Annotated in this window: 53 protein-coding genes (2 of these 53 running past the window's edge); 23 read left to right on the top strand and 30 right to left on the bottom strand. The window is 69.6% G+C overall.

Translation table 11 applies throughout. The annotated features are described in order from the left end of the window. Positions 1-1155 carry the 3' portion of a glutamine--fructose-6-phosphate transaminase (isomerizing) gene (gene glmS / locus J2W78_RS08535; protein ID WP_253369721.1) on the top strand. 672 nt of this gene lie to the left of the window's left edge, so the window shows 1155 of its 1827 coding nt (coding positions 673-1827); its start codon lies off the left edge, out of view; its stop codon occupies positions 1153-1155. A 49-nt stretch (positions 1156-1204) separates the two neighbouring features. Here the strand turns inward: glmS and J2W78_RS08530 are convergent, their stop codons facing one another. Beyond that, on the bottom strand, positions 1205-1639 hold the full coding sequence (locus J2W78_RS08530; protein ID WP_253369719.1) for a GlcG/HbpS family heme-binding protein: 435 nt from the start codon (positions 1637-1639) through the stop codon (positions 1205-1207). Between the two features lie 235 nt (positions 1640-1874). On the opposite strand from J2W78_RS08530, the gene J2W78_RS08525 reads away from it, so the two are divergent. Further along, positions 1875-2678, top strand: coding sequence for a DUF502 domain-containing protein (locus tag J2W78_RS08525; RefSeq protein WP_253369717.1), 804 nt, complete (start codon positions 1875-1877; stop codon positions 2676-2678). A 20-nt stretch (positions 2679-2698) separates the two neighbouring features. Here J2W78_RS08525 and J2W78_RS08520 read toward each other — a convergent pair whose 3' ends face one another. From J2W78_RS08520 to recG, 3 genes are all read right to left on the bottom strand, one after another. Then, on the bottom strand, positions 2699-3025 hold the full coding sequence (locus tag J2W78_RS08520; protein WP_253369715.1) for a hypothetical protein: 327 nt from the start codon (positions 3023-3025) through the stop codon (positions 2699-2701). A gap of 55 nt (positions 3026-3080) precedes the next feature. Then, positions 3081-3311 (bottom strand): hypothetical protein, encoded by a 231-nt coding sequence (locus tag J2W78_RS08515; protein WP_253369714.1) that lies wholly within the window; start codon positions 3309-3311, stop codon positions 3081-3083. A gap of 69 nt (positions 3312-3380) precedes the next feature. Then, the gene (gene recG, locus J2W78_RS08510) at positions 3381-5564 is read right to left on the bottom strand and encodes an ATP-dependent DNA helicase RecG (protein WP_253373998.1); all 2184 of its coding nucleotides are present in this window, start codon (positions 5562-5564) and stop codon (positions 3381-3383) included. 226 nt (positions 5565-5790) lie between these two features. Here recG and J2W78_RS08505 point away from each other — a divergent pair, with 226 nt between their 5' ends. From J2W78_RS08505 to J2W78_RS08485, 5 genes are all read left to right on the top strand, one after another. Beyond that, on the top strand, positions 5791-6087 hold the full coding sequence (locus J2W78_RS08505) for a succinate dehydrogenase assembly factor 2 (protein ID WP_253369712.1): 297 nt from the start codon (positions 5791-5793) through the stop codon (positions 6085-6087). 195 nt (positions 6088-6282) lie between these two features. Continuing rightward, on the top strand, positions 6283-9873 hold the full coding sequence (mfd, locus tag J2W78_RS08500) for a transcription-repair coupling factor (protein ID WP_253369710.1): 3591 nt from the start codon (positions 6283-6285) through the stop codon (positions 9871-9873). Between the two features lie 351 nt (positions 9874-10224). Next, the gene (locus J2W78_RS08495; protein ID WP_003599086.1) at positions 10225-10434 is read left to right on the top strand and encodes a cold-shock protein; all 210 of its coding nucleotides are present in this window, start codon (positions 10225-10227) and stop codon (positions 10432-10434) included. A gap of 102 nt (positions 10435-10536) precedes the next feature. Continuing rightward, complete coding sequence (locus J2W78_RS08490; protein ID WP_253369708.1) at positions 10537-10905, top strand: DUF6481 family protein; 369 nt, start codon at positions 10537-10539, stop codon at positions 10903-10905. A 180-nt stretch (positions 10906-11085) separates the two neighbouring features. After that, complete coding sequence (locus tag J2W78_RS08485) at positions 11086-11283, top strand: hypothetical protein (RefSeq protein ID WP_012255296.1); 198 nt, start codon at positions 11086-11088, stop codon at positions 11281-11283. A 66-nt stretch (positions 11284-11349) separates the two neighbouring features. On the opposite strand, the gene J2W78_RS08480 is transcribed toward J2W78_RS08485, so the two are convergent. Together J2W78_RS08480 and J2W78_RS08475 are read right to left on the bottom strand one after the other, a co-directional pair. After that, positions 11350-11691: a hypothetical protein gene (locus J2W78_RS08480; RefSeq protein WP_367399420.1), complete on the bottom strand. Its 342-nt coding sequence runs from the start codon at positions 11689-11691 to the stop codon at positions 11350-11352. A 259-nt stretch (positions 11692-11950) separates the two neighbouring features. Further along, the gene (locus tag J2W78_RS08475; RefSeq protein ID WP_367399396.1) at positions 11951-13351 is read right to left on the bottom strand and encodes an AMP-binding protein; all 1401 of its coding nucleotides are present in this window, start codon (positions 13349-13351) and stop codon (positions 11951-11953) included. A gap of 296 nt (positions 13352-13647) precedes the next feature. Here J2W78_RS08475 and J2W78_RS08470 point away from each other — a divergent pair, with 296 nt between their 5' ends. Then, entirely contained in the window at positions 13648-14895 is a 1248-nt protein-coding gene (locus J2W78_RS08470; RefSeq protein ID WP_253369702.1) for an ATP-binding protein, read from the top strand. Between the two features lie 137 nt (positions 14896-15032). Beyond that, complete coding sequence (locus tag J2W78_RS08465; protein WP_253369700.1) at positions 15033-15395, top strand: response regulator; 363 nt, start codon at positions 15033-15035, stop codon at positions 15393-15395. Between the two features lie 13 nt (positions 15396-15408). Here the strand turns inward: J2W78_RS08465 and J2W78_RS08460 are convergent, their stop codons facing one another. From J2W78_RS08460 to J2W78_RS08445, 4 genes are all read right to left on the bottom strand, one after another. Next, on the bottom strand, positions 15409-15687 hold the full coding sequence (locus J2W78_RS08460; RefSeq protein WP_253369698.1) for a type II toxin-antitoxin system RelE/ParE family toxin: 279 nt from the start codon (positions 15685-15687) through the stop codon (positions 15409-15411). Then, a complete protein-coding gene (locus J2W78_RS08455) occupies positions 15684-15911 on the bottom strand; it encodes a hypothetical protein (protein ID WP_253369696.1) in 228 nt (75 codons plus the stop codon). The genes J2W78_RS08460 and J2W78_RS08455 overlap by 4 nt, the downstream gene beginning before the upstream one ends. A 43-nt stretch (positions 15912-15954) precedes the next feature. Next, positions 15955-17592 (bottom strand): acyl-CoA synthetase, encoded by a 1638-nt coding sequence (locus J2W78_RS08450; protein ID WP_253369694.1) that lies wholly within the window; start codon positions 17590-17592, stop codon positions 15955-15957. Positions 17593-17734: 142 nt separating this feature from the next. Next, positions 17735-17929 (bottom strand): hypothetical protein, encoded by a 195-nt coding sequence (locus J2W78_RS08445; protein ID WP_003599068.1) that lies wholly within the window; start codon positions 17927-17929, stop codon positions 17735-17737. A gap of 249 nt (positions 17930-18178) precedes the next feature. On the opposite strand from J2W78_RS08445, the gene J2W78_RS08440 reads away from it, so the two are divergent. Genes J2W78_RS08440 through J2W78_RS08425 form a run of 4 tightly spaced genes read left to right on the top strand, consistent with a single transcriptional unit; the run spans position 18179 to position 21523 of the window. After that, positions 18179-19951, top strand: a complete 1773-nt coding sequence (locus tag J2W78_RS08440) for an ArnT family glycosyltransferase (protein WP_253369692.1) — start codon at positions 18179-18181, stop codon at positions 19949-19951. After that, the gene (locus tag J2W78_RS08435; RefSeq protein WP_253369690.1) at positions 19948-20706 is read left to right on the top strand and encodes a glycosyltransferase family 2 protein; all 759 of its coding nucleotides are present in this window, start codon (positions 19948-19950) and stop codon (positions 20704-20706) included. The genes J2W78_RS08440 and J2W78_RS08435 overlap by 4 nt, the downstream gene beginning before the upstream one ends. A 4-nt stretch (positions 20707-20710) precedes the next feature. Next, positions 20711-21040 (top strand): lipid-A-disaccharide synthase N-terminal domain-containing protein, encoded by a 330-nt coding sequence (locus J2W78_RS08430; RefSeq protein ID WP_003599063.1) that lies wholly within the window; start codon positions 20711-20713, stop codon positions 21038-21040. A 15-nt stretch (positions 21041-21055) separates the two neighbouring features. Then, a complete protein-coding gene (locus J2W78_RS08425; RefSeq protein ID WP_253369688.1) occupies positions 21056-21523 on the top strand; it encodes a DUF2721 domain-containing protein in 468 nt (155 codons plus the stop codon). On the opposite strand, the gene J2W78_RS08420 is transcribed toward J2W78_RS08425, so the two are convergent. The 4 genes from J2W78_RS08420 to J2W78_RS08405 are packed head-to-tail and all read right to left on the bottom strand — an operon-like array spanning position 21524 to position 26240. After that, positions 21524-23035 carry a flavin-containing monooxygenase gene (locus tag J2W78_RS08420; RefSeq protein WP_253369686.1) on the bottom strand — a complete coding sequence of 504 codons (1512 nt, stop codon included), beginning with the start codon at positions 23033-23035 and terminating at the stop codon, positions 21524-21526. It lies immediately after the preceding gene. Next, positions 23032-23967, bottom strand: a complete 936-nt coding sequence (locus J2W78_RS08415) for an alpha/beta hydrolase (RefSeq protein ID WP_253369684.1) — start codon at positions 23965-23967, stop codon at positions 23032-23034. The genes J2W78_RS08420 and J2W78_RS08415 overlap by 4 nt, the downstream gene beginning before the upstream one ends. 2 nt (positions 23968-23969) lie before the next feature. After that, positions 23970-24794, bottom strand: coding sequence for an SDR family NAD(P)-dependent oxidoreductase (locus J2W78_RS08410; protein WP_253369682.1), 825 nt, complete (start codon positions 24792-24794; stop codon positions 23970-23972). A 6-nt stretch (positions 24795-24800) separates the two neighbouring features. Continuing rightward, a complete protein-coding gene (locus J2W78_RS08405; protein ID WP_301288749.1) occupies positions 24801-26240 on the bottom strand; it encodes a protein adenylyltransferase SelO in 1440 nt (479 codons plus the stop codon). 292 nt (positions 26241-26532) lie between these two features. Here J2W78_RS08405 and J2W78_RS08400 point away from each other — a divergent pair, with 292 nt between their 5' ends. The 4 genes from J2W78_RS08400 to J2W78_RS08385 all read left to right on the top strand — a co-directional run bounded on the left by J2W78_RS08400 (position 26533) and on the right by J2W78_RS08385 (position 30448). Beyond that, complete coding sequence (locus tag J2W78_RS08400; protein ID WP_253369678.1) at positions 26533-27465, top strand: DMT family transporter; 933 nt, start codon at positions 26533-26535, stop codon at positions 27463-27465. A 320-nt stretch (positions 27466-27785) separates the two neighbouring features. After that, a complete protein-coding gene (locus J2W78_RS08395; protein ID WP_253369676.1) occupies positions 27786-28814 on the top strand; it encodes a sensor histidine kinase in 1029 nt (342 codons plus the stop codon). Positions 28815-29184: 370 nt separating this feature from the next. Beyond that, a complete protein-coding gene (locus J2W78_RS08390) occupies positions 29185-29988 on the top strand; it encodes an SGNH/GDSL hydrolase family protein (protein ID WP_253369674.1) in 804 nt (267 codons plus the stop codon). 67 nt (positions 29989-30055) lie between these two features. After that, positions 30056-30448: a group III truncated hemoglobin gene (locus tag J2W78_RS08385; protein WP_253369672.1), complete on the top strand. Its 393-nt coding sequence runs from the start codon at positions 30056-30058 to the stop codon at positions 30446-30448. 108 nt (positions 30449-30556) lie between these two features. On the opposite strand, the gene J2W78_RS08380 is transcribed toward J2W78_RS08385, so the two are convergent. The 4 genes from J2W78_RS08380 to J2W78_RS08365 all read right to left on the bottom strand — a co-directional run bounded on the left by J2W78_RS08380 (position 30557) and on the right by J2W78_RS08365 (position 34225). After that, positions 30557-31378, bottom strand: a complete 822-nt coding sequence (locus J2W78_RS08380) for an MBL fold metallo-hydrolase (RefSeq protein WP_253369670.1) — start codon at positions 31376-31378, stop codon at positions 30557-30559. A gap of 16 nt (positions 31379-31394) precedes the next feature. Beyond that, a complete protein-coding gene (locus J2W78_RS08375; protein WP_253369668.1) occupies positions 31395-32192 on the bottom strand; it encodes a TatD family hydrolase in 798 nt (265 codons plus the stop codon). A 52-nt stretch (positions 32193-32244) separates the two neighbouring features. Next, entirely contained in the window at positions 32245-33813 is a 1569-nt protein-coding gene (gene metG, locus J2W78_RS08370; RefSeq protein WP_253369666.1) for a methionine--tRNA ligase, read from the bottom strand. 196 nt (positions 33814-34009) lie between these two features. Next, the gene (locus J2W78_RS08365) at positions 34010-34225 is read right to left on the bottom strand and encodes a hypothetical protein (RefSeq protein WP_253369664.1); all 216 of its coding nucleotides are present in this window, start codon (positions 34223-34225) and stop codon (positions 34010-34012) included. A gap of 298 nt (positions 34226-34523) precedes the next feature. On the opposite strand from J2W78_RS08365, the gene J2W78_RS08360 reads away from it, so the two are divergent. Continuing rightward, the gene (locus J2W78_RS08360) at positions 34524-34724 is read left to right on the top strand and encodes a hypothetical protein (protein WP_253369662.1); all 201 of its coding nucleotides are present in this window, start codon (positions 34524-34526) and stop codon (positions 34722-34724) included. Positions 34725-34763: 39 nt separating this feature from the next. Here the strand turns inward: J2W78_RS08360 and J2W78_RS08355 are convergent, their stop codons facing one another. The 6 genes from J2W78_RS08355 to J2W78_RS08330 form a co-directional block, all read right to left on the bottom strand. After that, the gene (locus J2W78_RS08355; protein WP_253369661.1) at positions 34764-35855 is read right to left on the bottom strand and encodes a DNA polymerase III subunit delta'; all 1092 of its coding nucleotides are present in this window, start codon (positions 35853-35855) and stop codon (positions 34764-34766) included. Next, the gene (gene tmk / locus J2W78_RS08350; RefSeq protein ID WP_253369658.1) at positions 35845-36564 is read right to left on the bottom strand and encodes a dTMP kinase; all 720 of its coding nucleotides are present in this window, start codon (positions 36562-36564) and stop codon (positions 35845-35847) included. The genes J2W78_RS08355 and tmk overlap by 11 nt, the downstream gene beginning before the upstream one ends. Positions 36565-36708: 144 nt before the next feature. Further along, positions 36709-37485 carry an ABC transporter permease gene (locus tag J2W78_RS08345; protein WP_253369657.1) on the bottom strand — a complete coding sequence of 259 codons (777 nt, stop codon included), beginning with the start codon at positions 37483-37485 and terminating at the stop codon, positions 36709-36711. Then, positions 37482-38405, bottom strand: coding sequence for an ABC transporter permease (locus J2W78_RS08340; RefSeq protein ID WP_253369655.1), 924 nt, complete (start codon positions 38403-38405; stop codon positions 37482-37484). The genes J2W78_RS08345 and J2W78_RS08340 overlap by 4 nt, the downstream gene beginning before the upstream one ends. Then, positions 38402-39487 carry an ABC transporter ATP-binding protein gene (locus J2W78_RS08335; protein ID WP_253369653.1) on the bottom strand — a complete coding sequence of 362 codons (1086 nt, stop codon included), beginning with the start codon at positions 39485-39487 and terminating at the stop codon, positions 38402-38404. Before J2W78_RS08335 ends, J2W78_RS08340 begins: the two co-directional genes overlap by 4 nt. Positions 39488-39571: 84 nt before the next feature. Continuing rightward, positions 39572-40276, bottom strand: a complete 705-nt coding sequence (locus J2W78_RS08330; protein ID WP_253369651.1) for a Crp/Fnr family transcriptional regulator — start codon at positions 40274-40276, stop codon at positions 39572-39574. Positions 40277-41179: 903 nt separating this feature from the next. Here J2W78_RS08330 and J2W78_RS08325 point away from each other — a divergent pair. Then, entirely contained in the window at positions 41180-43882 is a 2703-nt protein-coding gene (locus J2W78_RS08325) for a DUF2339 domain-containing protein (protein WP_253369649.1), read from the top strand. Positions 43883-44334: 452 nt separating this feature from the next. Continuing rightward, positions 44335-44724, top strand: coding sequence for a hypothetical protein (locus J2W78_RS08320; protein WP_253369648.1), 390 nt, complete (start codon positions 44335-44337; stop codon positions 44722-44724). A gap of 37 nt (positions 44725-44761) precedes the next feature. Here the strand turns inward: J2W78_RS08320 and J2W78_RS08315 are convergent, their stop codons facing one another. Both J2W78_RS08315 and J2W78_RS08310 read right to left on the bottom strand, forming a co-directional pair. After that, a complete protein-coding gene (locus tag J2W78_RS08315) occupies positions 44762-46063 on the bottom strand; it encodes an MFS transporter (RefSeq protein ID WP_253369646.1) in 1302 nt (433 codons plus the stop codon). 89 nt (positions 46064-46152) lie between these two features. After that, positions 46153-47328: a pyridoxal-phosphate-dependent aminotransferase family protein gene (locus tag J2W78_RS08310; protein ID WP_253369644.1), complete on the bottom strand. Its 1176-nt coding sequence runs from the start codon at positions 47326-47328 to the stop codon at positions 46153-46155. A 163-nt stretch (positions 47329-47491) separates the two neighbouring features. Between J2W78_RS08310 and J2W78_RS08305 the strand changes: the two genes are divergently transcribed. Then, the gene (locus tag J2W78_RS08305) at positions 47492-48283 is read left to right on the top strand and encodes a GntR family transcriptional regulator (protein WP_253369642.1); all 792 of its coding nucleotides are present in this window, start codon (positions 47492-47494) and stop codon (positions 48281-48283) included. Positions 48284-48338: 55 nt separating this feature from the next. Continuing rightward, positions 48339-49115, top strand: coding sequence for a hydroxypyruvate isomerase (hyi, locus tag J2W78_RS08300; protein WP_253369640.1), 777 nt, complete (start codon positions 48339-48341; stop codon positions 49113-49115). Between the two features lie 70 nt (positions 49116-49185). Here the strand turns inward: hyi and J2W78_RS08295 are convergent, their stop codons facing one another. Continuing rightward, positions 49186-50211: an AraC family transcriptional regulator gene (locus J2W78_RS08295; protein WP_253369638.1), complete on the bottom strand. Its 1026-nt coding sequence runs from the start codon at positions 50209-50211 to the stop codon at positions 49186-49188. Positions 50212-50330: 119 nt separating this feature from the next. Between J2W78_RS08295 and J2W78_RS08290 the strand changes: the two genes are divergently transcribed. After that, entirely contained in the window at positions 50331-50846 is a 516-nt protein-coding gene (locus tag J2W78_RS08290) for a DUF2380 domain-containing protein (RefSeq protein ID WP_253369636.1), read from the top strand. 45 nt (positions 50847-50891) lie between these two features. Here J2W78_RS08290 and J2W78_RS08285 read toward each other — a convergent pair whose 3' ends face one another. The 3 genes from J2W78_RS08285 to J2W78_RS08275 all read right to left on the bottom strand — a co-directional run. Beyond that, the gene (locus J2W78_RS08285; RefSeq protein ID WP_253369634.1) at positions 50892-51764 is read right to left on the bottom strand and encodes an SDR family oxidoreductase; all 873 of its coding nucleotides are present in this window, start codon (positions 51762-51764) and stop codon (positions 50892-50894) included. Positions 51765-51841: 77 nt separating this feature from the next. Further along, positions 51842-54814, bottom strand: a complete 2973-nt coding sequence (locus tag J2W78_RS08280) for an FAD-binding and (Fe-S)-binding domain-containing protein (protein WP_253369633.1) — start codon at positions 54812-54814, stop codon at positions 51842-51844. 182 nt (positions 54815-54996) lie between these two features. Continuing rightward, positions 54997-56167 carry the 3' portion of a polyhydroxyalkanoate depolymerase gene (locus J2W78_RS08275; RefSeq protein WP_253369631.1) on the bottom strand. 203 nt of this gene lie beyond the right edge of the window, so the window shows 1171 of its 1374 coding nt (coding positions 204-1374); its start codon lies off the right edge, out of view; it ends in the stop codon at positions 54997-54999.

Genomic DNA, 56167 nt, shown 5'->3' with positions numbered 1-56167 from the left:
GCCGGCGCGACGGTGAACCGGCCGCGCCAAAGAATCGCGACCCAGGCCTATCTCGTCGACAAGGGCAACCACCGCCACTTCATGGCCAAGGAGATCCACGAGCAGCCCGAGGTCGTCGGGCGCACGCTGGCCCACTACATCGACATGGCGCGCGGTCAGGTCGTCCTGCAGGAAGAGCTGCCCTTCGACTTCGCCCGGCTTTCGCGCCTCTCGATCACCGCCTGCGGCACCGCCTACTATGCAGGTTTGGTCGCCAAGTACTGGTTCGAGACCCTGGCGCGTCTGCCGGTCGAGATCGACGTCGCCTCCGAGACCCGCTACCGCGAGCCGCCGCTGGAGCGGGACGGGCTGACGCTCGTCATCTCGCAATCGGGCGAGACCGCCGACACGCTTGCCTCGCTGCGCTACGCCAAGGCGCAGGGGCAGCACACGCTGGCGGTGGTCAACGTGCCGACCTCGACCATCGCCCGGGAATCCTCGGCGGTGATGCCGACCTTCGCCGGGCCCGAGATCGGAGTCGCCTCGACCAAGGCCTTCTCCTGCCAGCTCACGGTTCTGCTCTGCCTCGCGCTGGCGGCCGGGCGCGCCCGCGGTACCCTGAGCGCGGAGCGCGAGCGCGCCGTCGTCGATGCGCTCATCACCGCCCCCGGCCTGATGGCCGAGGCGGTCACGATGGAGGCCGAGGTCGAGGTTCTCGCCCGCGAGATCGCCAAGGCGCGCGACGTGCTCTATCTCGGCCGCGGCACGAGCTACCCGATGGCGCTCGAAGGGGCCCTGAAGCTGAAGGAAATCAGCTACATCCACGCGGAAGGGTATGCGGCCGGCGAACTCAAGCACGGGCCGATCGCGTTGATCGACGAGAGCGTGCCGGTGATCGTGATCGCCCCCCACGACGCGATCTTCGAGAAGACCGTCTCGAACATGCAGGAGGTCGCCGCCCGCGGGGGCAAGATCATCCTCGTCGGCGATGCCAAGGGCGCGGCCGCCGCCGGGCTCGACACGCTGGCGACGCTGACCATGCCGGACGTGGACCCGGTGATCGCGCCGATCGTCTACGCGGTGCCGATCCAGCTCATCGCCTATCATACCGCCGTCTTCATGGGGAAAGACGTCGACCAACCGCGCAACCTGGCGAAGTCCGTCACCGTGGAGTGAGCGGTCGGCGCATCGATCCGGCCTCCGGACCGATGCGCCTGCCAAAAAATCAGGTGCGCCAGGGGTGGTCGGGCAACTCGGTATCGCCGATCGCGCTGGCGCCGGCGAGCGCCACCGCGTCATCGTTCTCCACCGACGAGCCGCTGACGCCGATCGCGCCCGACATCTCGCCGTCCGCATCGACGATCGGGATACCGCCGGGGAAGGTGATGAGGCCCTGGTTCGAGTGTTCGATGCCGTAGAGCGAGCCGCCGGGCTGCGACAGGGCGCCGATCTGGCCGGTCTTCATGCCGAAGAAGACGGAGGTCTTGGCCTTCTTCTGCGCGATGTCGATGGAGCCGACCCAGGCGCCGTCCATGCGGTGGAAGGCTTTGAGGTTGCCGCCGGAATCGACGATCGCGATGCACATCTGGGTACCGAGCTCGACCGCCTTGGCGCGGGCCGCTTGAATCGCCTTTTCCGCCTGTTCGATGGTGACGTGCATCGCGTCTTCTCCCTGGAACCTGTCGCTGAACCTTGGCCACACCGGGCCGCCTCGAGGTAAGATTTCGCGAGCCCCGATCAAGTTGCCTCGCGCACCACTCAAATCCGGGCCCTGGCCGCTCTCCGGCACCGGTCGCTCTTGAGCCGCCGATGCGCAGCCGCTACGTCTCTGCCCCGGAGAGCCGGAGGCCGGGATGGATCCGTCCGTCCGCTCGTCCGTCTCTTGAGGTGCATGCGTGGCGCCGACCCTCTCGCCGATTCCGGATGCCCCGGAACCCGCTTCGTCCAAGACGCGCGTCAGCGCCCGGGGCCGGCTGCGGACCTACTTCCTCACCGGCGTGATCGTCGCGGGCCCGCTCGCGATCACGATCTACATCACGTGGTGGTTCATCGCCCTCATCGACGGATGGGTGAAGCCGCTGGTGCCGGTCAGCTACCTACCGGACCACTACCTGCCCTTCTCGATCCCCGGAATCGGCCTCGTCATCGCCTTCGTCGCGGTGACGCTGCTGGGCTTTCTCACCGCCAACCTCGTCGGGCGCTCGGTGGTCGAGTTCGGCGAGGTGCTGCTCGCCCGCACGCCCGTCATCTCCGGGCTCTACCGCGGCCTGCGCCAGATCTTCGAGACGCTGTTCTCGGCCAACGGCACCTCGTTCCGCACCGTCGGACTCGTCGAGTTTCCGGTAAAGGGGACGTGGTCGGTGGTGTTCCTCTCCGCGCCCGCGGCCAATGAGGTGCAGGGTGCGCTCCATGCGAAGGAGGGGGGCGAGGCCAAGGATTACGTCGGCGTGTTCCTGCCCTGCGCGCCGAACCCGACCACGGGGTTCTTCTTCTACCTGCCGCGCTCGGACATCGTCGAGGTCGGCATCAGCGTGGACGACGCGGCCAAGCTCGTGATGTCGGCGGGCGTGATCCAGCCGGAGGATCCGCGGGCGGGCCTTCAGGCCATGGCCGCTTCCTTGCGGCAAGCGCAGATGCAGGAAGGTGAGGCCTCAGAAACGGAAAAGGCGCGCCGTGAACCGGCGCGCCAGGATCTGTAGAGCGTTCCGAGACCCGAGTCTCAGTGCTGAAGCGACGCCTTTTCGACCGGCAGCGTCGGCGGGGTCGCGTCGGCCACCTGATGTGTGGCCGCGGGGCGGGCGACCGGCGAGGACCAATCGCTGGCGATCTGAATCGTCACCAGCAGGGCGAGGCCCGCACACAGCGCGTTGGCCGCGATCCAGAGCCGGCGCGAGGATTGCCGTACGGCGTTCACCAGGGCGTCCGTCGTGTTCTCGTCGCGCGTCGCGCGGTCCGAGATCGGCATGAGCCAAGGTTCGACGGAAAGCGTGTCGGCTCCCCAATTCTCGGAGGAACCCGGCAGGCGTTGGAACGGTGCGATCGACATCGCGATCCTCCTTTTTTCCAGTGGCACCCCGGTCTACGAGGCCGTTTGTTCATCTTCAGTTAAGCGGCAATTGGGGCAGATACAAGGTAATTCCGCTTTTTCCGCCCCGCCGCACGCTCGCTTCGAGCGCGAGCGGCGCTGTGCAAGGGACTGATTGGAAACGGAAAACGCCTTTTTCCCGCGCAGAGTTGCCGCAGCCGGGAATGTCCGAGGTGGCGGCTGCGGCTTCCTGAATGGGTCGTTCAGGATCGTCTGTTTCTGAACGGTTTTCTGAACGGGCGATCATATTCGGCGTTCGAAGACCCCCTCTGGATGGAGAAAGCGGGTTACCCTCGACCACGGCGCGGATGCGGGGTCACCCCGCACCGATCAGCCGGATCGCCGCTTCGCGCTCGAACAGGTAGAGCAGCACCCTGAGCGCCCGGCCGCGCTCGCTCTGGAGGCGCGGGTCGCGCTCCACGATCAGCCGGGCGTCGTCGCGGGCGGCCTCCAACAGGTCGCCGTCGGTCTCGAGCCGGGCGAGGCGGAAGGCGGCAGCGCCGGATTGGCGGGTGCCGAGCACCTCACCCTCACCACGCAGGCGCAGGTCTTCCTCGGCAATCCGAAAACCGTCCTCGCTCGAGCGCATCATCTCTAGCCGCGCTTTGGCCACCTGCCCGAGGGGGCCGCGGTAGAGCAGCAGGCAGGAGGAGGCCTTCGAGCCGCGCCCGACCCGGCCGCGGAGCTGGTGGAGCTGGGCCAATCCGAAGCGTTCGGCATGCTCGATCACCATGATGGTGGCCTCCGGCACATCGACGCCGACCTCCACCACCGTGGTCGAGACGAGCACGCGGGTGCGGCCGGCGGCGAAGGCTTCCATCGCCGCGTCCTTCTCCGGCCCCGGCATCTTGCCGTGGATCAGGCCGACCGCGTCGCCGAAATGTTTCTGCAGATCCTCGAATCGCTCCGCGGCGGCGGCGAGATCGACATATTCAGATTCCGCCACCAGCGGGCAGATCCAGTAGACCCGGTCGCCCCCCTGAAGCGCCCGGTGCAGCCCGCCCACCACCTCGTCGATGCGCTCCACCGGCACGGTGATGGTCTTGATCGGCTGGCGCCCGGCCGGCTTCTCGTCGAGCACCGAGACGTCCATGTCGCCGAAGAAGGTCAGCGCCAGGGTGCGTGGGATCGGGGTGGCGGTCATCACGAGGATGTCCACCGCCTCGCCCTTGGCGCCGAGCGCGAGGCGCTGGTGCACGCCGAAGCGGTGCTGCTCGTCCACCACCGCGAGGCCGAGATCGCGGAACGCCACCGCATCCTGGAACAGGGCGTGGGTGCCGACCACGATGTCGATCTCGCCAGCCGCCAGATCCGCCAGCGTCGCCCGGCGCTCGGCGGCCTTGTCGCGGCCGGTCAGCAGCCGCAGGCGCATGGCACCGGCCAGCGGCACCAAGCGCTCGTAGTGTTGGCGCGCCAGAATCTCGGTCGGGGCCATCAGGGCGGCCTGCCGCCCGGCCTCCGCCGCCGAGGCCATGGCGAGCAATGCCACGGCGGTCTTGCCGGAGCCGACATCGCCCTGGAGCAGGCGCAGCATCCGCCGCTCAGCGGCCATGTCGGCGCGGATTTCTTCGACCGCCCGCGCCTGCGCGCCGGTCAGCGCGAAGGGCAACGCCGCCTCGACGCGCGCTTTCAGATGCCCGTCGCCGGCATTGACCCGGCCGGGCTTGCGCCGCTGCCGGGCCCGCACCAGGGCGAGCGCGAGCTGCGAGGCGAGCAATTCGTCGTAGGCGAGACGCTTGCGCGCGGGGCTCGCGGGCGGGGCCTGCCCCTCGACCGGGGGCGGGGGCGCCTCCTCCGGACGGTGCTCGATGCGCAGGGCCTCGGCGAAGGGGGGAAAGCGGTTGCGGGCGAGGTAGGACGCGTCCTGCCATTCGGGCAGCACGGGCAACCGGTCGAGCGCGCCGTGCACGATTTTGCTGATGACCCGCGAGGTCAGCCCCTCGGTCGCGCCGTAGATCGGCTCGACGGCGGGCAGGCTGGCGAGCCCCTCCTGGTCGAGGATGCGGGAGGGATGCACCATCTGCCGGGTGCCGTCCCACAGGTCGATCCTCCCTGAGACGTAGCGGTGTGCCCCGAGCGGCAGCATCTTCTCGATGCGCCCCCGCGGCATGCCGAAGAAGACGAGGCTGATGTCGCCGGTCCCGTCTTCGACCAACACGCGGAAGGCCCGCTTGCCGAGCATCGGCGGCCGGTGCGCTACCACGGTGACGCCCAGCGTGACGGGCTCGCCCGTCGGCGCATCGCGGATCGAGCCGCAGAGCGGCCGGGCGACGCCGCTTTGCGGCAGGTGGAACAGCAGGTCGGCGACGCGAGCCGGCCGTTCCTCGGAGCCGAGCAGCTTTTCGATGAGCGGCGCGATCTTCGGCCCGACACCGGGCAGGCCGCGGGCGGGCGCGAAGAGCGGGTCGAGGAGGCTGGGGCGAAGGCCGGGAGCGTCTTCTCCGCCGGGGCGGGGAGGGGCTGCGTCGCGTTCGAGGGCCGGGGTGGTGTCCGAGGGCATCAGGATGGCGTCATGCTGGCCGGCCGAGGTTACCGCACTTCGTGCTTCGGCCGCATCGCGTGCATACGGCATCGGAGGCGCAGTTCCCACCGGCTCTGCCACCATGAGGCTTCCGTGCCGCCGCTCGCATCGGCCGCCTCTCCGGCTGCGCTCTGCGCCGACACGCCGTTTGCCCGCAGCCGCCTGCCCCTCTACATGCGGGTTCAGGATTACCAGGGGACAGCCCATGTCCGGCACCACCCGCACCAGCGCCGACCTCGACCCGCGCCGCCGCCGCACGCTGTTTCGCGCGTGGCACCGCGGCATTCGCGAGATGGACCTGATCATGGGCCGCTTCGCCGATGCCGAGATCGGTAAATTGTCCGAGGAGGAGTTGACGCAGTTCGAGGCGCTGATCGAGGTGCCCGACCGCGATCTGTTCCGCTGGCTCACCGGCGAGGACGCGACGCCGGAGAACTACGACACCGCCGTGTATCGCCGGCTCAAGGCGTTTCATCGGCACGACGCGCCGATCCACAACTGAACGTTTGCCGCCGCGGACAGCTTCCTGAGGACCCACCGGCATTCCCTTCGCACGAGCAGGCGGATGAAGGGGCGGCTCATGCCCCTCCGGAAGCGGCGCTCCCCTCTACCCGGCCCTCGCTGACGTGAGGGTCATCCTCCCCCCGTAAGAAGGGGAGGGCGACGACGTCGAGCGCACGCAGAAATCAACGAACCGATGGCCAAGCCCCAACCCAAGCCGCCCGCTCCGAAGCCGCAGACCGCCCGCTTCGCCCTGCCGAAATCGGCGCCGCTGACCAAGGCGCTCGATGCGATCAAGCGCGGCGACAGCCCGACGCTGGCCTCCGTCCCCGACGGCTTCGACGCGCTGGTGGCGGCCGATCTCGCCCGCGCGCTGTCCGGCTCGTTCGAGGGGCCGGCGGTGCTGGTCCACGTCGCCCGCGATTCCGGCCGCTCCAACGCCTTCCAGAACGCGCTGAAGTTCGTCGCCCCCGAGATCGAGGCGATGAGCGTTCCGGCCTGGGACTGCCAGCCCTACGACCGCGTCTCGCCGAACGGGGCCATCGCCGCCCAGCGCATGACCGCGCTCTCTCGGCTCACCCGCTCGCGCTCGTCGGAGGAGAAGCCCCGCATCCTCTGCACCACCGTCAACGCCTTGGTGCAGCGGGTGCCGCCGCGGTCGCGCGTGGCCGTCGAGACCTTCTCGGCGGCGATCGGCAACGTGGTGCCGATGGACAAGGTCGTGGCCTGGGTCGAGGCGAACGGCTTCCTGCGCACGGGAACGGTGCGCGATACGGGTGAATACGCCGTGCGCGGCGGCATCCTCGACCTGTCGCCGCCTGGCCTGCCGAACCCGATCCGCCTCGACTTCTTCGGCGACACCCTCGAATCGATCCGCGCCTTCGATCCCGAGACGCAGCGCACGGTGGGGAGCCTGCGCTCCCTCGATCTCGTGCCGATGAGCGAGGTGCAGCTCACCACCGAGACGATCCGGCGCTTCCGGCAGGGCTACCTATCGAGCTTCGGCGCGGCGACCCGCGACGACCGGCTCTACGAAACGGTGAGCGAGGGCCGGCGCTATGCCGGCCTCGAGCACTGGATGCCGCTGTTCTACGAGCACCTCGACACGCTGTTCGATTATCTCGGCGACGTGCCGATGCTGTTCGACCCGCAGGTCGAGGAGGCGGCCACCGAGCGGCTCGCCCTGATCCAGGACTATTTCCAGGCCCGCGAGGCGGCGCTGAAGAACCCGCAGAGCGGCGTCGCGCCCTACAAGCCGCTGCCGCCGCGCGCGCTCTACCTCACGCCCAACGAGTGGAAGAGCAAGGTCGAGGCCGGCACGGTGGCGCGGCTCACCCCGTTCGCGATGCCGGATTCCGACGCGCTTGCGGTGATCGATTGCGGCGCCAGGGCCGGGCGAAGCTTCGCGCCCGAGCGGGCCGACGACGCGGCCAGCGTGTTCGATGCGGCGGTCGCGCATATCCGCGATCTCCAGGCATCCGGGCATCACGTGATCCTTGGATCCTGGTCCGAAGGCTCGCGCGACCGGCTCTGCGGCGTGCTGACCGACCACGGGCTCAAGAAGCCGACGGTGATCAACACCTTCGCCGCGGTCAACGCGCTCAAGCGCGGCACCGATTTGGCGGTCGCGGTCTGGGGGCTGGAATCCGGCTTCACCCTCGACCGGCTCGCCGTGGTGGCCGAGGGCGACATCCTGGGCGACCGGCTGGTGCGCCAGAAGCGCAAGTCCAAGCGCCCGCAGGACATCATCCTGGAAGTGCAGGCGCTCCAGCCCGGCGACCTCGTGGTCCATGCCGACCACGGCATCGGCCGCTTCGTCACGCTCAAGACCGTGACCGCGGCGGGCGCGCCGCACGACTGCCTCGAACTGCAATATGCCGGCGGCCTGCTGCTGCTGCCGGTCGAGAACATCGAACTCCTGACCCGCTACGGCTCCGAGGATTCGGAGGTCGCGCTCGACCGCCTCGGCGGCGGGGCATGGCAGGCCCGCAAGGCCAAGATGAAGCGCCGCATCCTCGAGATGGCCGGCGACCTCATCAAGATCGCCGCCGCGCGCTTCGTCAAATCCGCCCCGCGCCTCCAGGCGCCCGATGGCCTCTACGGTGAGTTCGCGGCCCGCTTCGCCTTCCAGGAGACCGAGGATCAGGCCAACGCCATCGACGCGGTGCTCGACGACCTCAATGCCGGCCGCCCGATGGACCGGCTGGTCTGCGGCGATGTCGGCTTCGGCAAGACCGAGGTGGCGCTGCGCGCCGCCTTCGCCGCGGCGATCTCCGGCAAGCAGGTGGCGGTGGTGGTGCCGACCACGCTGCTCGCCCGCCAGCACTTTCGTACGTTTGCCGAACGCTTCAAGGGCCTGCCCATCAACGTCGCCCAGCTCTCGCGCTTCGTCTCCGCCGGCGATCAGCGGCAGAACCGTGCGGGCTTGGCCGAAGGCCAGGTCGATATCGTCGTCGGCACCCATGCCCTGCTCGCCAAGAACGTCGCGTTCAAGGATCTCGGCCTCATCATCGTCGACGAGGAGCAGCATTTCGGTGTCGCCCATAAGGAGCGGCTCAAGGCGCTCCAGGCCGACGTGCACGTGCTGACGCTCTCGGCCACCCCGATTCCGCGCACGCTGCAACTCGCCATGACGGGTGTGCGCGAACTCTCGATCATCGCCACGCCCCCGATGGATCGGCTGGCGGTGCGCACCTTCGTGACGCCGTTCGATCCGCTGCTGGTCCGCGAGGCGCTGCTGCGCGAACGCTACCGCGGCGGCCAGTCGTTCTACGTCGCCCCCCGCATCGAGGATCTGGCCGAGGTCAAGCGCTTCCTCGACACCGAAATGCCCGAGACCACCGTCGCGGTCGCCCACGGCCAGATGGCGGCGGGCCAGCTCGAGGACGTGATGACCGCGTTCTACGAGGGCAAGTACGACGTGCTACTCTCGACCACCATCGTCGAATCCGGCCTCGACATCCCCACCGCCAACACGCTGATCGTGCACCGGGCCGACATGTTCGGTCTAGCCGCGCTCTACCAGTTGCGCGGGCGCGTCGGGCGCTCGAAGGCGCGGGCCTACGCCCTGTTCACGACGCCGGCCAACCGCCAACTCACGACCCAGGCCGAACAGCGCCTGAAGGTACTCCAGAGCCTCGACACGCTGGGTGCCGGCTTCCAGCTGGCCTCCCATGATCTCGACATCCGCGGCGCCGGCAACCTCTTGGGCGATGCCCAGTCCGGCCACATCAAGGAAGTGGGCTACGAGCTCTACCAGCAGATGCTGGAGGATGCGGTCACCGCCCTGAAGGCGGGGATCGAGGAGCCGGTGGAGGAGGCGTGGTCGCCGACCATCGCGCTCGGCGCCCCGGTCACGATCCCCGAGGACTATGTCGAGGATCTCACCGTCCGGCTCGGCCTCTACCGCCGCCTCTCGACCATTGAGAACGACGCCGAGATGGAGAGCTTCGGCGCCGAGCTGATCGACCGCTTCGGGCCGCTGCCGCCGGAGGTGGAGCAGCTTCTGAAGATCGTGACCATCAAGATCCTGTGCCGCGAGGCCAATGTCGAGAAGGTCGAAGCCGGGCCGAAGGGCGTGGTGGTCCACTTCCGCGAAAAGTCCTTCGCCAACCCGCAGGGGCTCGCCGCCATGGTCGTGGAGCAGGGCTCCTTCGCCAAGGTGCGGCCCGACATGAGCGTCGTGTTCATCCGCGAACTCGACGGCATCCCGCGACGGCTGAAGGAGACGACGCAGATCCTGCGCGGGCTCGTGACAATTGCAAAGCGCGCCAAGAAGGCGGCGTGACCGAGCCTTCGCCGTTGGAGTGGGATCGACGGCGCAGGCGTGTCACGTGCAAGAGACATCGCGGCGCGGGAGATCTCGCTCAACTCACGCTGTGCGTTGATGAATCGCTTGAAGCGGCAGGTCATTTCGAGTGACGTGCCAACAATTCTTGCATCTCGAAAAATAAAACGAGCCTTGATAAAGCTTCATTCGAGTCGCATATAGATCTTATCGATGCGAGGCCGGATTTTCTGGGCCGTGACGCCTCCGCAGGGCGGTTCTCATTTTCCTTCGTTATCGGTCGAACGACATAGCTCGGCGCTGCATGGTGCTGGGCTCTCTAGCTACATCCTGCGGAGACAAGGACATTTTATGAGCATCGGCACCGTCAAGTGGTTCAACGAGCAGAAGGGCTTCGGCTTCATCCAGCCTGAGGACGGCTCGAAGGACGTCTTCGTCCACATCTCCGCCGTCGAGCGTGCCGGCCTGCGTGGCCTCACCGAGGGCCAGAAGGTCTCCTACGAGATGGAAACCGACCGCCGCTCCGGCAAGCAGTCGGCGGGTCAGCTCCAAGTCGCGTAATTCGCGCCTGAACCCGATTTGTCGAAGCCGCTCCGCATTGGAGCGGCTTTGCGCTTTTAAGGCCGTGGTCCGTCCTGGGCCCGGCACGATCAAGGACACTCTGTGAGCTTCACCAAACAAAACTCCTTCGACGACCGTCGCCAGGATTCGGCTTCCTCCCGGGAAGCCATGCTCGCCCGCTTCCGCGCCCGTCCCTCCAACGACGATCCGGCCGTGCAGGCCCGCCAGGCTGAGCGCCGCGCGATCGCCGTTGCGCGCGACGAACGGGTCAAGGAGCGCGAGACGCAGCGCCGTATCGAGGCCGAGCGGCTGGCTGCTGCCGCCGCCGCCGAGCGTGAGGCCGAAGTGGCCCGCAAGGCCGCCGAGATCGAGGCTGCCGCCGAGCGTGCCCGCGAGGCTCAGGCCAAGCAGAAGGAAGAGCGGGACGCCCGCTACGCCGCCCGCAAGGCCAAGATCAAGCTGCGCCGCTGAGCGCGCTGATAGCTTTTCCGTGAGTCGGATCCCCGGCTCGTGGTCTTGCCCCGGTACGGAGCTGGGGCCGCTTTCGGTCGAACATCGCGATCGAGACCAGCTCTGGCCCGTTGCCTTGAAGGGGCTCTCCTCCGCCGAAGCGGCTTCCCGCTTCGACGGCAAGCGTTCGAGGAGACATCGATGTTTCATAAGTTCAAGATCGGCCAGCGCGTCCGCCGCGCTCAATCGTCCCCCACCGACGAGCGGCTGGGGTTCGGCACGATCAGCGAAGTCGTCCGCCTGATGCCCGACGACCCGACCGGCGAGCCCTCCTACCGGATCCGCTCCGGCTCGGCCGAACGCGCCGTCCGCGAGAGCGAGATCATCGCAGCGGCGTAATTGCCGGATCGCGCATGAAAAAGGCGGGCCCGAGGCCCGCCGTCATGGTCCCGTTACGGGAGAGATCTAAAGCTCGGGCTCAGCGAGCACGTAAGGGCCGATGCAGCTCTTGAGATCGACCGGTGCGCCGGTGCGGGGGCCTGCGTCGTCCATCTCGATCACCGGAATGCCGCCAGCACGCATCCGGGCGCGCAGCCGTTCTGCGAGCGCAGCGAGATGCGGGTTCGTGCTGGACGAGAGCTGAAGGAGGATCGCCGCAGGACGGGCGATCACGGCAAGGACATCGTCCGCCGCTTCGATGGAAGCGGTGACGCTTGCATAGCCGAGCCCGGCGAGGTCGGCGGCAAGAGAGCGATCGACGGCGCGGCGGCCATCGTCGACGACAAGCACTTGTTGCAGCGCACCCATAAGCTTCAGCGTTACCCCATGTCGCGCCCTGTGTGAAGGGGCACCCCGGATAACCCGCATGGCCACGATTGGTTCGCCGGCCATGCAGATAGGGTGAACATGGAATCGCTGGGCTGAAGGCTGGATGAACTGCACCGCACAGGTTACGGGCGGAGGCCTTTGCCGGCGCCATTCCCCGCCTAAATCATTTTCTCCAAACGGCTTTTTATATGTCTGCGTGGGGCGTCGGTACCTAGGAAGGTCCCGTTCGCAGGCCTGATTACGCAGGCGCAAAAATTTCTGCCGCTTCGGGGGAATCGGACGGGTCCAGGACCTCGATCGCCGTCGCAAGGCCCGCGAACAGCACCGGCGCATAAGCTGTCTCGTGCCACACCCCGCTCGGGATCACCTGCCGATTCCCGCGCTGCAACGGCGTCACGGTGCAGGCTTGGCCGCGGAAGGCGAGGCGATCGTCCGCGTCGCGTCGCACGGACAGCAGAGCCGCGGGAAGGGAGAGCCGCTCCGGCTTGCCGAGCACCAGCGAGAGGTCACCCGCCGTCCCGCGCCGGCCGGAGAGGAGCGCCGTCTCGTCGAAAGCGATGGTGTCGATCACCGTATCGAGGCGCAAGCCCTGCGGCCGGTCCACGGAGCGGCTGCGGTTGGGAAAGCGCGTCGGCGCCCGGTGCACCAGGGCGACGGAGCGCAGATCCGTCGGCAGGTCGCGGCCGGCGAGGTTCTTTTCGAGGAAGGCGGGGGCGACGAGATGCGTCGGGCCCGGGCGGCACAGGGCCGTCGCGAAGGCGGCCCCGTCGAACAGCGGCAGCGTCTCCAGCGTAGCCCCCGCGACGAGGGCGGCGGCGAGCCCGGTGGCCAGGCCGCGCAGGTCGTGCGGGCCGATCAGGCTGAGGATGCGTTCGCCGGGCGCGACCCGCATCGCCACGAGATGGGCGGCAGCGGCCGCCACCACCGATTCGCCGCTCCGGTAGACCGGCCGCTCGGGGTCGCCGCCGATGAAGCTGACGATGCCGGCCGCAGCGGGTGCCGGGCCGGTCGGCTCTCCGGCAGGGCCGTCGAGGACGAACCGGTCGAGGTTGATCACGCCGTCCGGCACGTCGGGGCCGAAGGCGGCGAGGTAGCGCAGGCCGAAATAGCGCGCGGCGACGGCGCAGAGGCGTTCAGCGGGTGCGGCGGAGCCGAGCCGGGCCTGGGTCAGCACGGCGCTCAGCGCGACGTTCTGCGCTGCGGCGAGCAGGCGATCCTCGTCCCAGGAGACCGGGAGCAGGCAGGCGACATGGCCGGCGGCCTCGACGGCGAGGATCGCCAGCGCGCTCTCGGCCGAGCCCGGCAGGCACAGGCCGATGCGGCTCCCCGGCGGCAGGCGCCAGCTCCGCAAGCCGCGGGCGAGGCGCTCCACGATCTCGGCAGCCGCGGCGTAGGTCCAGGTGATGGCGGGCCGGTCGCTCCAGTCCGGCTTGTCGGCGGGGTCGACCACCGCGATCCGGTCGGGATGCCGCCGCGCCGTGGCGGTCAGGAGGCTGCCGAGGCTGACGCGCCGCAGCGGAGCGTCGGCCGGTGCCTGATGCGAGGCCGCGTTCGGGATTCCCTGCGGGGCGCCTTTCAAGGCTTCCTGCAAGGCCCTTTGCGACGCCTCAACCTGCGTGATTGCCCGTTGCGCCGACACTCGCGCCCGCCCTCGAAAGCCACCCCTGGTGATGAGCGAATAGGGTTAAGCAAGACTTAACGATTGGTTGGTGCGGGCGTCTCGCGTAGAGAATTGGCGCGAGGGGAGGCCGCATTCGTCGGCGCACCCGATCGTTCATGTCTCGGGCCTCGTCCTGGAAATCGAATCCGGAACGAGGTTCCGGTTTTTGTTCGAGCATCGTCTCGAAAGCCTGGGGCCATCTTTCGGGACGATGCTGTCGCATGGGCCTGCGCCGCCTTCGGGATCGCGCGCGGCGGAGCGGGGGACCGGGGTTGATGCTCGAACTTCTGCGGCGGCTGTGGGAGGTCGATAACCTTTCGCCCCACGGTATCTGTCTGCTTTGGCGCCCGGAGCTGATCTGGACGCATGTCGTCTCCGACAGCCTGATCGCCTTCGCCTATTTCTCGATCCCCGTCGGACTGGCCTATTTCGTGTCGCGCCGCCGCGACGTGGTGTTCGGCTGGATGTTCTGGTCGTTCGCGGTGTTCATCACCGCCTGCGGCGCGACGCATCTCATGGCGATCTGGACGCTCTGGGTGCCGGATTACGGGCTGGAGGCGGCGGTCAAGCTCCTCACCGGCCTGGCCTCCATCGGCACGGCGGTGGCACTCTGGGTTCTGATGCCGAAGGCGCTGACGCTGCCGTCGCCGACCCAGCTCCGGCAGGCCAACGAATCGCTGCAGGCCCGTATCGCCGAGCGCGACGCGGCGCTCGCCGCCCTGGAGGCCGCCAATGCCGAGCGCGCACGCGCCGAGGAGGCGTTGCGCCAGAGCCAGAAGATGGAGGCGATCGGGCAGCTCACCGGCGGTGTGGCCCACGACTTCAACAACCTGCTCAACGTGGTGCTGCTCAACCTCGACCGGGTCGAGCGCGGCCTGCCCGAGGCGAGCCCCCTGCGCACGCGCCTGCGCGATGCGGTGAAGGGCGCCGAGCGGGCGGCGACGATGACGCACAAGCTGCTGGCCTTCGCCCGCCGCCAGCCGCTCTCACCGGTCAGCACCGACGTTAACGCGCAGGTCGCCTCCTTCGCCGAGTTCCTGCGCGGCACGATCGGCCCGCGCATCCGTCTGGAGACCGATCTCGCCCCGAACCTGCCGCGGGTGAACATCGATCCGAACCAGTTCGAGAGCGCGATCCTCAACCTCGTGGTCAACGCCCGCGATGCGATGCCGGAGGGCGGCACGCTCACCCTCGCCACCCGGCCGCTGCCCGAAGGCGACGGGTTCGCCGTCGAAGTGTCCGACACCGGAGCCGGGATGGCGCCGGAAGTCGAGGCGCGGGCCTTCGAGCCGTTCTTCACAACGAAGCCGTTGGGGCAGGGGACCGGCCTGGGCCTGAGCCAGGTGTTCGGCTTCGCGCAGCAATCGGGCGGCAGCGCCGCTTTCGTGCGCAGTGGGAGGCCCGGCACCACGGTGCGCCTGTCCTTTCCGGCACAGGCGCCAGCCGTGGGCCGTCCGGCGGCGCGGCCGGCCCCGGATGCCGAGCCAAGCCTTGGGCCGCCGCTGGTGGCGGTCGCGGGCTAGCGCATCGTCCTAAACGGTGAATCGCCGGCTCTTACCGGAGATGATGCGCGCGGGCCCGCACTCGACGTGTCGTGCGGCTTTGTCGCCTTCCGGGGGTGGGCCTGCCGAAGAACAAGAAGACGAGGGAGAAGGGACGGATGGCCGACAAGCGGACGGTGCTCGTCGTCGAGGACGAAGAGATGCTGCTCAACGCCGTGACCATGGAGTTCGAGGATGCCGGGTTCGCCGTGCTCAGCGCCGGCACCGCGGAGGAGGCCTACGGCCTGCTTCAGGGGGCCGAGCGGGTCGATCTCCTGTTCACCGACATCCGCCTGCCGGGCCAGCTCGACGGCTGGGACCTCGCCGAGCGCGCCCGCGCGCTCCACCCAGCCCTGCCGGTGATCTACGTGACCGGCTACAGCGCCGAGCAGCCCCGGCAGGTGAGCGAGAGCGTGCTGGTGATGAAGCCCTACCGCATGACGGCGATCATGAGCGCCGCGCAGCAATTAGGCGTAGAGTGAGGCTGGCTGCGGATCATGACAGAGGGCGACGTGCCGTATGGCGGAAGCGGCGCACGACGATGTCTCGGTCCGTGGCGCGATAGTCGATCAGGTAGGGAAACGAGTTGAGCGGAAATCGCCGGATCCCCCGCTTACTCGTCAAACGCCCTGCCTGGGGATGCGCTTGCAAGAGGGCCACGACCGATAGAATGCGCTCTTGAAGCCTGGATGCGGCTTGGGGCGACTCGTGTGCAAGCAAGTCGAGCGCCGCCTCGATTTGCCGAGCGGCGGTAAGAGTGTAGCGAACTCTCACCGACCATGCTTCGCCCAGATGGCGCGCATCTGGTCCTCCGTTGCGAAGTCGCCGCGCGCCTCTTCCAGATCCGACTCCGCAAGATCAGCTTCTTCCTCGGGCGTGAGCGGAATGACCAATTGCTCCTCACCCGCATAGGCGAGCACGAGACGCGCGATCTCGTCCTGCATTTCCGGGGAGAGTCCCCGCGCGGTGGCGACCGCTCGTTCGAGAAGGTCCGTCATGAGGTCCATTCTATCGAGGTGGACACAGCGCCGAAAGTGGCCTTCACGAGTCGTCCTCCCGCGCCTTCTCCCGCAACAGGAACTTCTGCACTTTGCCCGTCGAGGTTTTCGGCAACTCGCCGAACACGATGTGGCGCGGCAGCTTGTAGGGCGCGAGCCGTTCGCGGCACCACGCGACCAGTTCATCGGAGGTCGCCTCCCGCCCCTCCTTCAGCTCGATGAAGGCGCAGGGCGTCTCGCCCCACTTCGCGTCGGGCTTGGCGACGACGGCGGCGGCCGCGACCGCCGGGTGCTTGAACAGCGCGTCCTCCACCTCGATCGAGGAGATGTTCTCGCCGCCCGAGATGATGATGTCCTTCGAGCGGTCTTTCAGTTGGATGTAGCCGTCGGGATGCTTCACCCCGAGATCGCCGGAGCGGAACCAGCCGCCCTTGAAGGCGGCCTCGGTCGAGGCCGGGTTCTTCAGGTAGCCGCGCATCACCACGTTGCCGCGGAACATCACCTCGCCGATGCTGGTCCCATCGGCCGGCAGCGATTCCATCGTCTCAGAGTCGCGCACGTCGAGCCCCTCCAGAACGGGGTAGCGCACGCCCTGGCGGGCCTTCTTCCTGGCCTGCTCGTCGGGCGACAGCGTGTCCCAATCCTCGTGCCACGCATTCACGACCGCCGGGCCGTAGGTCTCGGTCAGGCCGTAGAGATGGGTGACGTCGAAACCGGCCTCGCCCATGGCGGCGAGCACCGCCTCGGGCGGCGGCGCGGCGGCGGTGAGGAAGTGGACGCGGCGGGGGAGGGGGCGCTTCTGCTCATCGGGGGCGTTCAGCAGCGTCGACATCACGATCGGCGCGCCCGACAGGTGGGTGACACCGTGCTCGGCCAACGCCGCGTACATCGCGGGCGCCCGCACCTGCCGCAGGCAGACATGGGTGCCGGCCACGATCGAAAGCGTCCAGGGGAAGCACCAGCCGTTGCAGTGGAACATCGGCAGGGTCCAGAGGTAGACCGCGTGCTGCGGCAGCCCGGCGGTGATGACGTTGCCGAGCGAGAGCAGGGCCGCGCCGCGGTGGTGGTAGACCACGCCTTTCGGGTCGCCGGTGGTGCCGGAGGTGTAGTTCAGCGAGATCGCGTCCCACTCGTCGCCGGGCATCGCCCAATCGTAAGCGGGATCGCCCGCGGCCAGGAAGGCTTCGTAGTCGGTCTCGCCGACGGAGGCGCCGTCCCCGGTGAATTCCGGATCGTCGTAGTCGATGACGAGGGGCGAGACCCCGGCCCGGTCGAGCGCTTCGCGGCCGACCCGCGCGAACTCGCGATCGACGATGAAGACCTTGGCCTCGCCATGGTCGAGGCAGAAGGCCAGAGCCGTCGCGTCGAGGCGGGTGTTGAGGGTGTTGAGCACCGCCCCCGTCATCGGCACGCCGTAGTGGCACTCGATCATGGCCGGCGTGTTGGCGAGCAGCACCGCCACCGTGTCGCCGCGGCCGATGCCGCGGGCGGCCAGCGCCGCGGCGAGACGGCGGCAGCGGGCATAAAGCTCGGCGTAGGAGCGGCGCAGGGGCCCGTGGATCACCGCGACCCGATCCGGGAAGGTGCGGGCGGCGCGGTCGAGATAGGTCAGCGGCGTGAGCGGCTGGAAGTTCGCGGGGTTCCGGTCGAGATCGCGGTCGTAGATCGTCGTGCGCGCCATGGTCTCGCCTCCCGTTTCCAGAGGAGATTATCCGAGCCCCGCGGGCGATCAACGGCATAGAAAAGGCCCCGCGGGCGCGAGCCCGGGAGCCTTGTCTGGTCAGGTAAGAGGAGTTGGGGGCGAATGCGGCCGAAAAGGCCGATCAACGCTCCCGGCCGCTGAGGAGCTTTTCCAGGGCGGCGAGCCCGCTGCGCTCGGCGGCCTCTTCCGTGGTCTGCACGCGATCCGCGCGCTGGAAGAGCTTGCCGTTCCGGCGGATGGCCCAGGTGAAGTGCCCGGCCGGGCGCTCGCAGGCTTCGATTTCGAGGGTGTAGGGATTTGCGCTGTTGTTTGCCATAACGGGGATATAGGGTCGCCCTTCCGGTCCGGCTACCCACCCAGTGCATGGTCGCGTTGCTTTTTGCAGGTGGCCCCGCATCCGGTGGCGCTTCGGATGTCCGCATTTGACAATCCGAAGCGGATCATCGACACGGCCCCCGGCCGGGGCGCGGGCCGTCCGCCGGCCCATTTTATCCGCGCCCGAGCCGCCGATGCCCGTTCCTCCCCGCCAGAGCCGGACCGCACCCATCGGGGGCGGGCCCCGCCGATGACGCGCCTTGGCGTCGCGCCGGCCGCGCTGTCACCGGCGGAGGGTGTCAGGCCGTTCGCTGGCGCGCTGCGTCTCGCGGACCGGGTTCTGTCCTTCGGCTCCGCGAGCCATCTCCGCGCCTGCCTCCTGCTCGTGCTGATCGGCCTCGCCAGCTTCCTGCCGGGCCTTGCCTCGCTCCAGCCGATGGACCGGGACGAGCCGCGCTTCGCCCAGGCCTCCAAGCAGATGCTGGAGACGGGCGACCTCGTCGATATCCGCTTCCAGGCCGAGGCCCGCCACAAGAAGCCGGTCGGGATCTACTGGGCCCAGGCCGCCGCCGTCGCGGCCGGCGAGGCGCTCGGCGTGCCGCGGGCGCGCACGCAGATCGGGCTCTACCGGATCCCCTCGCTCCTGGGCGCACTGGCCGCGATCCTGCTGACCTACTGGGCGGGCCTCGCCCTCCTCGACCGGCGCCGGGCGTTGCTGGCCGCAGCGCTGTTTGCCGCCTGCATCATGCTCTCGGCGGAAGCGCGCCTTGCCAAGACCGACGCGCTGCTCACCGCCTGCTCGGTCGCCGCGTTCGGCGCGCTCGCCCGCGCCTGGCTCGGGCGCGCTCGGCTGGAGCGGCGCCGCGGCCCGGCCTCGCTCGGGACGGCCTTGGTCTTCTGGCTCGGAATCGCGTTCGGCATCCTCGTGAAGGGGCCGATGGTGCCGCTGTTCGCCGGGCTCGCGGCCCTCGTCCTCTCCTTGCGCGAGGGCTCGGCCCGCTGGCTACTCGACCTGCGCCCGCGCTTAGGGCTTCTCGTTACGCTCGCCGTCGTGGCGCCCTGGTTCCTGGCGATCGCCTGGAAGAGCGGCGGCGCCTTCTTCGGCGAGGCGGTGGGGCGCGACATGCTCGGCAAGGTCGGCACCGGTGCAGAGAAGCATTGGGGGCCGCCCGGCGCCTACGCGCTCGCCTTCTTCGCCACCTTCTGGCCGGGCGCCGCCTTCGCCGCGCTCAGCCTTCCCTTCGCCTGGGCGTGGCGGGGCGAGGAGGCGGTGGCGCTGCTGCTGGCCTGGATCGTGCCGATGTGGCTGATCTTCGAGGCGGTGCCGACCAAGCTGCCGCATTACGTCCTGCCGCTGATGCCGGCGGTGGCGATCCTCACCGTGCTGGCGTTGTCGCGCGGCGGGCTCGATCCGCGCCGTCCGGGCGCGCGCTGGGTGGCGGGGCTCGTCGTGCTGATCCCGGTCGGGCTGACGCTGGCCTTGAGCCTTGCCGCGTGGCGCCTCGACGGCGTGCTGCCGCTGGCCGCCCTGCCGCTGCTGCTCGTGGCTTGCGCCCTCGCCGGCCTCGCCTGGGCCGCTTTTGCCCGCGGGGCAGGGGAGGGCGCCAGAGAGGGCGCTCTTGTGCTCGCCGTCGCCGCCTCGGTGGTGCTGTCGGGCGCCGTGTTCGGCCTGACCCAGCCGGTGCTGCAAAGCCTCAAGGTCTCGCCGCGGCTCGCCGCGATCCGCGACGCCCTGCCCTGCGAGGCGCCGCGTGTGGCAAGCCTCGGGCTTCGCGAGCCGAGCCTCGTCTTCACCGTCGGCACGGATCTGGCCATGCTGAATTCCGGCGCCGAGGCCATCGCCTTCCTACGGGAGGGCGGCTGCCGCCTTGTGCTGGTCGAGGACCGGTTCGCCGCCGAATTCGCGGCGGTCGAAGGCGGGCAGCCGTTTCGCCCCGCCGGCCGCGTCACGGGCTTCAACATCAACGGCGGCAAGCCGGTCGGGGTCTCCGCCTACGCCGCGCTGCCGGGCGCCACACCATGAGCATGACGACCGAGTCCGAACTCACGCGCCTCAGCGTGGTGGTGCCGGTGAAGAATGAGGCCGGCAACATCGAGGCCCTGGTGGCCGAGATCGGCCACGCCTGCCGGACCCTCGCACCCTTCGAGGTCATCTACGTCGATGACGGCTCGACCGACGACACCCTGGCCACGCTCCAGCGCCTCCGGTCGAAGCATCCATGGCTCAGGGTGGTGCGCCACGAAAGCGGCGGCGGCCAGAGCGGGGCGGTGCGCAGCGGCGTCCTGCGCGCCCGCGCGCCCGTCATCGCCACGCTCGACGGCGACGGCCAGAACGATCCGTCCTTCATCCCCGTGCTCTATGCCGCCCTCGAACAGGGCGGCCCGACGGCCGGCTTGGCCCAGGGGCAGCGGATCGGCCGGAAGGGAGCCTGGAAGCAGTTCCAGTCGCGGATCGCCAACGGGGTGCGCGGAAAGATCCTGAAGGATGCCACCCGCGATACCGGTTGCGGGCTCAAAGTGTTTCGCCGCGAGGTCTACCTGACGCTCCCCTATTTCGACGCGCTCCACCGCTTCATGCCCGCGCTCGTCACCCGCGAGGGGTTCGGCGTGGTCCACCGCGACGTGGTGGACCGGCCGCGCTTCACCGGACACTCGAAGTACGGGATGTTCGACCGGCTCTGGGTCGGCATCCTCGATCTGGCCGGGGTGTGGTGGCTGATCCGGCGGCGGCGCCCGGCGCCGCTTGCCGAGGAAATCCCGCACAGCGAGAGCCGGTGACCCCATGCTGATCCAGCTCGCCGAGGACCTACCGGCTTACTTCTACGACGTGTTCGTCACCCGCTTCGATTTCTGGCTGGTGTTCGGCATCGGGGCGCAGCTCGTGTTCGGCTCGCGCTTCATCCTGCAATGGATCGCCAGCGAGCGGGCGGGCAAGAGCGTGATGCCGCTCTCGTTCTGGTTCCTGTCGATCATCGGCGGGCTGATGACCTTGGTCTACGGCTTCGTGCGCCGGGAGCCGGTGATCATCATCGGGCAGGGGCTGTCCACCTTCATCTACCTGCGCAACCTCGCCCTCATCTTCCGCGAGCGGCGCCGCGCCCGCCGGGCCTGAGACGAGCCCGACGGCATGTTCCAGACTGCGACGGGCGATCCCGACAGCATCGCTCACATCATCCAGGTGGCGCTCGCCCCGGCCTTCCTGCTCTCGGCGCTGGCGACCCTGCTCAACGTGTTCTCGACCCGGCTCGGGCGCGTCGCCGACAAGGTCGATGCGCTCTCGGCCAGCCTGCCCGGCGCGGACGAGGCGGCGCGGGCGACGCTGGCCCGCCGCCTCGCCTACCTGCGCCAGCGCTCGCTCCTGCTCGACGGTGCCGTGGTGCTGGCGAGCCTCGGCGGCGTGATGACGGGTGCGGCCGCGCTGACTCTGTTCGTCGGCGCGCTTAGGGACGCCTCCGCCGCCTCCGTGCTGTTCGCCTGCTTCGGCCTTGCGCTCGCCTGCACCATCCTGGCGATCCTGGCCTTCCTCGCCGAAATCCTCCTCGCCGGCCGGGGCATACGCCTGGAGGTCGAGCGCAAGCAGGATGGGCCGAGATAATCAGGGTTTCGAAAGGGCAAGTCCTTTCGTGGGTCCAGGGCAGTGCCCCGGAGGATCGGTGAGCCGGTAATCCTCCGCCCGCATCTGCTCGGTGCCGCGCACGTAATCGCCGACCGTCCCGGGCCAGAGCGTGCGGTTGCGCCCCGAGCGGTCGAGATACCAGCTCCCGCAGCCGCCTTGCGTCCAGATGCTGTCTTGCATCCGCGCATCGACCTCGGCGCGGAAGCCGGCTTGAGCCTCGGGGCGCACCTCCAGCACGCTGCCGGGCTGGTCACGCAGCCGATCCAGCGCGCCGAGCACGTGCGCGACCTGCGCCTCGACCATCAGCAGCACCGAGTTGTGGCCGAGCCCGGTATTGGGGCCGAGGAGCAGGAAGAAGTTCGGGAAGCCCGCGACCGACACGCCGCGGAAGGCGTCCGCCCCATCCTTCCACGCCTGCAGCAAACTTGACCCGTCCCGGCCGATCACCTCCGTGCGCAGAACGCTGCCTCCGGGGGAGAAGCCGGTGGCGAAGATCAGCACGTCGAGCGGGTGCTCCGTGCCGTCGGCGGTGACGATGCCGTGGGGCAGCACCGCGCGGATCGGCGCGGTGACGAGGCTCGCATGGGGCCGGGCCAGCGCCGGGTAGTAGTCGTCGGAGAGCAGCACCCGCTTGCAGCCGAGCCGGTAGTCGGGCGTGAGCTTTCGCCTCAGCGCCGGATCGGCGATCGAAGCCGCCAGGTGTCGGCGGGACCACGCTTCGGCCAAAGCCGTCACGCGCGAGACGCGGGTGAAGCCCGCGAGCGCCGCGATCTCGCGGCGCCAGAACAGCGAGGCGCGGTGGAGACGGCGCAGGGGGGCGATCCGCATCAGCCGCCGCAGACCGCGCCCGGTCGGGCGGTCGCCGCGGGGCAGGATCCAGGGGGGCGAGCGCTGGAACTGGGTGAGGTGGGCGACGCGCCCGACGATCTCCGGCACGAACTGCACCGCGCTCGCCCCCGTGCCGATGACGCCGACGCGCTTACCCCTCAGGTCGCAGGCATGATCCCAGGTCGCCGAGTGGAAGGCTTGTCCCGAGAAAAGCTCCAGGCCGGGGAGGCGGGGGAGGGCCGGGTGGTGCAGCGCGCCCATCGCGCTCACCAGCACGCGGGCGGAGACGACGCCTTTGTCGGTCTCGACCCGCCACAGGCCGGCCGCCGCATCGAAGACGGCCCGCTTCACGCACGTCTCCAGGCGCAGGAACGGCGCGAGGCTGTGTTCCGCCACCAGCCCTTCGAGATAGGCCTCGATCTCGGGCTGCGGCGCGAACAGGCGCGACCAGTCGGATTTCGGCGCGAAGGAGAGAGAGTAGAGCTGCGAGGGCACGTCGCAGGCAGCCCCCGGATAGGTGTTCTCCCGCCACGTACCGCCGACGCCCGCGGCCTTCTCCAGCACGAGGAGGCGGTTGAACCCGGCCTGCCGCGCGCGGATCGCCATGGCGAGGCCGGAAAAGCCCGCGCCGACGATGACGAGATCGAGGGGCGCCTCGCTCACGCGGTGGCCTCCACCTCGGGATGGGGGCTCGCTTCCAAGGCGCGCTGCAGGAACAACGCGGCCCCGTCGAGGGAACGGCGTGCCTCGGGCAGAAAGCTTTCGGCAAGTTGCCACGCATGCGTCACCACGGGAAACACCGTGAGTTCGACCGGCACGCCCGCGGCCTTCGCCTTCTCGGCGAGGCGCAGGGAATCGTCGCGCAGGATCTCGCGGGCGCCGACATGGATCAGGAGCGGGGGAAACCCGGAAAAGTCCGCCTCGATCGGCGAGGCGCGCGGGTCGGCGGGGTCCGCCCCGGCGAGATAGGCCGGAACCAGCCGCATCAGCGCCTCGGGGCGGAACATCGCGTCGCGCCGCCCATTCGTGCGGAACGAGGCGCTGCGGCCGATCAGGTCGGTGGCCGGCGAGAACAGGGCCGCCGCCGCGGGCGGGGTCAGGCCGAGGCGGCGCGCCTCGATGATCGTGGTGAGCGCCAGGGTGCCGCCCGCGGAATCCCCGGCCACGGCCGCCGGGCCGGCTTTCGCGAGCGCGGCCCAGACGCGAGCGCAATCCTCGACCGCGGCGGGGAAGGGGTGCTCCGGCGCCAGCCGATAATCCGGCGTGAACACCCGGAAGCCGGCGCGCGCGAAGCGCCCGGTGACCGGGCGGTACAATTGGGCCGAGCAGGCGATGAATCCGCCGCCGTGGCAGTAGAGCAGGGTGGGGCGATCGCCATGCCCATCCGCGCCTTCCGTCTTTGCTCCTTGGGCCTCCGCCCACTCGCCGGGCACGCCGCCGACCTCGCCGGGGGTGAAGGCGATGCCGGCCGGCGTCGGGAACCGGGCGCCCTCGAAGGCGCGGCGGATCGCGTAGACGTCGTGGGTGCCGCCGAGCCGCCCCTTCACCGCGAGGCGGATGGTGAGATCGTAGAGGTGGGCGCGCAGGCTTGCCATGGTCACGTGTCTCGAACGGCGCGGCGGATCAGCGACCAGTAGCGCACCGGCATCAGGCGCTGGATCAACAGGGCGCGGCGGGCGTCGGCGCCGATCACCACGCGGGGCGCCCGCGTCTCGATTCCGCGCAGGATCGCCTCGGCGGCTTTCTCCGGGCTCATCGTCAGAAGGCGCTCGAAGGCGAGATGTGCCTGGGCGGCGTCATGCGGATCGAGGTGGCGGGGCCGGCGGGCGTTGCGGGCGATGGCGGTGGCGACCCCGCCCGGATGCACCAGCGTCACGCCGAGCCCGGTGCCCTCATATTCGTGGCGCAGCGCCTCGGTGAAGCCGCGCACGGCGAACTTGCTCGCTGCATAGGCCGCCTGCCCCGCAGGCGCGATGATGCCGAACACGCTCGACAGATTGACGATCTGCGCCTGGGATGCGGCCCGCAGCAGCGGCAGGCAGGCATGGGTCAGCCGCATCACCGCGTGCAGATTCACGTCCATCAGCCAGTCGATGTCGGCCGGATCCGTGTCCTCGAACCGGCCGCCGAGCGCCACGCCAGCATTGTTGACGAGGAGGTGCAGACCGCCGTGACGGGCCCGGACCGCCTCCGACAAGGCGATGAGCGCCTCGCGGTCGGCGAGGTCGAGGACGTGTTCGCTGACCGTGACGCCGGAAGCGCGGGCGGCGCGCGCCGTCTCGGCGAGGCCTTGCGCGTCGCAGTCGGCCAGCGCCAGGGCGCAGCCGCGTCCGGCCAGCGCGAGGCTCAGCGCCGCGCCGATGCCGCTCGCCGCTCCCGTGACGAGGGCGGTGCGGCCCCGCAGAACGAAACGCTGTCCCATCGCGCCTCAGATCTCCGGGGGGAGGGGACGCGTGCCATAGGCCTCGGCCATGGTCTCGATCTCGGCCAGCTTGGCATGGAGCGCCGACCAGTCGTCGGCCTCCGCGATCGGCGCCCAGAGCGCCTCGACCTCGTCGATCAGCATCGTGCAGGGTTTTTCGCGGGCGAAGTAGGGATGGTCAAGGTTTGCCGCCGCCGAGGGCCGCATCGCCTGGAGCGCGGCGTGGACCGGGCGGAAGGCGTCGCCGGCGTAATGCTCGCCCGCCGGGCTCCGGGCGGCGCGGGACTCGCTCGCCAGACCGCCGCGCCAGTCGAAGAAGACCTGCTCGAACGGCGCGCGGCTTTTCTCGAGGAAGGCCCAGAACGCACCCACCAGCCGGTGCACCGCGCCCTCGCCTTCCCCTTGCTCGGGCGTGACGCCGAGCCGGAACAGGATCGCCTCGGCGAAGGCATCCTGAAGCGCCGGGCCGAAGGTCTTGAGCCCCGCTTCCAGCCGCTCCTTCGGAGCGAGGCCGAGCAGGCAATCGGCCAGCCGGCTCAGGTTCCAGAACAGCGCCTCGGGCTGGCGGCCGAAGCTGTAGAGGCCCCACTCGTCGAAATAGGCCGCGGTGAAGGCCGGATCGTGAGCGTGAGCGAAGCGCCAGGGGCCGTAATCGAAGCTCTCGCCGGTGACGTTGATGTTGTCGGTGTTGAGCACGCCGTGGACGAAGCCCGCGGCCATCCACTGCGCCCCCATCCGCGCCACCCGCGCCACCATCGCCTCGAAGAACAGGGCCGCCCGCTCGGTCGCGTCCGCTTCCTGGATGCCGGGATAGTAGGTCTCGACCACGTGCTCGACGAGGCGGGCGATCGCCTCGGGCTGTTCGAGGAACTGGAAGCGCTGGAAGGTGCCGATGCGCAGATGCGAGTGCGAGAGCCGCACCAGCACCGCCGAGCGGGTGGGGGAGGGCTCGTCGCCCCGTTCCAGCGCCTCGCCGGTCTCGATCAGGCTGAACGACTTCGAGGTCTCGACGCCGAGCGCCTCCAGCATGGCGGTGGCAAGCACCTCGCGCACGCCGCCCTTCAGGGTGAGCCGCCCGTCCGCCCCGCGCGACCAGGGTGTCGTGCCGCTGCCCTTGGTGCCGAAATCGAGCAGCCGGCGATCGCGCCGGTCGTGGACTTGCGCGAACAGGAAGCCGCGCCCGTCGCCGAGATCCGCGTTGTAGGAGCGGAACTGATGGCCGTGATAGCGCAAAGCCAGCGGGTGCTCGAACGAGCCGGGCAGGGGTGTGAAGCGCGCGAAATGCGCGATCCAGGCCTCGTCCGACAGATCGTCGAGCCCGACGCGCCGCGCCCATGCCTGATTGCGGTAACGCAGGATCGCCGAGGGGAAGTCGGCCGGGGCCACGACGTCGTAGAAGTCGGGTCCGAGGTCGGCGTGGCGGCGCGAGGGAAGATAACAGGGCAGGGGTTCGGCTCCGGTGCGGCGCGAGGAGTCGGGCAGGCGCGGGGGAACGTCAAGCCGACGAAAGGGTGAACCCGGCCGCGGGGGAGGGCGATCCCTTCACCGACCAGAGCATCATCCCGAAAGGTGGTTGCCGGCTTGCGGAAAAAGATGATGCAAAAACAAGAAGCTAGAGCATCGTCCTGGATCCGATATCCAGGACGATGCTCTAGCTGCCGTGCCCTCCCCTGGCTATTCCGGGGCCGGCGCGGCATGGCATCGGACCGGAACGAGCCTCGCACACGGATCTTCCAGCGTGACCCAAGGCACCACCGGCGCCCGCGCCTCCGCGGCGGCCTACCCGATCCTGACGCTGACCACCCTCCTCTGGGCGGGCAACACCGTGGCCGGCAAATGGGCAGTCGGTGAGGTCTCGCCGCAGGTGCTGACCACCCTGCGCTGGGCCTTCGCCTTCGCGGTGCTGCTCGTGGTGGCGCGCCGCCCCATTCTGGCGGATCGGGACCGGCTGGTGCAGCGCTGGCCTTACCTGTTCCTGATGGGCGCGTGCGGCTTCACCATCTTCGCGAGCCTGTTCTACGCCGCCGGCACCTATACCAGCGCGGTCAACGTCGCCCTGATCCAGGGGGCGGTTCCCGTCTTCGTCATGGCGCTGAACCTCGCCGTGCGCCACGTGCCGGTGAGGGCAGGGCAGGTGGTCGGCGCGGCCGTGACCCTGGTGGGCGTCGCGGTGGCGACCACCCACGGCGATCTCGCCGTGCTGGCGCATCTCGGCCTCAACCTCGGCGACGGGCTGATGCTCGCGGCAAGCCTCGTCTATGCCGGCTACACCGTGGCGCTCGCCGGGCGCCCCGCCGTCTCGGGGCTCGCCTTCTTCACCGCGCTGGCGCTGGCCGCCTTCCTCACGTCGCTCCCGCCGCTTGCCGCCGAATGGGCGCTCGGCCGCGCGATCTGGCCCACCACCGCGACGGCCTGGGCCATCGTCGCCTTCGTCGCGCTCGGTCCCTCGCTGTTGGCGCAGCTGTCCTTCATCCGTGGCGTCGAGCTGATCGGCCCGAACCGGGCCGGGCTGTTCGTGAACCTCGTGCCGGTCTTCGGCGCGGGGCTCGCCGTGCTGCTGGCGGGCGAACCCTTCGGCGGAGCCGAGACCCTAGCGCTGCTCCTCGTTCTCGGCGGCATCCTCATCGCTGAGATCGCCGGGCGGCGCGCGGCACGATCCCTGGGCCGTTGAAGCGGGCCAGGGAGGGGCGGCGGCAAGTACAACGATAGGTGAGGGGGAGGGCACTGTTCCCGCCGCAGCCAATCCCGAAATAGATCCCCGTGCGCCGAAAGGGATGCCCGCTGGGCGTGCAAAGGCGGTGAAGAAAACGGATGTGGAACCGTGCGCGATTGCAGTGCGATCGGGCACGGCCCCGAGGGGCGAGCGTTATTTCATCCGCCCTGGCCCGAACGACGGGCGGAAAAACCTGCACCGCGGTCGGCAGGACACAGATCGAGACTGAAAACCAGCTAAAGTTCGTCCGAATCACATTTCGGATCCTCTCCCTCCAGATGCCGTCCTCTCTCGCCCCTGCCGCCGGACGGCTGCCTGCGCCGCCGTGGTTCGGCGACGTCGCAGCCCTGGGCGCGACGGGGATTGCCATCGTCCTGCGTCACGCGCTCAACGACGTGCTGCCGCCGGGCTTTCCGTTCCTGACCTTCTTTCCGGCGGTGATCCTGACGACGTTCTTCTTCGGCCTGCGGCCGGGGATCGTCTGCGCGGTGCTCTCGGGGCTGGCCGCGTGGTACTTCTTCATCGGCGAGGCGAACATCTTCCTGCTCGATGCGCAGACCGCCCTGGCGCTCGGCTTCTATGCCTTCATCGTCACGGTCGACATCGCGCTCATCCACCTGATGCGCGTCGCGGGCGAACGGCTGAGCGCGGAGCGGGCGGTGAGTGCGCAGCTCTACGAGCAGCAGCGCACCATGTTCCAGGAGCTGCAGCACCGCGTCGCCAACAACATGCAGTTCGTGGCGGCTCTCCTCGCCCTTCAGAAGCGCAAGGTCATCGACCATCCGCAGGACGCGGCCGGCGTCTTCGACGAGGCGCAGGCCCGGCTGCAGACGATCGCGCGCATCCATCGCCGCCTCTACGACCCCGCGCGGGCCGACCAGCCCGTGGGTCAGTACCTGCAGGAACTCTGCTCCGACCTGCTCGACGCGACGGGCGCGCGCAATATCGTCTGCCTCGTCGATGGGCCGCCCGTGCGCCTCGATCTCGCTCGCCTGACCACCCTGTCGCTCCTCGTGGCCGAGGTGGTGACGAACGCCCTCAAGCACGCCTTCCAAGGGGCCGACCAAGGGACCGAGCGCGGCACCATCACCATCCGCCTCGAAACCCTCGAAGCCGGTCAGGCGTCGCTCAGCATCGCCGATAACGGACCAGGGATCCCCGCGACCTTCGATCCCGCCACGAGCCGCAGCCTCGGCTTCCGGATCGTTCAGGGACTCGCCGGCCAGCTCGACGGCACGCTGACCTACGCCAGTGAGAGCGGCACGGTGGTCCGCCTCGTCTTCGCCACCGGCCCGACCGCCGCTTGACGGAGCGGTTTCGATCGGTCGCAGTCGGACCGGGCAGGGCGCCTTTGCATGAGGCGCAAGGCCAATGCAGGCTCATGCGTTCGCCCTGGTGCCGGCGCCGATTCAAGCCATGGTGAGGCACCCGGTCACGGCCCCCAAAAGCCCACCAAAGCCGTTCGCATAAGATATATTATGGAACAAGATGGTGGGTGCAGGTCCCGTGGTAGGCATCCGTTAACCATAAATCCCCGGCAATTTCCGGGTTTTCGGCTCTCCGATACCGACCCGGCCTGCAGCACACCGGATCGGGGCGAAGCTCTCGCAATCGTCACAATCGTCGGGCAACAGCCGGAGACATCGGGAAACAGAATCGGCTGCCAGACGTTTCGCCATGTTCCACCGCCCGCTCTTCGGTCTCATCCTCGCCACCGCCCTCGCCGGTCCGCTCGGCTTGTCCGGCGCTGGCGCGCAGCCCGATGCGCCGCCGGTCGTCGCGCCGCAGATGCCGGCCTCCGTCGAGCGCCTGCCGACGAAGCTGGCGCGGCTCGCCTCACAGCTCGGGCGCGACGGCGATGTACGGATCGTGGCCTTCGGTTCCTCCTCGACGGAAGGGGCGGGTGCCTCGTCCCCGGCCATGGCCTACCCTGCCCTGCTCGAGCGCGATTTGGAGGAGCGCCTCCAGATCGGCGCATCGAGCCGGCGCTCGATCACCGTGATCAACCGCGGCAAAGGCGGCGACACCGCCGAGGCGATGGCGCGGCGCCTGGAGCGCGACGTGCTGGCCGAGCGCCCGGACCTGGTGGTTTGGCAGACCGGCAGCAACGATCCGCTCGCCGGGGTGCCGCTGGAGCGCTTCGTCGAACTGACCCGTGCGGGCATCCTGGCGATCCGCGCCACGGGGGCCGACGTGGTGCTGATGGATCAGCAATGGTGCAGCAAGCTCTCGGGCATGGACGGCGCCGAGCGCTACGGCGAGGCCCTGCACGCGCTGGCCACCGAACTCCGCGTGCCGGTGATCCGCCGCCGCGCCCTGATGCAGTCCTGGGTCTCGCACGGCCTGTTGACCCCGGCCCAGATGATCGGCCCCGATGGCCTGCACATGACCGATGCCGGCTACCGCCAGCTCGCCAAGGCCGCCGCCGCCCAAATCCTCGTGGGCGCCGGCCTGATCCAGCCCTCGCTCGCCCGGAACTGACTGGGGCAGGGGTGGCTTTCGCGACCATGAAGCCCCCTCCCCGCGCTGTTGCATCTCGCGCTGTTGCATGAAGCAGGCCGAACTCACCGAGGCGGCGCTCGCCGTCTTCCTCGACGCCTTCTACGCCCGGGTGCGCCGCGATCCGCTGATCGGCCCCGTCTTCGCGGCCAAGATCCCGGACGCGGCGTGGCCGCGCCATCTCGCCACGATCCGCGATTTCTGGTCCTCGGTGCTGCTCAAGACCGGACGCTACAAGGGCAACCCGTTCGGCCGCCATCTCGGCATCGAAGGGATCAACCCTGCGCATTTCGCGCGCTGGCTCGGCCTGTTCGAGGAGACGGCCGCGGAGGTCTTCGTGCCGGAGATCGCGGGAGAGATCGTCGAGCGGGCGCATCGCATCGGCGACAGCCTGAAATCCGGGTTGTTCTTCCGGCCGGAGATGCGGACCGTAAGGCCCTGATCGTCTCTAGAGCATCATCCCGAAAGGTGGTTGCCGGCTTTCGGAAAAAGATGATGCAAAGGCAAAAAGTTAGAGCATCGTCCTGGATCCGATATCCAGGACGATGCTCTAGAGATCGACGGTCGCCGTCAGCCCGTCATGGGCCGGCACCACGTGTCCCGGCAGCTTCTTGGCCAGCGTCGCGTAGTCGAGATCGGTGTGGAGGTTCGTCAGGATGGCGCGGCGCGGCGCCACCTCCTCGATCAGGGCGAGCGCGTCCGAGACCGAGTAGTGCGACGGGTGAGGGGTCTCGCGCAGGGCATCGATGATGAGCAGGTCGAGGCCGTGCAGGCGGGACTTGGCCGCCTCCGGCATCAGGCTCACGTCCGGCGCGTAGGCGGCGGGGCCGAAGCGGAAGCCATGCGCGATCTCGTTGCCGTGCTCCATCGCGAAGGCGTCCGCCTCGATCGGACCGCCCCCGCCGTCGATAGTCAGGGGCTCGTCCGTCCGCATCTCGTGCAGGTCGAGGATCGGCGGGTAGAGGCTCCCCGGCGGCGTCTCGAAGGCGTAGCCGAAGCGCTTGATCAGCAGCGCGTGGGTGAGGGGGTCGGCATGGACCGGGATGCGCCGGTGCATGTGGATGACGAGGGGGCGCACGTCGTCGATGCCGTGGGTGTGGTCGGCATGCGCGTGGGTGTAGAGTAGGGCGTCGAGGCGCGTGACGCTGGCATCGATGAGCTGCTCGCGCAGGTCCGGCGAGGTATCGACCAGCACCGTCGTGGCCCCCTCCCCTTGCCCGTTGCCGGCCCCTTGTCGGCGCTCCACCAGCAGCGAGCAGCGGCGGCGGCGGTTGCGCGGCTCGGACGGGTCGCAGGCGCCCCAGCCGTAGCCGACCCGCGGCACGCCGCCGGACGAGCCGCAGCCGAGGATGCGCAGGGTCAGACTCGCCATGCGCCCTCCCCCATCATCATACGCTGACACCCTCGATCGCCGCGGCCTTCGAGAACAGCCGGTAGAAGTTGGCCGTCGTGCGCGCGGCAAAATCCTCGAAGGGCAGGCCGAGCGCCTTGGCCAGCACGCGGGCGGTGTCGGCGGTGTAGGCCGGTTCGCAGCGCCGGCCCCGGTGCGGCTCGGGCGCCAGGAACGGCGCGTCGGTCTCGACCAGGATGCGGTCGAGGGGCACGGCACGGGCGATGTCGCGCAGGGCGTCCGAGCGGCGGAAGGTGACGATGCCGGAGAACGAGACCGACAGGCCGAGCTCGACCCCGACTTCAGCGAGCCGCGCACCGGACGAGAAGCAGTGCAGCACCGCCTTGAACGGCCCTTTGGCCATCTCGTCGGTGAGCACCGCCTCCATATGCGCGTCGGCGTCGCGGGAATGGATCACCAGCGGCAGGCCGGAGAGGCGGGCGGCCTCGATATGGGCGCGCAGCACCCGCTCCTGCACCGCCTCCGGTGCGGCGTCCTCGTAATGGTAGTCGAGCCCCGCCTCACCGATGCCGACGCAGCGCGGGGCCTCGGCCAGGGCGGCGATGGTGTCGGCCGGCACGTCCGGTTCCTCGGCGGCGCCGTGCGGGTGGGTGCCCACCGTGTACCACACCGCCGCGTTCGCCTCGGCGAGCGCGCGGTAGCTGTCGGCCTTGGCGACCCGCGTCGAGATGGTGAGGAGGCGCGTCACGCCGGCCTCGGCCGCGCGGGCGATCACACCCGGAATGTCCTGCGCGAAGTCCGGGAAATCGAGGTGGCAGTGGCTGTCGACCAGCATGGTCTCTTCGGCGAATTCTTTTCGGGGTGAGCGATGCGGGGAAGCGGCCGCGTCAGGCCGCCGTCTCCGGCTTCTCGAAGCGGGGGAAGATCGGGGCCGGGGCGGGCAGCGCCGTGCCGCCCTGCAGGCTGTGCTCGGCGCCGGCGAAGGCGAAGCTGCGTTCGTTCACCGGCACGGCGAGCAGGTCGAGCAAGGCGGCACCCGCCGTCGGCACGAAGGGCTGCACCATCAGGCCGACCCGGTGCAGGGTCTCGACCGTGACGTAGAGCACCGTGTTCATGCGCGCCGGATCGCTTTTGCGCAGCTTCCACGGCTCTTCGGAGGCGAAGTAGCGGTTGGCTTCGCCGACCACGGCCCAGATCTCGGAGAGGATCGCGTGCAGGGCGAGGTTCTGCATCAACTCCCGCGCCCTCTCCGGCAGGGCTGCGGCGGCGGCGAGCAGGCGCTCGTCGGCTTGGGTGAAGGCGCCGGGCGCCGGCACCGTGCCCTCACAGTTCTTGGCGATCATCGAGAGCGAGCGCTGGGCGAGGTTGCCGAGGTCGTTGGCGAGGTCCGCGTTGATGCGGTTGATGATCGCCTCGTGGTCGTAATTGCCGTCGCCGCCGAAGGGCGCCTCGCGCAGGAGGAAGTAGCGCACCGGATCGACGCCGTAGGTGCCGACGAGATCGAGCGGATCGACCACGTTGCCGAGCGACTTCGACATCTTCTCGCCGCGGCTGAGAAAGAAGCCGTGGCCGAAGACGCGCTTGGGCAGCGGCAGCCCGGCCGACATCAGGAAGGCCGGCCAGTAGACCGCGTGGAAGCGGACGATGTCTTTGCCGATGATGTGCAAGCTCGCCGGCCAGAACCGGGCGTTGGCTGCCCCCGCATCGGGAAAGCCCGTCACCGTCAGGTAGTTGGTCAGGGCATCGACCCAGACATACATGACGTGGCCCGGCCGGTCCGGCACCGGCACGCCCCAGTCGAAGGTGGTGCGGCTGATCGAAAGATCCTTGAGGCCGGAGCGCACGAAGCTCGCGACCTCGTTCATCCGAGTCTCGGGGCTGAGGAAGTCCGGCTGCTCCGCATAGAGCTTGAGCAGGGGCTCTTGGTACTTCGAGAGGCGGAAGAGGTAGTTCTCCTCCTCCATCCACTCAACGGGCGTGTCCGTCTTGATCGAGCGGCGGTTGCCGTCGGGGCCGAGCGCGGTCTCCGACTCGTCGTAATAGGCCTCGTCGCGCACCGAGTACCAGCCGGCATATTTGGCGAGGTAGATGTCGCCGTTGGCCTCCATCCGCCGCCACAGCTCCTGGGCTGCGGCGTAGTGCTGGCTTTCCGTGGTGCGGATGAAGCGGTCGTAGGTGCAGTCGAGCCGGTCGGCCACCGCCTTGAATCGCCCGGCCATGTCGTCGACGAAGGCGCGCGGCGTCACGCCGGCTTTGGCCGCCGTCTGCTGGATCTTGAGGCCGTGCTCGTCGGTCCCGGTAGTGAACAGCACGTCGCGCCCGTCGAGGCGGTGGAAGCGGGCGATGGCATCGGTGGCGATCACCTCGTAGGCGTGGCCGATATGCGGCGCGCCGTTGGGGTAGGAGATCGCCGTGGTGATGAGGAAGGGCTCGTTCGCCTTCTCGCTCGCGCTCACGTCAGAAGTTGTCCCGGGTGCAGGGGTCGGACTGTCATGCCTTGTGGCGCGCAACGTCCCGCGACGCAACCGGCCTGCCGGGTATCGCGCCGTCGGCGCTCGGCCCGAAGCCGGGCTCCCTTGAGAACGCAAAAGAGCCCTGCCGGGACCCGGCAGGGCTCTTTGACGTCACGTGCTCTTGCGGGGTCGAGGACGCTCAGGCGGCGCGCTGGGCGGCGACGGGCAGGACGTTCTCGTTGCCGATCCTGACGGCAGCGCGCTTCGCGGAAGCAGGCGCGGCCCCGCCGAGAGCCACGAACTCGCCCGCAGCAGCGGTATCGGCCTTCGGACCCAAACGGTTGGCCACCAGGGTGACCAGAGCGATGTTGGCGACACCGGCAGTGAGGGCGGCGAGCAGAGCCAGGGAGATCATGGGGGGCATCCCGTGCGGTTTGTTGCGTTGCAGCGTATGTGCCACCAAACAGGCTCCTCTGGTATACCAAGCACCAAATGCCAGATATTCGCTGGACGCATGTGTCGGGCACTGCGAGTCCTGAGACCCGAGCATTTTGCATTATGGTGCTATAATGCTCAGTAATTCGCTTTATTCTGCATGGACACGGCCGGGATCATCGGGTTAATCCTCGGCAGCGCTGCGACCGGCCGGTAAGATCCCAGCGTAGGCCACAAGCGTCGGTTCACCCTCGCCGACGACTTCGAGGACGGTTTGCATGTCAGTCGCCAAGCTTCGCCAGACCGAGGAGCAGTGGATCGAGCTCCCTGAGCCGAATCTTGACCTTTACATGCTGCGCTCATGCCGCCGTGCCGCGAACGACAACCGCCGTCCGCCCGCCGAGATCTTTCGTTTTGTGCAAATCGGCGCCTGCGTGGCCCTGATCGGTGCCACCACCCTCATCGGTGCTTTGATCTAACGACCTGCGCTCGAGTCGGCAGGCGCCCTTTTCAGCTCATCAAGACGGCGACGGACTCCGCGTTGCGCCCGACAACTCCCGGAAGGCCGCGAGCACCAGCGGCCGGCGGTCGAGATTGTAGATCGCTGCCTCGCGGGCCGTGGACGCGATGCGCTCGGCGGCCTCGACCAGGGCCAGCAGAGAGGCCGGGCCCTCCCCCTTGCGCCGGTCGATCTCGGCGGCGACGTGGCGCTGCATCGCATCGAGCACCGTGGCGAGCAAGGGTTCGGCGTCGCGGCCGGCGAGCGTTTCGGCGAGCTTGAGCACGCGCCGCCCGTCCGGCTCGGGCAGCCCGGCGAGAAGAGCCGAAACCTCGGCCTCGACCGCGGCGGTGGCGGGGTCGAGGAGCGCCACCGCGCGGGCGACCGAGCCTTCGCAGAGGGAGACGGCGCGCGCCAGAGCCGCCGGCTCGGGCCGGGGGAAGGGCGCCGGAAACCCCTCGATCACCGCGCGCACGTCCGCCTCGGGCAGCGCACGCAGCGCCAGTGCCCGGCAGCGCGAGCGGATCGTCGGCAGCAGGCGGCCCGGCGCGTGGGAGACAATGAGGAAGATGGCGCGCGGCGGCGGCTCCTCGATCATCTTCAGGAGCGCGTTGGCGCTGTTGGCGTTCAGATCCTCGGCGCTGTCGACGATGCAGACGCGCCAGCCGCCCTCCCCGCCCGCGGTGGCCCCGAACAGAGCGAGCGCCTCGCGGGCGGCATCGACCGAGATGCGGGTCGGCAGCGTCTTGGCGCCCGGCGCCTGGACCCGGCGCAGCGCCACCAGATTCGGGTGCGAAAGGGCCGTCACCTGCCGCGCGGCCGGGTGGTCCTCTGGTACGTCGAGGGAATCGGGGGAGGGGAGCGTGCGCGGGTCGGCCACGAGCCGGCGCGCGACCCGGTAGGCCAGCGTCGCCTTGCCGATGCCGGTGGGACCACCGATCAGCCACGCATGATGGAGCCGGCCCACGGCGAGCGCCCCCGCGAAGGCGGCCTCCGCGTGAGCGTGCCCAAGGAGGCGGTTCTGCTCGCGCGGGCGCGGGACGTGGGCGAGATCGCCTGCCTCGGCCTCGGTGCGGGCGTCGCGGGCGGTCCGGGCGGAATCAGGCCGCATGACCTTGTCCTTCCCGCTCCTTACCCACTTCCCCCTGCCCTTCTCCCGCGGCTGGCAGCAGATCCGGCCACCGGGCGGCGATGGCGGCGGCGATGGCGGCCTCGACCGCATCGGGTCCGAGATCCGCGTCGATGACGCGGCAGCGCTTCGGCTCGGCCTCGGCAATGCCGTGGAAGGCCGTCCGCAGACGCTCGTGGAACCGCATGCCCTCGGCCTCGAAGCGGTCGGCAGGTTCGCCCGCCCCGCGCCGCTGTGCCCGGGCGAGGCCGGCCTCGGGCGGCAGATCGAGGATCAGGGTGAGGTCGGGGCGCAAATCCTCGAGCGTCACTCGCTCCAGGCTGTCGATCAGCGCCGGATCGAGGCCGCCGGCCGCGCCCTGATAGGCGCGGGTCGAGTCGGAGAAGCGGTCGCACAGCACGATCGCGCCGCGGCTCAGGGCCGGGCTGATCAAATTCTCGATGTGGTCGATGCGGGCGGCGGCGAACATCAGCGCCTCGGCGAAGGGCCCGTAAGGCTTGGCCACGCCCCGCAACAGCGCCGCCCGCAGGGCTTCCGCCCGGTCCGTCCCGCCGGGCTCGCGGGTGGTCACGACCTCGCGCCCGCTCACCCTTCGCAAGGTCTCGGCGAGGCGCGCGATCTGGGTGGACTTGCCCGCCCCCTCGCCGCCCTCGAAGGTGATGAAGACGCCCCGCGGCGCATCGCTCGACATGGATTGCGGGCTAGCACAGTGGGAGACGGGGCGCGACCATCGCTAAAGCATCAGCCTGGATATCGGATCCAGGACGATGCTTTAGCCCATTGCTTTTGCATCGTCTTTTTCCGAAAGCCGGCAACCACCTTTCGGGACGATGCTCTAGACCGCCGTGCCCTTGCGCCCGGTCAGCCAGGAGGCCCCCAGCACCACGAGGCCGACGGCAGCGATCATCAGGGTCGAGGCGGCGTTGATCTCCGGGTTCACCCCGAGGCGGACCTGGCTGTAGATCCGCATTGGCAGGGTGGTGGCGCCGGGCCCCGAGACGAAGCTCGCGATCACGAGATCGTCCAGAGACAGGGTGAAGGCGAGCAGGAACCCGGCGGCGACGGAGGGCGCGATCAGCGGCAGGGTGATACTGAGGAAGACGCGGGCCGGCCCCGCGCCGAGGTCGGCGGCAGCCTCCTCCAGGGAGCGGTCGAGCCCTTTCAGGCGCGCACCCACCACCACCGCGACGAAGCCCGTGGCGAAGGTCGCATGCGCGATGACGAGCGTCGCGATGCCCCGGTCGAGGCCGATGCCGACGAAGAGGAGCAGCAGCGACAGACCGGTGATGACTTCCGGCATCACCATCGGTGCGTAGAGCAGCCCGGTATAGGCGCCGCGCCCGAAAAAGCGCCCGTGCCGGTCGAGCGCCAGCGCGGCGCATGTGCCGAGCACCCCGGCGATCGCGGCCGACAGGACGGCGACCTTGAGCGAGACGAGTGCCGAGGCGATCAGCGGCCCGTCCCGGAACAGCACCCCGTACCAGCGCGTCGAGAACCCGCCCCAGACGGTCACGAGCTTCGAATCGTTGAAGGAATAGGCGACCAGCACGAGGATCGGCGCGTAGAGGAAGGCCAGCGCGAGGGCGAGCGCCGTGCGGGCGAAGAGGCTCATCGCCTTCCCCCCTCCGCCGCTTCCTCGCGGCGCAGCTCGGCCTCACGAAACAGCACCACGGGGCCGACCACGAGGATCAGCAGTATCACCGCTACGGCGGAGGCGAGCGGCCAGTCGCGGTTGGAGAAGAACTCGCTCCACAGCACGCGCCCGAGCATCAGCGTGTCGGAGCCGCCGAGCAGATCGGGGATGATGAACTCGCCGACCATCGGGATGAAGCAGAGCAGCGCCCCGGCGGCGAGGCCGGGCAGGCTGAGCGGCAGGGTGACGGTGAAGAAGGCCCGCGCCCGCGAGGCGCCGAGATCGGCGGCAGCCTCGGTGAGCGCCGGGTCGAGCCGGCTCATCACCGCGTAGAGCGGCAGCACCATGAAGGGCAGGTAGGCGTAAGCGAGACCGATCAGCACGCCGAAGGGCGAATCGAGGATCGGCAGCGGCGCGGCGATCAGGCCGAGTTTCAGGAGGGCCGCGTTGAGCAGGCCCTCGGGCTTCAGGATCGCGATCCAGGCATAGACCCGGATCAGAAAACTCGTCCAGAACGGCACGATGACGAGCGCCACCAGGATCGGCTGCCAGCGCGCCGAGGCGCGGGCCATGGCGTAGGCCGTCGGCGTGCCGATCAGGACAAGGATCGCGGTGGCGAGCGCGGCATAGCCCAGCGAGGAGAGGGCGGCATCGCGGTAGAGCGCGTCGGCTGCGATCATCTGGTAGTTCTGGAAGTCGAGCGCCTCGAAGAACTCGCGCCATCCCTCCAGGCCGCCATCCCATTCGAGCACCGGCAGGTAGGGCGGCTGCGCGGTGGCCGGCGAGGAGAAGCTGATCTTCAGCGTCACCGCGAAGGGCACGAGGAAGAACAACGCCAGCCACAGCAGCGGCAAGCCCCGGACGAGACCACGGCCCAGACGCTGAGAGAACTCGCTCATGCCGGCAGAATCCACGCGGATTCGGCGGGCACCTCGAGGGTGACGGTCTTGCCGACGGCCGGGATCGGGCCGGGCGCCGGCAGGGCGGCGGAGGCGCGTAACGTCGTGCCGTTCGCCATCTCGACCCGGTAGCGGATGCGGTCGCCGAGGAAGGTCGCCTCGCTCAGAAGGCCGGACAACCCATCGGAGGCCCCCTCCCCGCGCACGATCAGACGCTCGGGCCGAACCGCGATCACCACCGCGTTGCCCGCCTCGCCCTCGCCGCTCGCGCGCAGGATGCCGAGAGCCGTCTCGACGCTGCGGATTCGGCCGGGTTCGGCCCGCCCGAGGCGGCCGTCGATCAGGTTCACGTCGCCAAGCAGGCCCGCGACGTAGCGGCTTGCCGGGCGCTCGTAGAGCGCGCGCGCCGGCCCCACCTGCACGAGGCGTCCACGCTCCATGACTCCGATCCGGTCGGCGAGCGCCATCGCTTCCGCGGCATCGTGGGTGACGACGATGAAGCTCGTGCCGAGCCGCCGCTGGATCGCCCGCAATTCCGCTTGCGTCTCCTCGCGCAGGGCGCGGTCGAGCGCTCCGAGCGGCTCGTCGAGAAGCAGGAGGCGCGGCTCGCGGGCGAGTGCGCGGGCCAGGGCCACCCGCTGGCGCTGGCCGCCCGAGAGTGTGTCGGGGCGGCGCCCCTCGAAGCCTTCGAGCCGCACGAGCCGGAGGAGATCCTTCACCCGCCCGGCGGCCTGCGCCCGGCTCAGGCCCAGACCCTTCAAGCCGTAGGCGAGGTTGGCCGCCACGCTCATATGCGGGAACAGCGCGTAGGACTGGAACATCATGTTGACCGGCCGCCGGTGGGGCGGCAGCGCCGTCAGATCGGTCTCACCGAGGCGGATCGTGCCGGAATCCGGCGTCTCGAACCCCGCCACCATCCGCAGCAGGGTGCTCTTGCCGCAGCCGGACGGCCCGAGCAGACAGAAGAACTCACCTTCCGCGAGGTCGAGGGAGACCGCATCGACGGCCGTCTGCGCGGAAAAGCGCTTGGTGACCCGCTCCAGGCGGAGCCTCTGGTTCGGAAGGGGAGTGCTTGCGTGCAAGATGGATCTTCGAACCGGTGCCGCGACGGATCTCGGCGACGTACCTTGGGAAGCCTGCCCTGAGAAGCTGCGCCTCGGAACGCCTCAGGCGTCCTCGCGCAGCGCCTCCTGCACCCGCGCCTCCAGCAGGTCGGGGCGGCGGATGACGAGGGCGCCCCGGGTGCGGTCGATCAGGCCCTCGCCCGCCATCACCGTGAACTCGCGTGTCACCTGCTCCCGGCGGCAGCCGATGCGGGCGGCCAGAACGTGGTGGTAGGGCGGCGGCGTCACCACCCGCTCACCCACGGAATCGCTCCCCTGCCCGGCCCGCGGCACGGAGAGGCGCAGCAGTTCGGCGTAGAGACGGTGGCGCAGGTCGAGCAGCGCGTGCTCCATCAGCCGTGTGTTCAACTCGCGCACCCGCTTGGCGAGCAGGCGGAACAGCCGGTCGGCGATGGCCTCGGAGGCGAACACGATCTGGCGGAAGACAGGGGCGGGCACCACGCAGACCTCGCCGCGGGTGAGCGCCGTGACGTTGGCCGAACGGCCGATGCCATCCAGCGCCGCCAACTCGCCGAAGAAGGCGCCGGTGCGCATCTCGCCGAGGATGACCTCCTTGCCGGATTGCGACCGGTTGAGGATGCGTACTTCCCCCATGGCGAGGAAATACACGTCGGTGGAGATGTCGTCGTAATCGACGAGCGTCTCGTTCTCGTCGAAGCGCCGCCAGTGGCAGCGCGTCTCGAATGGGGAGAGATCGACACCCGGTTCCTTGAAGAACGGGATGCTCGCCAACCGGCCTGTCGCCACGCCTCTTGTACCTTAGTCTACGCGCGTAGACTGAATGGTGAGGCTCCTGCCGGGGCGGGTCAAGTCGCTGGGCGCGGCGGCCGGACGATTGACGTGGACGGCGCGGGCCTTCGGCCGGCAGCGGCTCCGCACGCGGCAGGCCCGATGCCCCGATTCCCTCTCTCGATGGGCGCGCGTCGTGTGACCGTCATGGCGCCGAAAGACCAGAATGAGAAGCACTTAGCTGAAGAACGAATTGGGACTCCCTGGTCGGCTTCCATGAACTTGCCCGTTGTGCAACAGGTTTTTTGTACTTCAAGTAATCATTTTCCGCGTGATTTCAGTGGTCATTAACCGTAAAGTTTGGACGCGGATCTGAAACAATCGCGGAGTTAACCGATGTTAGCAGGTTACCGTGACTTATTTCTGCAGGACGCTTTCAAAGTAGGACTGATTTCATCCTCAGGGAGTCGCAATGATATCGGATGTCTCATTTGGGATGAGACACCCGATGGTGTCGATGTCGAGGTTGGCCCAGGTGTCGTCGTTCCTGATTCTGTGCGCTTATCCATCGACTGCCTGAAAATCGATTGTCGTTGCGCCGTCGTCGAACGCGAGGGTTGCCGTCTTCATCTCGCCTTCGTCCGCTGAGGGGGCATCGCGCGGGCATCCGCTGCGAACACCTGAACCGCCAAGCATTTGCAAGATCGCGCGATCCGTAGGAATCGTGACACCGCGATTTCACGAGCGTGTGAGCCCCCGCACCCGTAAGGGCCGGAAACGAGGCTAGAGCCGTATCCAACCTGATTGCATCAGGCCGGCGTCTCTAGATCCTTGTTTTGACGCGCATTCTTTCGACGAACCGGTTTTCACGTCGTCGGAATGCGCTCTAGCTTCGCCGCTCCCGTATCGGACGGTCGGCCTATGGACGATAGTTTTTTCCTGAGCGCGGCACTGATCGTGCTGGCGCTCGCGCTGTCCGGTCCGGCCGGCCTGCTGCTGGCATTGCGGCAGCGCCACCATATCCGGGTGCTCGAGCGGCGCCTCGCTCTGGTGGAGGCGCGTCCGATCGCCGGCGCCAAGCCCATCGCAGCTCCGATCCCTGCGCCGGAGCCGGTTCGTCCGGAAGCGGCGCCTGAAGCGGTGCCACCCGCTCCGTCGCCCGTCTCCCCGCCCGCACCGCCGCGCAGTGCCGTTCCAGCCGTGGCACGGGAGCGGCCGATTTCGGCCCCCGCCCCCTCCATCGAGGAGCGCTTCGGCACCCGCTGGACCGTGTGGGTCGGCGGCCTCGCCCTCGCCTTCGGCGCGGTGCTGCTCGTGCGCTACTCGGCCGAGCGCGGCCTGTTCGGGCCGGGCGTGCGTATCGCGGGCGCTCTTGCCCTCGCCTTCGGCCTCGTCGGGCTCGGAGAGTTCCTGAGACGGCGCCTGCGCGGATCGGAGCCTGTGCCTCCGATCTGGCCCGATGTGCCGGCCATGGTCACCGCCGCCGGCACGGTCGGCCTGTTCGGCGCGGTCTACGCCGCGCACGCCCTCTACGGCTTCATCGGGCCGGGCCTGGCCTTCGCGGGATTGGCGGCGACGGGCCTCGCCGCCATGGTCGCCGCCCTGCTGCACGGGCCGGCGCTCGCCGGGATCGGCCTCGTCGGTGCGCTCGCCACGCCGCTTCTCGTCGGGGGCGGGGGGACGAGCCTTTGGCCGCTCGCCCTCTACCTGCCTGTGGTGGCAGGCAGCGCCTACGCCTTCGCCTGGCTGAAGGGCTGGCGTGCGCTCGCGGTAGCGGGCGGCGTCGGCGCGGCGGCCTGGGCCCTGTTCCTCACCGTCCTGCCCGGTGAGAGTGTCGCCGTGCAGGTTCACCTCGTGCTGCAGCAGGCGCTGGCGATCCTCGTCTTCGCCGTCCTGCCGGGGCGCGGCGTGCCCGATGAGCAAGCGCGCCTCGACCGCTTCGCCGCCCTCGCCCTCACGGTGACGGGGGGCGTGGCGCTGGCGGTGCTCGGCCTGACGGCGCATGCGGGCGGCGGCCTGGGTTGGGCCGCCGCCGCCCTGGCGGCGACCGTGCTGCCCGCGCTTGCGGGTTTCATCGCCGCGCCCGCCGCCGCAGGGGGCGTCGTCGCGGCCCTGACGCTCGCCGGCGCCCTCGTGCTCTGGCCGGAGGCGGCCGAGCCTTTGAACGCCCCCTTCTTCTTCCTCTGGTCCGGCACGGACCATCCCGGCCTGCTGCTGGCACTGGCCTTGGCCGGATCGCTCGCGGTCGCGGGTCTCGGCGCGCTGCGGCTCCTGGGGGCCAGCCGCCTGCCCTACGTCACTGCGCTGGCCTTCGCGGCGGGCGCGGCGGGGGCGCCCCTCGCGGCACTCGCCCTGGCCTATCTGCGAATCACGGGCGGCGCGGTGGCGCCGGACTTCGCCGCCGCCGCGGGGGGGCTGGCCGCCGGATTCTGCGGTCTTGCCGTCCTGTGCCGACGGCAGGGCGACGCGACCCCCTCCCCGGCCCTTGACCTCGGGCTCGGCGCCTTCGCCGCGGCGGCGGTGGCGAGCCTGTGCCTCGGCCTCGTCTTCGCCCTCGCGGGCGGCTCGCTGACGCCGGCCCTCGCCGGGGCGGCGCTCGCCACCGGCCTGATCGCCCGGCGCCTCGATATCCCGGCCCTGCGCTGGTGCGTGGCAGGTCTGGCCGTCATCGTCGCCGCGCGGCTCGCCTGGGATCCGGCGCTGATCCAGGGCGGCCTGTCGGACCGGCTCATCCTCAACGGGCTCGTGACCGCCTACGGCCTGCCGGCCCTGTGCTTCGGCCTTGCCGCCTGGGCGATCCGCCGACCGGATCGCCCGGCGGACATCCCGGAGCAGGTAGCGCAGGCCTTGAGCCTTCTGCTCTCGGGCCTGTTCGTCTTCTTGGAGATCCGTCACACGCTCCATGGCGGCACCCTGGCCGATCCGGGTACGAGCGTGCTGGAACAGGGTCTGACGACGCTGACCGCCCTCGGCTTCTCCCTGGTGCTGGTGCGGTTCTCCGGTCCCTCGGCCTCGCCGGTGATCCGCTTCGGCGGCCTCGCCTTCGCCTGCCTCGCCCTGTTCCAGGGCGCGCTGGGTCTCGGGCTCGCCGCCAACCCGCTCCTCACCGACGAGCCAGTCACGGGCGGGCTCATCCTGAACGACGCCGTGCTCGCCTACGCCCTGCCGGCGGCGGCGGCCTTCGCCCTGGCGCGGGCGGCGCGGCAGGCGGGACAAGACGTGCGGCCCGTCTGGTTCGTGCGCATGGCCGGCGGCCTGGGGCTGGCCCTGAGCTTCCTCGCCCTGTGCCTTGCCGTACGCCACGGCTTCCAGGGCGAGCGGCTCGGGCTCGACCGGGAGACCGGGCAGGCGGAGTGGTACGCCTACTCGGCGGTATGGCTCGGCCTGGGCCTCGTCGCCCTCGGCTACGGCATCCTGCGCGGGTCGGCGACCGCGCGGCTGGCCTCCGCCGTGCTGGTGGGGCTGGCGACGCTCAAGGTGTTCCTGTTCGACCTCTCGGGCCTGGAGGGGCCGCTGCGGGCGCTGTCCTTCCTCGGGCTCGGCGGCTGCCTGATCGGCATCGGTCTCGTCTACCAGCGCCTCGTCTTCGCGCCCGCTCCCCGGCCGGCCACGCCGGATGCGTGAGACGGTCCCGTTCCGGCACGCGGCCCGTTTTCGGCATTGACCGTCGGCTAACCGGTCGCGGTCAGTCTACTGGGGAGCCACGTTGCGTATCGGCTCGGTCGTGCGAACGACACCCCCCGCCGTCCCCGAGTGGACGGCGGGGACGCCTGCACCGTCCCGCTCGAAGGCCGGACGCGAGCGCGGTTCGACGAAGCGGTGATGCAATGCCGCCGAACGCCCTCTCCCCCTGACACCAACGCGGCGCTGAGCGTGGTGAGCCGGGCCAACCCACGGGTGACGATCCGTCCGTTCGACGGCGGAGGCGCGGCACGCCGACGGCCCCGCGCTCGCTTTCCGCTCCGTCTCGGGCTTGGCAGGTCCCGTGCCTGATCCTTTAAAGGGGGGCCGGTCTCTTGTCCCTTCGTCGCGGCAGGGCCATGGGTTCGGAACCGAGGATACGGGACACAGAGCGCATGGCGAAGCCGGGGGACGAAGACGAACAGGCCATCGACCGCCTGACCCTGTACATGCTCAAGGAGACGTACTGCGCCGCTGCGGGCGCCCTGATGCGGATGAGCCCACAGGCGGCCGGGGCCCTGTTCGAAGCCTTCGAGCGGCAGATCGCCGACGCGCTCCAGCGCATGCACGCCCACCGCTCGGAGGGGCCGGATTCAACCGCGATCGCCCTGGCGGTCGGCGACCGGATCGCCGACATCCTCGATCAGGCCCATCGCCGTCAGTTCGAGCCGGCGACCGCACCGGGACTCGAGGACCGCAGCCTCACGGCCGTACGGGAGGCGGGCATCTCGAACGAGGCGGTCGAGATGCTGGCTGACCTCCAGCGCCGCTTCCCCCTGCCCTGAACCGTCGCCGCGGGGAGAGCGCGGCGACGGGACGGTCCTACTCCGCCGGCACCACCTGCGGTGTCAGGGGCGCCGGTTCATCCTCGAACGGGCGCTCGGGATGCATGGTGAAGGCGAGGCCCGCGCCCAGAAGCAGCAGGCCGACCGACCCGGCAAACGGCAGGATCCAGTTGCCGGTGAGATCCACGATCAGGCCGAAGGTGAGCGGCGAGACGATCGCGGCAAACGCCGAGCCGAAATTCATCAGCCCGCTCGCGGTACCGGCATATTGGGGCGCGATGTCCATCGGCACCGACCAGATCGGCCCGATCACCAGTTCGAGGAAGAAGAAGCCGCCGCTGAGCAGCAGCGCCACCAGGGTCAACTCCTTGGTGAAGAACACGCCCGCGAGGCAGGCGGCGGCGCCCAGCATGCCGAAGCAGATCACGTTGCGGCGCGCCTTCTGCAGGTCGCCGGTCTTCTTCAGGATGCGGTCGGAGATCACGCCGCCGAGCGTGTCGCCGACGACGCCGGCAAAGAACACGCCCGAGGCGAACAGGGCCGAATTCTTGATGTCGAGGCCGTAGCCGTCCTTGAAGAACGAGGGCAGCCAGTTGAGGTAGAGCCACAGCGACCAGCCGTAGCAGAAATAGGTCAGCGTGACGGGTGCCATGCGCGGGATCAGCCGGCGCCACGGCACCGGCGGTTTGGCGGCGGGCTTCGCCGTTCGGTCATGGATCGCCAGCCGCTCCAGATCCTCGTTCGTGACGGCCTTATGCTCGCGTGGGTCGTCCCGGTAGTAGAATACCCACACCAGCACCCAGGCGAAGCTGACGATGCCGAGTACGACGAAGGCGCCGCGCCAGCCGACATAGGCCATCATCAGCACCACCATCGGCGGCGTGATGGCGTTGCCGAAGCGGGCGAAAGAGTGGGTGATGCCCTGCGCGAAGCCGCGCTGGTCCTTGGCCACCCAGGACTGCATCGCCCGCGTGGCGGTGGGGAAGGTGGCGCCCTCGCCGAAGCCGAGGGCGAAGCGGGCCAGGAACAGCGAGACCACGCCGCCGACGAAGCCGGTTGCCACCGTCGCCGCCGCCCAGATCAGGCCGCAGATGAACAGCGTGCGCCGCGCACCCCACTTGTCGGCCATGGCGCCGCCGATGATCTGGAACACCGCGTAGGGGTAGGCGAAGGCCGAGAAGATGAGGCCGAGTTCGGTGTTGCTGAGGCCGAGTTCGCGCTTGATCTCCGGGGCGGCGGTGCCGACGTTGACCCGATCGACATAGGTGATGAAGTACATCAGGCAGAGCAGGAACAGCACCATGCCCGGCGCCGTCACGCGGCGTGGGATCGTGATCATCGGGGCTTCCTCCGGTTCTCATGAGCAATCACCCCTGGCTCCGCATCTGACGCGCGGCTCGGCCCGGGGCGTGGGCGTTCGGGGAAAGATCAGCCGTCGAGGCCGGCGCGCAGGGTCGTCATGGCGGCGAGCACGCCGCCCGGCCGGTGCGGCACGCCGGCGGCCGCCAAGCCCATCTCGACGCCGGACAGCGCGCCCATCAGAGTCAGGTCGTTGGTCTCGCCGAGATGGCCGATGCGGAAGATTCTGTCGGCGAGCTTCGACAGCCCGGCGCCGAGGGACATGTCGAATTTCTCGAGCACCCGCGCGCGGAAGGCGTCCGCGCTATGGCCGTCCGGCATCATCACCGCGGTGAGCACCGGCGAGTGCTCGTCCGGGTTCCGGCACAGCACTTCGAGGCCCCAGGCCTCGACCGCGGCGCGGGTCGCGGCGGCGAGCCGCTGGTGGCGGGCGAAGACGTTGTCGAGCCCTTCTTCGAGCAGAATCGCGACCGCCTCGCGCAGGCCGTAGAGCAGGTTGGTGGCCGGCGTGTAGGGGAAGTAGCCGTTGGCGTTGGGCTTCAGCATCTCCTCCCAATCCCAGTAGGAGCGGGGGAGGTTGTTGGACTTTCCGGCGGCCCGCGCCTTGTCCGAGATCGCGGTGAAGCCGAGGCCCGGCGGCAGCATCAGCCCTTTTTGCGAGCCGCTGACGGTGACGTCGACGCCCCACTCGTCGTGGCGGACATCGACCGAACCGAGGGAAGAGATCGTATCGACCAGCAGCAGGGCCGGGTGGCCGGCAGCATCGATCGCCCGGCGGATGGCGGGGATGCGGCTCGTGACGCCGGTGGAGGTCTCGTTGTGGACCACCATCACCGCCTTGAAGGAATGGCCCCGATCCTCGGCGAGCCGCGCCTCGACCTGGGCCGGATCGACGCCGTGGCGCCAATCGCCGGGCACGAACTCGACCTCGATGCCCCACCGCGCCGCCATCTGCCGCCACAGGGTGGCGAAGTGCCCGGTCTCGAACATCAGCACCCGGTCGCCGGACGAGAGCGTGTTGACGATCGCCGCCTCCCAGGCTCCCGTGCCGGAGCCCGGATAGATCACCACCGGCCCCTTCGTGCGGAAGATCGTGCGGCACCCCTCCAGCACCTCGCGGCCGAGCACGCCGAATTCCGGCCCGCGATGGTCGATCACCTGCCGGTCCATGGCGCGCAGCACCCGCTCCGGCACCGGGCTCGGTCCCGGAATGTGCAGGAAGTGTCGTCCGGTTCGGCGCGTCATGGGTCCTCCCGTTCGGCCAGGCGCCGGGCGTTTCACGTCGCGCCCGGTCATTTCATCCTGCAAGTTTGCATTCATTTTTAGCCGAGACAAGAAGTATCATGCCTACATTCGTCCCATCGACGGCGGTTGAGCCCGCTGCTACCAATCGGTCATGACTTCCGCCATGACACGCGCCGAACGCGAATCGGAGGGCGCGGACGGCCCGGTCCCCCTCCCCGCCGAACTTCAGGCCAAGGTCCAGGCCAAGGTTCATGCGACGCCTCGGGAAAACCTCGTTCACTCCCTCCACGACGCGGTGCTGGCGCGGCTGCGCGAGTTCATCGTCGAGGGCAATCTCGCGCCGGGTGCCCGCGTCCCCGAACGGCTCCTGTGCGAGCGCTTCGGCATCTCGCGCACGCCCCTGCGCGAGGCGCTGAAGGTGCTGGCCTCGGAGGGGCTGATCGACCTGCTGCCGAACCGCGGCGCGCGGGTGCGCCGGATCGGCGAGGGGGAGATCGTCGAGCTGTTCGACGTGATGGGCGGGCTGGAGGCCCTGGCCGGGCGGCTTGCCTGCGAGCGCATGACGGACGAGGCCTATGCCGAGGTCGAACGGCTCCATCACGAGATGTACGGCCACTATCTGCGGCGCGACCTGCACGGCTACTTCGCCTGCAATCAGGCGATCCACGACCGCATCGTCCAGGCCGCCGACAACGCTCCCTTGAGTGCCACCTATGCCAGCTTCGCGGGACGTCTGCGGCGGGCGCGCTACTCGGCCAATCTCGACGCCAACCGCGACCGCTGGGGCGAGGCGATGCGCGAGCACGAGGAAATCCTCGATGCCCTGCGCCGCCGGGCCGGGGCGGAGCTCAGCGACATCCTGTTCCGCCACCTGCGCAACAAACGGAAGGCTGCCGCTGACAGGGAGGCCTCGCAGCCTGCTGCCAGCGAGCCGGCGACCGCCGACAGCGAGTGATGTCGGCAAAACCCATCATTTTTGAATGCATTTTGCGCGACAGAACGGCCCGGATATGCCTCGCTTTGCCGCCAACCTGAGCCTGCTGTTCACCGAGATGCCGCTGCTCGACCGGTTCGCGGCGGCCCGCGCCGCCGGGTTCGCAGCGGTGGAGATGCAGTTTCCCTATGCCGAGATGAAGGCCGCGCTGGCGCACCGCCTCGCGGAGACGGGCTTGCCGCTGGTGCTGCACAACCTGCCGCCCGGCGATTGGGCGGCGGGCGAGCGCGGCATCGCCATCCTGCCCGACCGGAGACCTGAGTTTCGTGAGGGCGTCGCGCGGGCGATCGACTATGCCGGGGCGCTCGGATGCCGGCAGATCAACTGTCTCGTCGGCCTCGCACCGCCGGGCGCCGACCGGACGCGCCTTCTCGCGACGCTGACCGAAAACCTCGCCTACGCCGCCGACGCGCTGGGCAGGGCGGGCCTCCGCCTGTTGATCGAGCCGATCAACGACCGCGACATGCCGGGCTTCTTCCTGAACCGCCTTGCCGACGCCGCTCGCGTGATCGAGGAGTTAGGCTCCGAAAATCTCTTCATCCAGGCAGACCTCTACCACATGGCGATGATGGGCGAGGATCTGGCCACGGAACTCACAACGCACCGCGCCCGCATCGCCCACGTGCAGATCGCCGACGCCCCCGGCCGCCACGAGCCCGGCACCGGCCGCATCGACTTTTCCGCTGCGTTCGCGGCCCTCGACGCCTCGGGCTACGCTGGCCTCATCGGCTGCGAATACCTCCCCGCGGCCCGCACCGAGGTGGGCCTCGGCTGGATGTCGGCCTACAGATAGTCCCGGGATTCCAAAAGGATCATCCCTTTGGCGGGGTGTTGGGGCAGCGCCCCGGCATTCTTCCAGGGCTCTACCCTGGACCCGCGAAAGGACTCGTCCTTTCGAAACCTGGACTTTTGCGGTGCAGGCGCCGCCACAGGCTCGGGGTCACGCCGGTCCAGCCGAGGAAGGCGCGGGTGAAGTGGGCCGCGTCGGCGTAGCCGAGATCGAGGGCGATCCGGCCGATGGGCGCCATGCCCTCCGCCAGCAGCGCCTCGGCCCGCGCCCGTAGGACGCCTTGGAGGATCGGTGCGAAGCCCATGCCCTCCCCCTCCAGCTGGCGCTGCAGGCTGCGCCGCGACAGGCCGAGCCGGCGGGCGACCCCATCGATCGAGGGACGGCCGTCGAAGAGCGCAAGTTCGATCAGACCGGCAACGCAGGCCGTCAGCCCACCGGGCGGCACTGAGGGCGCCGCTTCGAGGAGCGGGCCGGGGGCCGGGTTCGGCGTCGCCAGAAGCGCGGCGTCGAAGTGCAGGCCCGCGTGCGGGCCGAGGCCCAGGTCGCAATCGAAGACCCGCTCGATCTCGGCCCGATCGGGAAGGACCGCGCCGGTCAGCACCGCCCGCTGCGGCCGCCAGCGCGGCCCGAGAAAGTGGCGCACGGTGCCGAGCAGGTAGCCGAGCGCCAGCATCTCGTTGGTCTGCCGCCCCGCTTCGATCCGCTCGGTGACGGCGTAGCCGTAGACGGCGCCCTCGCCCTCCCGGCGCAGGCCGGTCCAGGTCGCGGTCTGAAGGAGTGTCGGTGTGATCGTCTCGACCCGCGCCAGCGCCTCGCCGAGGGTCGCGCAGGCCCGCACATGCCGGCCGATGGCACCGAGGCCGCCGATGCCGGTGGCGGTCGCGAGCCGCGCGGGCAGCGCGGGGTCGCCGCTTTCGCGAACCGCCTCTTCCACGAGGCGAAACTGGTCGCGCAGCAGGATGAGACGGTCGGGCGTATCCATCACGGCAAACGGCATCTCGGCCCTCCGGAACACCCGCGCAACCGAGCCGCCCCTCGCCTCCACCGCCGTCACGATCGGGCCCATCGTGCAGGCCCGCGTCAGTCCGAGGCTGTTCATGCGCCCTCCTCCCGAGGAGCAGGCTCGGCCGGGTGGCATCGAATGGCAAGAGCCCACGCGCCGAGCGTCGTAGCGTCCGCCCGAGCCGCCGCGTGCGGCGTCGCCGTGGTGGGGTGAGCATGAACGGACTGCGTTCTACCAGATCGGGGGGGCGCCTCGCTGCGGCCGGTTTCATCCTCGCGGCGTTGCTGTCGGCTCCGCGTGCCGAACCGCGACCGCCCACACTGGCGATCCTGCCGCTCAAGCTCCTCGACACCTCGGGCGAGCCGATCGACCAAGGGCCTGAGCACGCTCGACGACTTGCGGCGATGGCGCGGGGCCTCGCGGAGGATCTCGACGCGGGCGGGGGCTATCGCACCCTGCTCGTCACCGCGGAGACGCTGCGCGGGCGCTGTCCGGACGAGCAGCCGGACTGCCTCCTCAAGGCGGCGCGGGAGGCCGGTGCGAGCCGTGTCTTCGTCGGCGTGGTCCACAAGAGCAGCACGCTCATCCTGCAGCTCTTCGCACGGGTGGCCGATGCCCGCACCGGTCATGCTCTGCTGACCCGCGACCTCAACTTCCGCGGCGATACCGACGAGGCGTGGCGCCGCGCTGGCGTGTTTCTGGCCGGTCAGATCCGGGAGGCCGGACCCTGACCGGTTTAAGTCCGCCGCCCCGTGATCGAGGCGGCGGAGCGTTGTTCAGAAGATCGGCATGCCGCCCGCGACGGTAATGAGGGCGCCGGAAGTGTAGCTGCTCTCTTCGGCCGCCAGCATCACGTAGGCCGAGGCGAGTTCCGCCGGCTGGCCGGGGCGGTTGAACGGCACTTGGCTGCCGAAGGTCTTCACCGCCTCCTCGCTCATCCCGGCCGGGATGAACGGGGTCCAGATCGGGCCCGGCAGCACGCCGTTCACGCGGATGCCCTTCTCGGCCAGCAGCTGCGCGAGGCCGAGCACCATGTTGCTGAGCGCGCCCTTGGTGGCGCTGTAGGCGAACAGGGTCGGCACCGGGTGCTTGGAATTGACCGAGGAGGTGAAGATCACCGACGCGCCGGGCTTCAGGTGCGCGAGTGCCGCCTTGGTGGCGTAGAACGGGCCGAAGATGTTGGTCTGGAAGTGCTTCTCGAAGATCGCGTCGTCGATGTCGGTGACGCCCTGGTTCGGCTGCTGGAAGGCGGCGTTGTTCACCAGGATATCGAGCCGACCGAATTCCCTGACCGTGCGGTCGACGATCTCGCGGGCATAGGCCGCGTCCTTGATGTCGCCGGGGAGCAGCAGGGCGCGCCGGCCCGCCCGCTCGATCCAGGCCCCGACGGCCTCCGCGTCCTTCTGCTCGTCGGGCAGGTACGAGATCGCGACGTCCGCGCCCTCGCGGGCATAGGCGATCGCTACCGCACGGCCGATGCCGCTGTCGCCGCCCGTCACCAGGGCCGCTTTGCCGGTGAGCCGGCCGGAGCCCTTGTAGCTCTCCTCACCGTGATCCGGCTCAGGCGCCATCTTACCCGTTTGGCCGGGAAAGCTCTGGGGCGGCGTCTCGAAGGGCGGGCGCGGGTACTTCGTCAGCGGATCGGTCATCACGGCTCCTGTTCGGGGATTGCCGCGACAACCGGATGGGAGGGCCTCCGTTCCGAAGTGGCGACCCTGAGCCGCGGTCAGCCCGCCGGCACGAGGGCTGCGTCGAGCACGCGGGCGACGTGGATCGCGTCGCGGCCGAGGCCGTCGTGGATCTGGTGGCGGCAACTCGTGCCGTCGGCGACCACGATGTCGGCGGCGGACGCCTTCCGCAGCGCCGGGAACAGCGACAGCTCGGCCATGGCGAAGGAGACGTCGATGGTGTCCTTACCGTAGCCGAAGGAGCCGGCCATGCCGCAGCAGCTCGACTCGATGACGCGCACATCAAGCCCCGGCACCGCGCGCAGCACCGCCTCCACCGGCGCAAACGCCCCGAAGCTCTTCTGGTGGCAGTGGCCGTGCAGGTGGGCGACCCGTCCGCCCTGATCGGCGAGCGGAAGGCTGATGCGGCCCGCCGCGAGATCGGCGGCGAGCAGTTCCTCGAACAGGAAGGCTTGGCCGGCGAGTTCGCTCGCCTCCTCGCGCAGCAGCAACGACAGAAACTCGTCACGGAAGGTGAGGAGGCAGGAGGGCTCCAGGCCGACCACGCGGGCGCCGGCCCGCACGAAGGGCAGGAGCGTGTCGAGGGTGCGCCGGGCTTCCTCCCGCGCCCGGTCGGTCTGGCCGGAGGCGAGATAGGTGCGGCCGCAGCAGAGCGGGCGGCGGCCCTCGTGGGCGACGACGCGGTGCAGGCGGTAGCCGGCGGCCCGCAGCACCCGCTCGGCCGCTTCCAGGTTCTCGCGCTCAAAAGCGCGGTTGAAGGTGTCGCCGAACAGGACGAGATCGCGGTGGTCGCCCGCCACGTCCTGCGGGTGGGCAACCTCGCCGGTCTCGCGCCAGGGCCGGCGCCATTCCGGCAGTGAGCGACGGGCCGAAAAGCCGGCCCAGGCCTCACCGAACCGGGCGAGCGCCGGATAGCGGTTGCGCAGGTTCAGGAGCGGCGCCAGCGCCGCGGCGACGCCCGCGTAGCGCGGCATCTCGGCCACCAGCCGCTCCTTCAGCGGCAGACCGTGCCGGGCATGGTAGTGGTGGAGGAACTCGACCTTCATCTTGGCCATGTCGACGCCGGTCGGGCATTCCCGGCGGCAAGCCTTGCAGGACACGCACAGGTCCATCGTGCGCTTCATCTCAGGCGACAGGAACGCGTCCGGCCCGAGCTGGCCCGAGATCGCGAGGCGCAACGAGTTGGCTCGTCCGCGGGTCAGATGCTGCTCATCGCGGGTGGCGCGGTAGGAGGGGCACATCGCGCCGCCGGCGAGCTTCCGGCAGGTGCCGTTGTTGTTGCACATCTCCACCGCCGGGCCGAACCCGCCCCAGTCCGACCAATCCAGCGCCGTCTTGTGCGGGGCGCTCACGGCGTAGTCGGGGCCGAACCGCATCAGGGTGCGGTCGTCCATCTTGAGCGGGCGGACGATCTTGTTCGGGTTCAGGCGGTTGTCGGGGTCGAAGCCGTCCTTCACCGTCTCGAAGGCGCGGGTGAGCGTTGCGCCGAACAATGGCTCCACGAATTCCGAGCGCGAGATGCCGTCGCCGTGCTCGCCTGAGTAGGAGCCCTTGTGGCGGCGCACCAGCTCCGCCGTCTCCTCGGCGATGGCGCGCATCTTCCGCACATCGCCGCCCTGCTTCATGTCGAGGATCGGGCGCACATGCAGGCAGCCGACGGAGGCGTGCGCGTACCACGTGCCGCGGGTGCCGTGCCGCGAGAACACCTCGGTGACCGCGTCGGTGTAGTCGGCCAGATGCTCCAGGGGGACGGCGCAATCCTCGATGAAGGATACCGGCTTGGCGTCCCCCTTCATCGACATCATGATGTTGAGGCAGGCCTCGCGCACCTCCCAGACCGCTTTCTGACGGTTCGGCTCCACCACCTCGACCACGGCGTCGGGAAAGCCGTGATCGGCCATGCACTGGTCGAGGCGCTTCAGGTCGTGCTTCAATATGGCGAGGTCGTCGCCCGCGAACTCGGTCAGCAGCAGGCAGTTCGGGGCGCCCTTCGTGATGTCGGCCAGGGTCGTGCGGAACAGCGGAATGTCGGCGCCGAGCACGAGCACGTTGTTGTCGACGAGTTCGACCGCCACAGGGTCGAGGCCGACGATCGCCTTCGTCGTCTCCATCGCGGCGCGGAACGAGGGGAAGTGGCACACGCCCATCGCCCGGTGGGCCGGCAGGCGCGAGAGCTTGAGCGTCACCGCGGTGGTAGCGGCCAGCGTCCCCTCCGAGCCGACGAGGAGGTGGGCGAGGTTCGGGCGCGGTTCGATCAGGGAATCGAGATTGTAGCCCCCGACCCGCCGCTGCACCTTCGGGTACATCGTCTCGATTTCGTCGCGGTGGGCGTCCGCCAGAGCGAGCATGCGTCGAGCCAGATCCTCCGCCCGCGCGCCGCCGGTCACGGCGCTCGCCGCGTTGCCGGTGAGCCCGAAGCCGAAGGCGGCGCCGTCGTGGAACAACGCCTCCAGGGCGAGCACGTTGTCGCTCATCTTGCCGTAGCGCAGCGAGCGGGCGCCGCAGGAATTGTTGCCGGCCATGCCGCCGATGGTGCAGCGGGTCGCGGTCGAGGGCTCGACGGGGAAGAACCAGCCATCCGCCTTCAGCCGGGCGTTGAGGCGTTCCAGCACGTGGCCGGGCTCGACGGTGACCGTGCCGCCTTCCGCGTCGTAGGCGAGCACGCCGTTGAAGTGGCGCGAGCAATCGACGACGAGGCCGGAGCCGATCGGCTGGCCGTTCTGCGAGGTGCCGCCGCCGCGCAGGATCACGGGGATGTCGTAGTCGGCCGCTACCTTCAGTGTCGCGGCGATGTCCGCGGCACTCTTGGGGAAGACCACGCCCGCCGGCATGATCTGGTAGATCGAGGCGTCGGTCGCGTAGCGTCCGCGGGTGAAGGCATCGAAGCGGGCCTCGCCCTGCAGCACCTCCGCGAGCTTGCGCGGCAATCCGGCCGCGTTGCGGGCCTTCGCACGCGCGCTGGAGGCCGGTGCCTCGGACGCCGCCTCGGCCGGTTTCGCGCTCGCGCCCAAGTGGAACCTCCCTCCCCGCGCCGCACCCTGTACGAGCGCATGGCTTTTTGAATGCATAATTCTTGCGCGAGGTCGGGTCAAACGCGGCAGGGTCGCAGCGTCCCTTCCACGTCGAAGCGGCCGCCGAGGGAATCGGCGGCCGCTTCGACGGGTGGGTGTTGGAGAACGGTTGGGAACGCCGGTTACAGGGCGATCCGCTGCGGGATCGCGTCCGGTCGATCCTGCCGATCGACCATGGGCTCGGGCAGCACGATGGCGCAGGCGGGTACAGCGTGCGGAGGCTGCATGACGGGGGCCTGCCGCAGGAGGATCGGGTTTGGTTCCGGTGCCGGCACGACCGGGGCCGGACGCGGCGCGGCGGGCCGCAGGCTGCGCTCCATGAAGCCGCGCACCAGCGGCACGATGTCCTGGCGGAAACGCGAGCCGTTGAAGATGCCGTAATGCCCGGCGCCCGGCTGCATGTGGTAGGTCTTGGCCGCCTCGGGCAGGTTCACCGCGAGGTCGAGCGCGGCCTTCGTCTGGCCGAGTCCGGTGATGTCGTCCTTCTCGCCCTCCACGGCCATCAGGTGGCAGCGGCGGATCGCGCTAAGATCGACGGGCTCACCGCGATGGCGCAGGGTGCCGCGCGGCAGATCGTGACGGATGAAGACCCGCTCGATCGTCTCGAGGTAGAACTCGGCGGTCAGGTCCATGACCGCGAGGTACTCGTCGTAGAAGGCGCGGTGGCGGGCGGCCGAGTCGCCGTCGCCGCGCACGAGATGGTCGAACATCGCGTGGTGGGCGTCCCGGTGGCGCTCGAGATTCATCCCCATGAAGCCGGCGAGTTGCAGGAAGCCCGGATAGACCGCGCGGCCCGCGCCCGGATATCCGCCCGGCACCGTGTGGATGCAGTGCCGCTCAAACCACGCGAAGCCCTTTTCCTCGGCCATGGTGTTGACGGCGGTCGGCGAGCGGCGGGTATCGACCGGCCCGCCCATCAGCACGGCCGAGCGCGGCGTGAGCGGGTGATCCTCGGCCTCCATGCGGGCGATGGCAGCGAGCACCGGCACGGAGGGCTGGCACACGGCCGCGACGTGGAGATCCGGCCCGAGCGCCGCGAACAGGGCGATACAGGTATCGATGTAGTCGTCGAGGCCGAACCGGCCGGCGCTGGCCGGCACCTGACGGGCGTCGGACCAATCGGTGATGAAGACCTGATGGCTGGGGAGGAACGCCTCGACCGTGCCGCGCAGCAGCGTGGCGTAATGGCCCGACATCGGTGCGACGATCAGCAGCTTCGGCTTAGCATCCAGCTCCGGGGAAGGCTCGCCAAAGGCGACGACGCGGCAGAACGGGCGCTCCCAGACGATGCGT

The organism is Methylorubrum extorquens (assembly GCF_024169925.1).
In the GTDB taxonomy this organism is placed as follows: domain Bacteria; phylum Pseudomonadota; class Alphaproteobacteria; order Rhizobiales; family Beijerinckiaceae; genus Methylobacterium; species Methylobacterium extorquens_A.
Note: the sequence above shows the minus strand (reverse complement) of the source record. Positions and strands in the feature narration are given on the sequence as shown.

Coding starts and splice junctions, on each gene's coding strand:
- J2W78_RS08530 (WP_253369719.1), bottom strand. CDS start 1,639: ATGCACGTCACCATCGAACAGGCGGAAAAGGCGATTCAAGCGGCCCGC.
- J2W78_RS08520 (WP_253369715.1), bottom strand. CDS start 3,025: ATGTCGATCGCACCGTTCCAACGCCTGCCGGGTTCCTCCGAGAATTGG.
- J2W78_RS08515 (WP_253369714.1), bottom strand. CDS start 3,311: ATGATCGCCCGTTCAGAAAACCGTTCAGAAACAGACGATCCTGAACGA.
- recG (WP_253373998.1), bottom strand. CDS start 5,564: ATGCCCTCGGACACCACCCCGGCCCTCGAACGCGACGCAGCCCCTCCC.
- J2W78_RS08505 (WP_253369712.1), top strand. CDS start 5,791: ATGTCCGGCACCACCCGCACCAGCGCCGACCTCGACCCGCGCCGCCGC.
- mfd (WP_253369710.1), top strand. CDS start 6,283: ATGGCCAAGCCCCAACCCAAGCCGCCCGCTCCGAAGCCGCAGACCGCC.
- J2W78_RS08495 (WP_003599086.1), top strand. CDS start 10,225: ATGAGCATCGGCACCGTCAAGTGGTTCAACGAGCAGAAGGGCTTCGGC.
- J2W78_RS08485 (WP_012255296.1), top strand. CDS start 11,086: ATGTTTCATAAGTTCAAGATCGGCCAGCGCGTCCGCCGCGCTCAATCG.
- J2W78_RS08480 (WP_367399420.1), bottom strand. CDS start 11,691: ATGGGTGCGCTGCAACAAGTGCTTGTCGTCGACGATGGCCGCCGCGCC.
- J2W78_RS08470 (WP_253369702.1), top strand. CDS start 13,648: ATGCTCGAACTTCTGCGGCGGCTGTGGGAGGTCGATAACCTTTCGCCC.
- J2W78_RS08465 (WP_253369700.1), top strand. CDS start 15,033: ATGGCCGACAAGCGGACGGTGCTCGTCGTCGAGGACGAAGAGATGCTG.
- J2W78_RS08455 (WP_253369696.1), bottom strand. CDS start 15,911: ATGACGGACCTTCTCGAACGAGCGGTCGCCACCGCGCGGGGACTCTCC.
- J2W78_RS08450 (WP_253369694.1), bottom strand. CDS start 17,592: ATGGCGCGCACGACGATCTACGACCGCGATCTCGACCGGAACCCCGCG.
- J2W78_RS08445 (WP_003599068.1), bottom strand. CDS start 17,929: ATGGCAAACAACAGCGCAAATCCCTACACCCTCGAAATCGAAGCCTGC.
- J2W78_RS08440 (WP_253369692.1), top strand. CDS start 18,179: ATGACGCGCCTTGGCGTCGCGCCGGCCGCGCTGTCACCGGCGGAGGGT.
- J2W78_RS08435 (WP_253369690.1), top strand. CDS start 19,948: ATGAGCATGACGACCGAGTCCGAACTCACGCGCCTCAGCGTGGTGGTG.
- J2W78_RS08430 (WP_003599063.1), top strand. CDS start 20,711: ATGCTGATCCAGCTCGCCGAGGACCTACCGGCTTACTTCTACGACGTG.
- J2W78_RS08425 (WP_253369688.1), top strand. CDS start 21,056: ATGTTCCAGACTGCGACGGGCGATCCCGACAGCATCGCTCACATCATC.
- J2W78_RS08415 (WP_253369684.1), bottom strand. CDS start 23,967: ATGGCAAGCCTGCGCGCCCACCTCTACGATCTCACCATCCGCCTCGCG.
- J2W78_RS08410 (WP_253369682.1), bottom strand. CDS start 24,794: ATGGGACAGCGTTTCGTTCTGCGGGGCCGCACCGCCCTCGTCACGGGA.
- J2W78_RS08395 (WP_253369676.1), top strand. CDS start 27,786: ATGCCGTCCTCTCTCGCCCCTGCCGCCGGACGGCTGCCTGCGCCGCCG.
- J2W78_RS08390 (WP_253369674.1), top strand. CDS start 29,185: ATGTTCCACCGCCCGCTCTTCGGTCTCATCCTCGCCACCGCCCTCGCC.
- J2W78_RS08385 (WP_253369672.1), top strand. CDS start 30,056: ATGAAGCAGGCCGAACTCACCGAGGCGGCGCTCGCCGTCTTCCTCGAC.
- J2W78_RS08380 (WP_253369670.1), bottom strand. CDS start 31,378: ATGGCGAGTCTGACCCTGCGCATCCTCGGCTGCGGCTCGTCCGGCGGC.
- J2W78_RS08375 (WP_253369668.1), bottom strand. CDS start 32,192: ATGCTGGTCGACAGCCACTGCCACCTCGATTTCCCGGACTTCGCGCAG.
- J2W78_RS08365 (WP_253369664.1), bottom strand. CDS start 34,225: ATGATCTCCCTGGCTCTGCTCGCCGCCCTCACTGCCGGTGTCGCCAAC.
- J2W78_RS08360 (WP_253369662.1), top strand. CDS start 34,524: ATGTCAGTCGCCAAGCTTCGCCAGACCGAGGAGCAGTGGATCGAGCTC.
- J2W78_RS08355 (WP_253369661.1), bottom strand. CDS start 35,855: ATGCGGCCTGATTCCGCCCGGACCGCCCGCGACGCCCGCACCGAGGCC.
- tmk (WP_253369658.1), bottom strand. CDS start 36,564: ATGTCGAGCGATGCGCCGCGGGGCGTCTTCATCACCTTCGAGGGCGGC.
- J2W78_RS08345 (WP_253369657.1), bottom strand. CDS start 37,485: ATGAGCCTCTTCGCCCGCACGGCGCTCGCCCTCGCGCTGGCCTTCCTC.
- J2W78_RS08340 (WP_253369655.1), bottom strand. CDS start 38,405: ATGAGCGAGTTCTCTCAGCGTCTGGGCCGTGGTCTCGTCCGGGGCTTG.
- J2W78_RS08325 (WP_253369649.1), top strand. CDS start 41,180: ATGGACGATAGTTTTTTCCTGAGCGCGGCACTGATCGTGCTGGCGCTC.
- J2W78_RS08320 (WP_253369648.1), top strand. CDS start 44,335: ATGGCGAAGCCGGGGGACGAAGACGAACAGGCCATCGACCGCCTGACC.
- J2W78_RS08315 (WP_253369646.1), bottom strand. CDS start 46,063: ATGATCACGATCCCACGCCGCGTGACGGCGCCGGGCATGGTGCTGTTC.
- J2W78_RS08310 (WP_253369644.1), bottom strand. CDS start 47,328: ATGACGCGCCGAACCGGACGACACTTCCTGCACATTCCGGGACCGAGC.
- J2W78_RS08305 (WP_253369642.1), top strand. CDS start 47,492: ATGACACGCGCCGAACGCGAATCGGAGGGCGCGGACGGCCCGGTCCCC.
- hyi (WP_253369640.1), top strand. CDS start 48,339: ATGCCTCGCTTTGCCGCCAACCTGAGCCTGCTGTTCACCGAGATGCCG.
- J2W78_RS08295 (WP_253369638.1), bottom strand. CDS start 50,211: ATGAACAGCCTCGGACTGACGCGGGCCTGCACGATGGGCCCGATCGTG.
- J2W78_RS08290 (WP_253369636.1), top strand. CDS start 50,331: ATGAACGGACTGCGTTCTACCAGATCGGGGGGGCGCCTCGCTGCGGCC.
- J2W78_RS08285 (WP_253369634.1), bottom strand. CDS start 51,764: ATGACCGATCCGCTGACGAAGTACCCGCGCCCGCCCTTCGAGACGCCG.